Origin of the sequence: Nocardioides sp. LML1-1-1.1 (assembly GCF_040676175.1) — a bacterium.
Taxonomy (GTDB): Bacteria; Actinomycetota; Actinomycetes; order Propionibacteriales; family Nocardioidaceae; genus Nocardioides.
Window position 1 is genome coordinate 1 of record NZ_JBEGHK010000004.1, and the last position, 55,331, is coordinate 55,331.

The following is a 55,331-nucleotide window of genomic DNA, read 5'->3' on the forward strand; positions in this document are numbered from 1 at the left end:
AGAAGCCGCCCGCCGAGCAGCCTTGCCCGACTGGCTCCACTTCTACAATCACCACCGAGCCCACTCCGCGATCGGAGGCCGGCCACCGATCACCCGGATGACCAACCTCCCCGGACATCACACCTAGGCCGCCCGGGAGGCCGGTCGCGTCGCCGCGCGCGGGCCGATCACCGCGCGGTAGTGCTCCAGCAGCTGCTCGTTGATCGCGAACCAGGAGCGCTCCTGCACCGCCCGCAGCGCGGTCGTGCCCATCGTCGCGCGCAGGGCGGCGTCCGAGGCGAGCCGGTCGACGGCGGCGGCGAGCTCGCGGCCGTCGCCGGCCCGGTAGAGCAGCCCGGTCGCACCGTGCGCGACCACGTCGATCGGGCCGCCGGCCGCCGGCGCGACCACCGGCACCGAGGAGGCGAGCGCCTCCTGGGCCGACTGGCAGAAGGTCTCGTAGCGCCCGGTGTGCACGAACAGGTCGAGCGAGGCGTAGGCCCGGCTCAGGTCGTCGCCGTGCAGCAGGCCCAGGAACGTCGCCCGGTCGCCCAGCAGGCTGCGCAGGCGCGGCTCGTCGGGGCCACCACCGACCAGCACCAGCGCGTAGCGCGGGTCGTCGGCGAGGTGCGTCAGCAGGTCGAGCTCCTTCTCGGCGGCCAGCCGGCCGACGTACCCGACCAGGAGGCGGCCGTCCGGCGCGATCCGCCGGCGCAGCTCCTCGTCGCGGTGCCGCGGGTGGAAGGCGACCAGGTCGACGCCGCGACCCCAGCGGTAGACCTCCGGGACGCCGAGCTCGCGCAGCTGCTCGATGCTCGCGGTCGACGGCGCGAGGGTGCGGTCGACGTGGTGGTGGATGCGGCGGGTCAGCCCGGCCATCGCGCGGGCGCCGCCCGGCACGTCGTAGCGCTCGGCGAAGCCGACCAGGTCGGTCTGGTAGATCGCGACGGTCGGGATGCCGAGCTCCTCGGCGGCACGCGAGGCCTGGTAGCCCAGGGTCGCGGGCGAGGCGATGTGCACCACGTCCGGGCGGTACTGGCTCATCACCGCACGCAGCCGGCGCCGCGTCTCCAGGCCCAGGCGGAAGTCGGGGTAGAACGGCAGGTTCGCACCCCGGGCCCGCTGCACCCGGAAGCCGGCGTAGCTCTCCGGGCCGGTCGGCGCGACCAGCTGGGCGTGGTGGCCCTCGGCCTGGAGGTGCTCCAGCACGCGGCGCACCGAGTTGGTGACGCCGTTGATCTGCGGGAGGAACGACTCGGCCACGACGAGGACCCGGAGCTTGGTCATGGCGCTGACGCTAGGGACCGCGCCGCAACACTTCGTCACACGACCGGGAGTGTCCGGCGACCGCCACGTGAACGGCTGGGGTACGACGAATCCGGACGTGACCTGTTTCATAGAAGGCTCGTTGCTCCCGCGTGGAGATCTCTCGCCGTGACCTGATCCGCAACGCCATCGCCGCCGGGGGCCTCGCGGCCGCGGCCACCGCCCTGCCGGGGGTGCTGCGCTCCTCGAGCGCCAGCGCCGCCCCGGGCAACACCCTCCAGCAGACCTACACCGTCGGTACGCCGGGCGCGGGCGGCTACCGCCCCGTCATCGCCGTCGCCGGTGAGGCGCACAGCGTGCGCTCCGGCCTCGGCGTCGCCGCCGCCCCGGGCCGCGCGCGCCAGGGGCTGCTCGCCTTCGTGCAGCTCAGCGACGTGCACATCGTCGACGCCCAGTCGCCGCTGCGCCTGGAGTGGACCGACCGGCTCGACGACCCCAGCCCGCTGCCCGCGACGGGACTGTTCTCCTCGTCGTACCGGCCCGGGGAGATGCTGACCGGACAGGTCGCGGACTCGATGGTGCGCGCCATCAACCAGATCGCCACCGGGCCGGTCACCGGCAAGCCGCTCGCGCTGGCGATCCAGACCGGCGACAACTCCGACAACTCCCAGCTCAACGAGGTCCGCTGGAACATCGGGATCCTCAACGGCGGGACCGTCCGGGTCGACTCCGGCAACCTGAACAAGTGGGAGGGCGTGGCCGACAGCACGGTCGCGACCTACGACGCGGCGTACTGGCACCCGCACGGCAACCCCGCCGGCAAGCCGGTCGACCGCCCGCGCGCAGAGTACGGCTTCCCCGTCGTACCGGGGTTGCTGGACGCGGCCCGCCGCCCGTTCACCGCCGAGGGCCTGGACATCCCGTGGTACTCCGTCTTCGGCAACCACGACGGCCTCGTCCAGGGCAACTTCCCCACCAGCACGCTGCAGCTCAACCTGCTCGCGCTCGGTGCCCTGAAGATCATCTCGCCGCCGCTCGGGCTCAACCCTGGGCAGCTCTTCGACGACCTGATGAGCGACCCCGGCGCGCTGCTCACCAACCTGCTCGGCGGTGCGCTCAACACCGTCGTGCGCGCCGTGCAGCCCGACCTCAACCGCCGACTGCTCACCCGCAAGCAGGTCGTCGAGCAGCACTTCACGATGGGCGGCGCGCCCTTCGGGCACGGCTTCACCGACACCAACCGGCAGAAGGGGACGGCGTACTACTCCTTCGACAAGGGCGACTTCCGCTTCGTCGTGATGGACACCGTCAACCCCAACGGCTACGCCGACGGCTCGCTCGACAAGACCCAGTTCGCCTGGCTGACCGCGCTCCTCGACGCCTCCGGCGACAAGATCGTGATGGTCTTCAGCCACCACACCTCCGACACGATGGGCAACCCGCTCGTCGTCACCGGCGGCAACCTGGAGCCGCGGGTCACCGGCGGCGCCGTCCTCGACGCGCTGCTCGCCCGGCCGAACGTGGTCGCCTGGATCAACGGCCACACCCACCGCAACAAGATCACCCCGCGGCCGCGGCCCAGCGGCGGCGGCCTGTGGGAGATCACCACGGCCTCCCACATCGACTGGCCGCAGCAGGCGCGGATCATCGAGGTCGCCGACAACGGCGACGGCACGCTGTCGATCTTCACCACGATGGTCGACCACTCCGGCCCCGCCTCCGCGGGTGCCGGCACCGCCAACGCCCAACAGCTCGCCGGCCTCGCCCGCGAGCTGTCCGCCAACGACTGGCACGCCCACCTCGACGGCTCCGGCGCGCCCGAGGACCGCAACGTGGAGCTGCTCGTCGACCACCCGCTCAGCTGAGGTCGACCAACCAGGACCGCTCCTGCCCGTGGCCGGTGAACCCGGCGCGGCGCAGGATCGGCCCCGAGGTCTCCACCCGTCCCTTCACGATCGCCAGGTCCGCGCCGCGGCCGGCCGCATACGCCAGGCGCGCCGCGAGCACCGCCCGGTAGATCCCGCGCCCTCGTGCTGACGGGTGCACCACCCCGCCCCACAGCCGGGCGTCCGGGCCGGCCATGGTGAGCCCGCCGCTGCCGAGGGGCCGGTCACCGTCGTACGCGACGACAGCGCCGCCTCCCCCGCTGCGCACCTTCGCGACCTCGCCCGGGTGGGCCGCCTCCAGCTCGCTCCGCTCGGTGGGGCTGGCCCCGAAGACCTCGGCGCTGAGGCCGACCGCGTCGACGAACACCTCCAGGTCGTCGCTCCACCGCAGCGTGGTCGCCGGGAGGTCGCCGAGGTCCGGCGGCCCGTCCAGCCCCAGCGCCAGCACGTCGACCGTCTCGTCCAGGCGCCCACCGCGCGCCCGCAACGCCGGCTCCACGTCGTCCGGCGCCCCGAGCCGCACCCAGCACGCGAGCTCGGTCAGCCGCGTGGGGCCGAGGACCGCCAGGTCGCGCGCGTGCGCCAGCACCTCCGGCAGCACCTCGGCGGCCGGGCGCTGCGGGTGGAAGCGGACCAGCTGCAACGGCCGCTCCGTCCAGTCGGGGTAGCGGACGAGGAGGTACTCCTCGGTCTCCACCCGGGGCGCGTGCGGGGGCAGGAAGGCCCAGGCGGCGCTGGCGGTGTGGACGCGCTCGCGGGTGGGCTGCATGGGCCCAGCCAAGCACGAGAACGTGTCGGACCCTCGTCGTCGCCCGGTCGTGGGCGCCGGGCCTGGTCAGCACGACTCCCGGAACCGACAGAGATCGGCGAGACGGCTCGGCTCACTCCGCGGCGGCGAGCTGCCCGCAGGCGGCGTCGATCTCGCTCCCCCGCGTGTCCCGCATCGTCGTCGCGATCCCCTTCGCCTCCAGACGACGGACGAACTCGTCCATGTCCTCCTCGCGCGAGCGAGTGAACTGCGAGCCTGGGACCTCGTTGAGCGGGATCGGGTTGATGTGGACCCACCCGGTGCCGCGGCCGTCCGCGGAGAGCACGTCGGCGAGCAGGTCCGCGCGCCAGCCCTGGTCGTTGATGTCGCGCATCAGGGCGTACTCGATGGACACCCGTCGCCCGGTCTTCGCGAAGTACTCGTAGGCCGCGTCCACGGTCTCGGCCACGGAGAACCGGGTGTTGATCGGCACCAGGTCGTTGCGCAGCTCGTCGTCGGGGGCGTGCAGGGACAGCGCCAGGGTCACCGGGACGCCCTCGTCGGCGAGCTGCTTGATCCGCGGCACCAGCCCGACGGTGGAGACCGTCACGTGGCGGGCGGACAGGCCCAGCCCGGAGGGAGCCGGGTCGGTGAGGCGTCGTACGGCGGCGACGGTGGCCTTGTAGTTGGCGAGCGGCTCGCCCATCCCCATGAACACCACGTTGGAGAGCCGGCCGGGGCCTCCTGCGACGTCGCCGCTGGCCATCGCGCGGGCACCGACGACGACCTGGTGCACGATCTCGGCGGTCGACATGTTGCGCTGCAGGCCGCCCTGGCCGGTGGCGCAGAACGGGCAGGCCATGCCGCAGCCGGCCTGGCTGGAGATGCAGATGGTCGCGCGGTCCTTGTAGCGCATCAGCACCGACTCGACGAGCGAGCCGTCGAAGAGCTTCCACAGGGTCTTGACCGTCTTGCCCTGGTCGGCGCTCTGCTGCCGGATCGGGTCCATCAGGTCGGGCAGGAGCGCGGCGACCAGCTCGTCGCGCTGGGCGGCGGGCAGGTCGGTCATCTCGGCGGGGTCGTGGACCAGCCGGCCGAAGTAGTGGGTCGAGAGCTGCTTGGCGCGGAATCCCGGCAGGCCCATCTCGACGAGCAGGTCCTTGCGCTCCGCGTCGGTCAGGTCCGCCAGGTGGCGGGGAGGCTTCTTGCGCCCCCGCGGCTCCGCGAGGACGAGAGGCAGGCTGCGCGGCTCGGACATCCCTCCGATTGTCCCACCTCGCCGGGCGGGACGCCCAAACGCTGGCTCAGGCGTTCTTCTCCAGCAGGAACCACAGCACCGCCGCGGCGACCCCGCCGACCACGAGGATGGTGCCGAGCATCCCGATCAGCATGTACTTCGCGAAACGGCGGGTGTGGTGCGGCACCAGCATCCCGATCGGTACGACGAGCAGCAGCAGCACGAACGGGAACAGCTCCTCGGCGCGGTCGGTGCCGAGCAGCCCCTTGAGGATCGCGCCGTAGAGCCCGGGCACCACGATGATCGACGCCATGCCGGTGAAGAACCCGGCGAGCGGGAAGAAGACCGGGTGGTCGCGGTGGAACCAGTCGGGCCGGCGCGACCGCTCGGGCGCGTCCACCGTCTCGTCCGCGTGCGCGCGGCCCTCGATTGGCTCACTCATGTCCGGGCGATCGTAGCCGGAGCGGCCCCAGCGCGTCGTACTGGCAGCCGACCGCGCCGACCTGTGACACTCGGTCGGTGACCGACCAGCACCCCTCGTTGACCTACAGCAGCTATCTCGCCCTCGACGACGTCCTCGCCGCGCAGCACCCCCGCTCCGACGAGCACGACGAGCTCCTCTTCATCGTGATCCACCAGGTCTACGAGCTGTGGTTCAAGCAGATGCTGCACGAGCTGGGCGGCCTGCAGGACCGCCTGGAGGCCGGCGACACGCCCCGCGCGCTGCACACCCTGGGCCGGGTGCTGGCGATCTTGAAGGTCGCGGTCGCCCAGGTCGACGTGCTGGAGACGATGACCCCGCGCCAGTTCTCCACCTTCCGCGACCGCCTCGACGCCTCCAGCGGCTTCCAGTCCGAGCAGTTCCGCGAGCTGGAGGCGACCCTGGGCCGCCGCGACCGCCGCGTCTTCGAGCACTACCCCGCCGGCTCGGCCGGCCGTGAGCGGATCGCCGCCGCGATGAGCCGCCCGTCGGTCTTCGACTCCTTCCTGCGCTACCTCGGCACGCAGGGGTACGACGCCCCGCCCGCCGCGCTCGACCGCGACCTGACCACCCCGTGGCAGGCCTCGGCGGAGGTCCAGGCCCTGCTGCTCCGCGCGTACGCCGACGACGGCGGTGCCGCGCAGGTCGCCGAGCGCCTGGTCGACCTCGACGAGGGCCTGCAGGAGTGGCGGTACCGCCACGTGAAGATGGTCGAGCGCACCATCGGCGCGAAGATGGGCACCGGCGGCTCCTCCGGCGCGACGTACCTGTGGAGCACCGTCACCCACCAGCTCTTCCCCGACCTGTGGGCCATCCGGAGCGAGATGTGAGCCTGGCCGACCACTACTCCCGGTTCCGCGTCTCCGAGCGGCTGCTGCTGACGGGCCAGTCGCACCAGGCCTGGCCGGACGTGGCGCGCGAGGGCGTCCTGGAGGCCTACGACGACGCCGCGCTCGCGCTCGGGCGCAAGTGGGAGCGCGCGGAGTCCCGCGCCGAGCGGCTGCGGGAGGGCGTCCGGGCGCTGCTCGGCGCCCCGGGCGCCGAGGTGACCCTCGGCGGGAGCGCCCACGAGCTGCTCGTGCGCTTCCTGTCGGCGCTCCCCCTGCGCACGCGGCCCCGGCTAGTCACCACCGACGGGGAGTTCGACTCCGCCCGGCGCCAGCTCGACCGGCTCGCCGAGGCCGGGGTCGAGGTGGTGCGCGTGCCCGCCGAGCCGGTGGCGACGCTGGCCGAGCGGGTCGCGGACGCCGTCGACGGCCGGACCGCGGGTGTCGTGGTGTCGACGGTGCTCTACGAGACCGCACAGGTCGTGCCGCACCTGGCGGCGCTCGCCGCGGTGTGTGCCCGGACCGGCGCCGAGCTGCTGCTCGACGCCTACCACCAGCTCGGGGTCGTCCCCTTCGCGCCGGACGGGCTGGAGGAGGCGTGGGTGGTGAGCGGCGGCTACAAGTACCTCCAGCTCGGCGAGGGCAACTGCTTCCTGCGCATCCCGCCGCACGCCGCCGGCCTGGAGCCGGTGGTCACCGGCTGGTGGGCCCACGACGGCGACCGGTTCGCCGGGTCGACGTACGACCCGACCAGCCACTACCGCGCGGCCAAGGTGCTCGACTTCTTCGCCGAGCAGGGGCTCGCTCCCCCGGCGCTGCGGGAGATCTCGCTGCACCAGCGCGGGCTGCTGGCCCGCGCGTTCGACGCCCTCGACCTGCCGCCGGAGGTGGTGACCCGCGACCGGGAGACCCCGGCCGAGGGCTTCGGCGGCTTCCTGGCGCTGCGTACGCCGCACGGGCCGGCCCTGCGCGACGCGCTCGCGCGCCGGGGCGTCGCCGTGGACACCCGCGGCACCCACCTGCGGCTCGGGCCCGCGCCGTACCTCAGCGACGAGCAGCTCGTCACCGCGATGGGCGCCCTAGAAGACGCCGTAGTGGAGCAGCAGCCAGATCGGGGCGATCGTCGCCAGCAGTGAGTCGAGCCGGTCCATCAGGCCGCCGTGGCCCGGGATCACCTGGCTCATGTCCTTGATGCCCAGGTCGCGCTTGATCACCGACTCGCACAGGTCGCCCAGGGTCGCCATGACGACCGCGATCAGGCCCAGCGCGACCCCGATCCACCAGTCGCCGTCGAGCAGCCAGACCACCAGCGCGACACCCGCGCCGACCGTGGCGATCGCGGAGCCGGCGAAGCCCTCCCAGGACTTCTTCGGCGAGATGACCGGGGCCATCGGGTGCTTGCCGAACAGCACGCCCGCGATGTAGCCGCCGATGTCGGAGGCGATCGTCACCAGGATGAAGGTGAGGATGCCCTGGACGCCCTTGTCGTCGAGGCCGCCGCCGTCGCGGCCGCCCTCGGCGAGCATGAGCGCCACGAACGAGCCCAGGAAGGGCACGTAGACGAGCGCGAACACCGAGGCGGTGGCGTTCTTGACGTAGCCGTCCACGCCACGGCGCAGCAGCCAGAGCATGATCACCAGCGCGCTCACCGCGGTCGCGGTGACCAGGGCCGCGGAGCCGTAGAGGTAGGCGACCACCACCATCACCACGCCACCGACCATGAGCGGCTGCTCGGGCAGGTCGATGTCCTTGGCGGCCAGGCCCTTGCGCAGCTCCCAGACGGCCACCACCACGGCGATCGCGACGATCACCATGAAGGCGGGCTTCCAGAACAGCAGGGAGGCGGCGATCGCGCTCAGGAGCACGACCGCCGAGGCGACCGCGGCCTTGAGGTCACGGCCGGCTCGGCCGTGGTCCTTCTTCGGGGCAGCGTCGGGCGTCGTCGACATGCGGGGTTGCGGGAGCTGTCGAGGATCAGACCTCGAGCAGCTCGGCCTCCTTGCTCTTCAGCAGCTCGTCGATGGCGTCGGTGTGCTTCTTGGTGAGGCCGTCGAGCTTCTTCTCCGCGCCGGTGACGTCGTCCTTGCCGACCTCGCCGTCCTTCTCGAGCTTCTCCAGGCCCTGCTTGGACTTCTGGCGGACCTGGCGCACGGCGACCTTGCCGCCCTCGGCCTTCTCCTTGGCGAGCTTGATGAACTCCTTGCGGCGCTCCTCGGTCAGCTCGGGGAAGACGCAGCGCAGCACCTGGCCGTCGTCGGAGGGGTTGATGCCGAGGTCGGAGTCGCGGATGGCCTTCTCGATGTTGGCCTTGGCGCCGGCGTCGAAGGGCGAGACCAGGATGACCCGCGGCTCGGGCGCGCTGAACGACGCGAGCTGCTGGATCGGGGTCTGCGAGCCGTAGTAGTCGACGAGGATCTTGCTGAACATGCTCGGGTGCGCACGGCCGGCGCGGATCGCCGCGAACTCCTCACGGGTCGCGTCGACCGACTTGCCCATCTTCTGGTCGGCCTCGTTGAGGATGTCGTTGATCACGGGATCTCCTTCTGCCTGGTCACACTGTTGGTCGAGGTCACGCTGCTGGTCGAGCCGGTCGAGACCTCAGCCTGCGCTGACCCGCGTGCCGATCTTCTCACCCTGCACCACGCGGAGGATGTTGCCCTCCGGCTCCATGCCGAACACGATCATCGGCAGCTTGTTCTCCCCGCACAGGGCGAAGGCGGTCTGGTCCATGATCCGCAGACCACGGCCGATCGCCTCGTCGTAGGTCAGCTCGTCGTACTTGGTCGCCGTCGGGTCGACCTTCGGGTCGGCGCTGTAGACGCCGTCGACGCCGCTCTTGGCGACCAGCACGACGTCGCACCGGCTCTCCAGCGCGCGCTGCACGGCGACGGTGTCGGTGGAGAAGTAGGGCATGCCCATGCCGGCGCCGAAGATCACGACCCGGCCCTTCTCCATGTGGCGGATGGCGCGGCGCGGGATGTAGGGCTCGGCGACCTGGCCCATCGTGATGGCGGTCTGCACGCGCGTCTCGACGCCCTGCTTCTCCAGGAAGTCCTGGAGGGCCAGGCAGTTCATGACGATGCCGAGCATGCCCATGTAGTCGGCGCGCACGCGGTCCATGCCGCGCTGCTGCAGCTCGGCGCCGCGGAAGAAGTTGCCGCCGCCGGTCACGACCGCGATCTGGACGCCCGCGTCGACGACCTCCTTGACCTCCCGGGCGATCGCCTGGACCACGTCCGGGTCCACGCCGACCTTGCCGCCGCCGAACACCTCTCCGGAGAGCTTGAGGAGGACTCGCTTGTAACCGGGCACCTGGGTCCTTCCCATCGTGGTTGAGAGCGCTCCCGAGGCTATCAGTGACCCTCAGTGACCTTCCGCCTCGGCGCGGGCGATGATCGCGTCGTACCACCGCACGTAACGCTGCCAGGACGGGCCACGGTCGGCGTCGATCGCCATCGCGAGCTCGTCGCGGGGCAGCGAGTCGGAGCCGAAGTTGTCGCTGCCGGTCACCACCCGGCGGTGTCGTACGCCGTCGGGCCCGGTCCAGGCGAGCAGGCTCAGCTTGCTGTGGACGTCGTTGCCGTTGGCGAACTTCGCGCCGTGCACCTCCACGCCGGCCGCGCGCAGGGTGGCCACGATGTCCTTGCCGATGTGCAGCGAGATGACCTGGACCCGTGCTCCGGCGCGGGCCTTGGCGGCCACGATCCGGGCGAGGTTGCGGCCGCGGTCGCCGTGCCAGGCGTACATCGCGAAGCGCAGCACCGCCCCGCGTCCCGGCAGCTCGTCGATGAGTGCCGCGACCGGGTCGCTCGCCTCGTCCCAGCCGGGGAAGAACCAGGCCCGGTCGGTGCCGAGCCGTGGCGCGAAGCCCCGTCCCCGGCGCTCGAGCTCACCCGTCTGCTCCCGGAAGTCGCGGTCGAAGGCGCGCCAGACGTCGGTGCGGTCCACGAAGACCCACATGTCGCTGTACTGCTGGGTCGAGTAGTAGGACAGGTTGGCCGAGCCCGTCATCACCACGTGGCGAGCGTCCCCCGTCCTGGTGAAGGTCCAGGTCTTCTGGTGCACCTTGCCGTCGCCGCCGACCCGGACGCCGCGCCGGGAGCCCTTCGACAAGAAGAGGAAGGAGCTCTTGCTCCGGTCGGTGCCGAGCTCCTTCCTCAGCCGCGCCACGACCCGGAAGTCCTTCGAGGCCTGGTGGTTGGCGATGACCTGGACATCGACCCCGCGCCGGTGGGCGTCCACGAGCGCGTCGCCGACCGGGTGCAGCGACAGGGAGCGGGTCACGATCCGGATCCGCTCCCCCTCCGGGGTGTGCGCGACCAGCTCCAGCAGCCGCGCGACGACCGGGTGCTCGGCCGCCTGGGTCTCCGGGTCGGCGACCGGGGTGCCGAGCACGGCGCCCGGGACCACCCGGTACGCGCCGCGATCCTGCTGGTCGCGCCGCGGGTCGCCCCGGTCGGGCTCCGAGCCCGCGACCGAGCAGCCCGCGAGGAGGAGCAGCGCGAGGAGCAGGGCCGGGAGACGTCGTACGGGTCGCTCAGGTGCGCCGCTGCACGCGCCGGCGGTAGTCACCGCTGTTGTCCCCGTCGATGTCGGAGTCCCTCGTCCGGTCGATCCGCCCCACCTGCTGCTCGCCGCCCTGCACCGGCTGGGCGTCGATGATCGTGTCGCGCTCGTACTGGTGCGACTTGTCGGTGTTGCGGTAGTAGCGGTAGAACGCCCAGTACGTCGCCGCTCCGCCCGCCGGACCCGCCGCCAGCAGCCACAGCGGGCCGCTGTCGTCGGAGGCCTGGGCCACCAGCGCGGTGATCAGCTCGATGCTCATGCCGTCGCCACCAGGATCGCGCCGGCCGCGCCCTCGAGCACGGTGCCGACCGTGAGCGCGGCGAGGATCAGCTTCGGCTGGGAGACCGGGATGCTGCCCATCGTCTCGCCGGTGCGGGCGTTGACGGCGATGTAGTGCAGCAGGCCGTTGCTCTCCTGGCGGTAGGAGTAGAGCCAGACCGGCAGGTACATCGAGATCCAACGGGATCCGCCCACGTCGACCTTCTCCTGCTCCCAGCGCACGCCCCGGTCGAACCGGCCCAGCGAGCCGTGCACCTGGGAGCGGCCGATCGAGAGCAGCTGGTCCTCCAGGACCGGCCCGAGACCGGTCACGTTGAGGTCGCGCTTCTCACTGGTGAACCCCACGAGATAGCTGGCGTTCCACTTCACGGCGTTCTTCGTGTCGAACGGCAGGATCGTGTTGACGATGTTGTTGGTGTTGCCCTCGCTGAAGTCCGCGCGCTGCGCCGAGCCCTCCATGGTGAGGTCGTCGACGGTGAACGCGACCTTGCGGGAGACCTGGTAGACGTCGGCGGCGTAGTAGGTGACGTTGTTGTCGCCCTGCTTCTCCGTCCAGCGCCGGGTCTCCACCTCGCCCTCGCCCCAGTACTCCGACTCCGCGCGGGCGTCGACGACCAGGTAGGGCAGGTAGACGCCGAGCACGTTCTCGGGGACGAACTCCTTCTTGAAGCGCTTGTGCGCGAACAGCCGCCGCTTGGAGGCGAACTCGCGGATCTTCTCGACCGCCTCGTCCTTGGTCAGCCGGAACGGCAGCACGGCGTCCGGTACGGCGCCGTTGGGGATCTGCTGGTTGACGTTGAGCGTGTGCCGGCACCAGTGGCAGCGCGCGTTGAGCTGGTGGGCGGTGTCGACCACGACCTCCGCGCCGCACGCCTCGCACTTGAAGGTGACCATCTGCGAGGCGTCGGCCGCGATGTCCTCCGCGCCGCTGGCGATCACCGTGCCCTGGAGCTCGTCGATGCCCTCGCCGAGGCCGAACTCCTCCTCGACCCGCGCCTCCTGCCACTCGTTGCGGCAGAAGAGGCACACCAGCATGCCGGTCGAGCCGCGCAGGCGGACGTCGGTCGAGCCGCACTTCGGGCAGCGGTTCAGGCCGTCCTTGAGCGACTCGTTGACCGTCTCGATGCTCGGCCCCGCCTCGGGCTCGGCCTTGGCCGCGGCCAGCTCCTCCTCCAGCGACAGTGGTGGGCCGTCGAAGGTGGGCTGCTGCGGTTGCTGCGCGCCGTCGCCCGGGGGCGGCGGGGGCGGCGGCGGAGGGGGCTCCACGGGCTCCTGCGCCATGTCAGAGACCGAGCGCCTTCGCCTTTGCCGCGTCGTAGTCGGCCTGCGTGATGAGTCCGGCGTCGAGCATCTCCTTGGCGCGCTTGAGCACCGCCATCGGGTCCTCCGCGGCGCCCTCCGCCGCGGGCGCGGCGGGTGCGGCCGGGGCCGCGGGCGCCGCCGGGGCGGGTGCGGCGGGCGGCGGGGTGACCGGCTGCTGCAGGCCGCCGACGCCCATCCCGCCGGTCGCCATGCCCATGCCGATCAGGCCACCCGGGCCGGCGTTCTCACCGGCCGCCTCGATGCCGGCGGCCACCGAGGCCTGCAGGTTCGAGTTGCCGCGCGAGCCGGACAGGGCGTCGGCACGCTGGACGTTCTTGAGCAGCTCGCGGGTGTTGGCGTCGTACTCGATGGAGATGATCGCGGTCTTGACGATCTCCAGGCCGCGGTCGGTCTTCCACTGGTAGTTCTGCTCCACCGCCGCGGACAGCGACTGCGCGAAGCCGATCGAGTCCTGCTGCAGCTTGGTGATCCGGTTGCCCTTGGCGGGGTCGTTGGTGTACATCGAGAACGCCGGCGCCAGCGAGCCGACGACCTCGTTGAACAGCTGCTCGCCGGCCGGGTTGTCGATGTCGGTGAAGTCGAACTGCGCGCGGCCGGTGATGACCTCGGCGGGCACGAAGTTGCGGATGAAGGTCAGCGGGTCGGTGATCTTCAGGGTGTAGGTGCCGCGGGTGATCGCTCCGACCTGGGTGTTGAGGAAGGCGTCGTCCCAGTAGATCTCCGACTGCGTGCCGAACTTGTTGTTGGGCAGCTCCTTGAGGGTCACGAAGACCGCCGTCTGCTGCGTCGAGGGGCGCCCGCCGAACTTGAAGCGCTCCCAGCTCTGCTTGATGACCGAGTCGACCAGGCCGCCGCCGGAGAAGACCGACTGCGAGGCCGGCTCGTCGGAGTTCCAGATGTAGGCGCCCGGCTCGGCGGCGAAGCCGGTGAAGGCGCCGTCCTCGAGCAGGACCAGGCCGTAGCCCTCGGGCACGACGATCTTCGAGCCGTTGGTGATGACGCCCTCGGAGCCCTTGGTGTTGCTGCCGCGGCCGGCGTTCTGGCCCTTGGCGACCGCCGGGAAGACGGCGACCGTGGAGGTGATGCCGTCCGGCACGCCGTAGAAGTCGAGCCACTGGTCACCGAGGGTGCCGCCGATCGCGCCGATCGCAGCCTGGATGAGTCCCACCGAACGATCTCCTTCACCTGGGGGCGCGCCCACGGGTGCGGGTGCGCGTGACCGACTTCTCTCCGAGGGCCGGGCGTCGCAAACCTACACCGGGCATCCGCTCCCTGACCGGCGAAGAAACAGGTCTTGGAAAACGCCGACGGCCGGCCCGAGTCTCCTCGGACCGGCCGTCGTACGGCGGGTGGGCGTCAGGCGCCGACCTCGAAGCGGGCGAACCGCTTCACCGTGGTGCCGGCGGCGTCGAGGACGGCCTTGACCGTCTTCTTGCTCTCCGACACCGACTCCTGCTCCAGCAGGACGATCTCGCGGAAGAAGCCGCCCAGGCGACCCTCGACGATCTTCTCGACGGCAGCCTCCGGCTTGCCCTCCTCGAGCGTCTTCTTGGTCAGGACGTCCTTCTCCGCGGCGACGATGTCCGCGGGGACCTCGTCACGGGTCAGGTACTGCGCCTTGAGGGCCGCCACCTGCATGGCGGCACCGCGGGCGGCAGCCTCGTCGCCGTCGTACTCGACGAGGACGCCGACGGCCGGCGGCAGGTCGGCCGCACGCTTGTGCAGGTAGACCGCCGTGGTGCCGTCGAAGTACGCGACGTTGCCGAGCTCGATCTTCTCGCCGATGGTGATGGCGAGCTGCTCGACGACCTGGCCGACGGTGCTGTCGCCCAGCGGCAGCGCCTTGGCGGCCTCGACGTCGTTGGCCTTGCCCTCGTTGATCGCCTCGGCGATCTGCTGGGCGGCCTTGATGAACTCCTCGTTCTTCGCGACGAAGTCGGTCTCCGACTTCAGCTCGACGAGCGCGCCACCCGCGTTGGCCACCAGGCCGGCGGAGGTCTCCCGCTCGGCGCCGCGGGCGGCCGCCTTGGCGGCACCCTTGACGCGGAGCAGCTCGACGGCCTTGTCGAAGTCGCCGTCGGTCTCGTCGAGCGCCTTCTTGCAGTCCATCATCCCGGCGCTGGTCAGCTCACGGAGCTTCTTGACGTCAGCAGCAGTGAATGCCATGAATCCTCAATCGCTTTCTGGATCGGGTGGGGGTGTCGCTCAGGCCTCGGCCGGGGCGTCGGCGGGGGTCTCCTCGGCGGCGGGCGCCTCGGCGACCTCGGCCTCGGCGGAGGGCGCCTCGGCGGCCTCGCTGGACGCGCCGGTCGCCTCGGAGGCCGGGGTCTCCTCGGTGGCGGCGTCGCCACCGGTGGCCTCCACGGCGGCCTTCTCGGCGTCACCCTCGAGCAGCTCGCGCTCCCACTCGGCCAGGGGCTCCTGGGCGGTGGTGCTCGAGGCGCCCGCACCGGAGCGAGCCATCAGGCCCTCGGCGGCGGCGTCGGCGATGACCCGGGTCAGCAGGCCGACCGCGCGGATCGCGTCGTCGTTGCCCGGGATCGGGAAGTCGACGTCGTCGGGGTCGCAGTTGGAGTCCAGGATCGCGATGATCGGGATGCGCAGCTTGCGCGCCTCCTCCACCGCCAGGTGCTCCTTGTTGGTGTCGACGATCCACACCGCGGAGGGGGTGCGGGTCATCTCGCGGATGCCGCCGAGCGACTTGTTGAGCTTGTCGCGCTCGCGGCGCATCTGCAGCAGCTCCTTCTTGGTGCGGCTGCTGCCCGCGACGTCGTCGAAGTCGATCTCGTCGAGCTCCTTGAGGCGGTTGATCCGCTGGTGCACGGTCTGGAAGTTGGTGAGCATGCCGCCCAGCCAGCGCTGGTTGACGTAGGGCATGCCGACGCGGGTCGCCTGCTCGGCGATCGCCTCCTGGGCCTGCTTCTTGGTGCCGACGAACATGATCGTCCCGCCCTTGGCCACGGTCTCCTTGACGAAGGCGTAGCTGCGGTCGATGTAGGCCAGCGACTGCTGCAGGTCGATGATGTAGATGCCGTTGCGGTCGGTGAGGATGAACCGCTTCATCTTCGGGTTCCAGCGACGGGTCTGGTGTCCGAAGTGGACGCCGCTCTCGAGGAGCTGGCGCATGGTCACGACAGCCATGATGATTTTCTCCTGTGTGGTTTTCAGTTGGTCCTGTCGCCTGCGCGCCGTCCCACCACCTGAGCCTTGCGGCTCGGGTGGACCGAGGATCGACGCCCACGGGCGGTGCGGGCCCGGAGGGACCCGCTCGTGGTCTGCGGACGAGCGAATTCCGGTCCAGGGCGGACCGGTGCTGCTCAGCCTACGGCGTTGCGCACCTCCCGGCCCAATTCAGGCCAGGAGCTGTCCACAGCCCCGCCCTCCCCGCCCCGTTCTCCACACCCCGTCCCCCACGGCCACAGGTTCGTCGTCGCCGCCTCGCACCATCGCCCCATGCGCTCCCTCCTCGCCCTGATGACGTTCCTGCTCCTCGCGATCGCGGCTCCTGCTGCCGCTGCTGGTCCGGGTGCTGCCGGGCGTGACGACCCGGTCGGCACCTGGCCGCTGACGCCGCGCCCCGAGGTGCTGGCCCGGTTCGACCCGCCGGACGTGGTGTGGGGCGCCGGGCACCGCGGCGCCGACCTCGGCGGCCGCCCCGGGCAGCCGGTCCGCACCGCGCTCCCCGGGCAGGTCACCTTCACCGGTCGGATCGCGGGGCGCGGGGTCGTCGTGGTCGGGCACGGGGACACCCGGACGACCTACGAGCCGGTCACGGCGGTGGTCCACGTCGGCGACGTGCTCGCCGGAGGAGAGGTGCTCGGGACGCTGGAGCTCGTCGGCTCGCACTGCTTCCCGCGCGCCTGCCTGCACTGGGGGTGGCTCCGCGGCACGACGTACCTCGACCCGCTGCTGCTCGTCGGTGGCGGCCCGGTCCGGCTGCTGCCGCTGTGGCGCGACCGGCCGGGACCGGGTCAGCCACGGCAGGGTCGACAGGTGCCGGGTGGGCCGGCGCTCACGCCCGCGGGTGTGCTTGCTGGTACGCGCGCCGCAGTCGGTCGGTGGTGACATGGGTGTAGCGCTGCGTGGTCGCCAGCGAGGCGTGCCCGAGCAGCTCCTGGACCGAGCGCAGGTCCGCGCCGCCCTCCAGCAGGTGGGTCGCCGCGGTGTGCCGCAGGCCGTGCGGGCCGAGGTCCGGCGCGCCCGGTACGTCGGCCAGCCGGCGGTGCACCAGCGTCCGGACCGCGCGCTGGTCGATCCGCCCACCCCGGGCGCCGAGGAACAGCGCGGGGCCGGAGCCCGGCCGGACCAGCTGCGGGCGCCCGCCGACGCTCCACCGGTCCAGCGCCGCCGCCGCCGGGTGCCCGAACGGGACGGTCCGCTCCTTGCGCCCCTTGCCGAAGACCCGCACCACGTTGCGGTCGCGGTCGAGGTCGTCGACGTCGAGGCCGCACAGCTCCCCCACGCGCATGCCGGTGGCGTAGAGCAGCTCCAGCATCGCCACGTCCCGCAGACCCGTCGGGCTGCCGTCGTCGGCGAGCGCCGTCGCCGCCGCGATCAGCTCCCGGGCCTCGTCGACGCGGAGCACGTCGGGCAGGGTCCGGTGCGGCTTCGGCGAGCCCAGCGCGGAGCCGACGTCGGCGGGCGCCTGCCCGGTGCGCGCGAGCCACCCGGTGAAGACCCGGGCCGCGGTCGCCCGGCGAGCCAGCGTGGTGCGCGAGAGGCCCGAGGTCTGCTGGCGGGCCAGCCAGCTGCGCAGCGTGCGCAGGTCCAGCTCGTCCGGGCCGCCGAGCCCCAGCCGCGCGGCGTGGTCGAGCAGCCCGCTGATGTCGCCGAGGTAGGCGGTGACCGTGTGCGGGGCGAGGTCGCGCTCGGAGACGAGGTGCCGCTCGTAGCGGGCCAGCACGCCGACCGCCCACTCGGGGAGCACCTCGGGGAGCACCTCGGGCAGCGCCGCGCCCGGCTCCGGAGCCTCCGCGACGTCACCCACCCGGTCATCGTAGGTCGGCGGGCTCCGCTCACCCCCGGCCTCGCGCGGTGAGTCGCCAGCCGGTCGGCGCCCGATCGACGAGGCCGTCCTCGGCGAGCGCGAGCAGCAGGCGTCGTACGTCGGCCGGGGCGAGCCCGGCGACCCGGGCGATCGACTCGGTGGGCGCCGGCGCGGCGACCGGCACCGCGTCGAGGACCTGCCGGGCGCGCACCGACAGCCCGTCCCGGGGCTGCTCGGGAGCCCGCAGCTCCGGAGCGAGGTCGCTGCCGGCGGCGCCGACCAGCTCGAGGACCTCCTCCGTCGAGGTGACCAGCGTGGCGCTCCCCCGACGGATCAGCTGGTGCACGCCCTGCGAGACCGGGCTGGTGAGCGGCCCCGGCACGCCCATCACCACCCGGTTGAGCCGGTCGGCCCAGCTGCCGGTGTTGAGCGCGCCGCTGCGCAGCGCCGCCTCGACCAGGAGGGTGCCGCGGCCCAGCGCCGCGATCAGCCGGTTGCGGGCCAGGAACCGGATCCGGAAGGGCGAGGCCCCCGGTGGCGCCTCGGACACCACGGCGTGCGCCTCGCCCAGGTGGCGCAGCAGGTCGCGGTTGCGCGCGGGGTAGACCCGGTCGACCCCGCAGGCGAGGACGGCGACGGTCGGCGCCCCGGCGCTCAGCGCGCCGCGGTGGGCGGCGTAGTCGATCCCCTCCGCCGCCCCGCTCACCACCGGCCGCCCGCGCGCACCGACACCGGCCGCGAGCTCGGCCGCCACCTGGTCGCCGTACGACGTCGACGAGCGCGAGCCCACGACCGACACCGCCTCGCCGAGCCGGTCCAGCCGCAGCGGTCCGCGCACCCACAGCCCGACCGGCACGCCGCCGCGGTCGTGCAGCACCCCGGCGCGGTCGAGGTCGGCGAGCTGGGCCGGCCACTCCTCGTCCCCCGGTACGACGAACCGGATCCCCCGGCGTGCCGCGCTCTCCAGCACCCGCTCGGTCTCCACCCCGGCCAGCCGTGCAGAGGCAGCGGCGAGCTGGTCACGCAGCTCGGGGTGCTCGCGCAGCAGCTCCAGGAAGCGCGCCGCACCGAGCTCCCGGGTGAGCCCGAGGGCGCGGGCGTCACCCGGCTCGGCGACCAGGCTGATCGTGGCCCGCGCGAGACGGTCGTCGTCGGGGCTCATGCGACACCCTGACCGTCGCGGTGCGGGGGCGCGGCTGCGTGCGGGGCATCGGCAGCGGACTGCGGGCGGGCACCGAGGTCGGGGCGCGCGGCGAGGTCGGCACCGGACCCGGCGGCAGCCCTCCGCTCACCACCGCGGGTCCCGCGGAGCACCGCCAGGTCGAGCGGCAGCCCGGCCCGCAGCCGCAGCGCGGTCTCCGCGTCGGCGAGGCCGGGCTCGTGGTCGCGGCCGTCGCGGACCGAGCGGAGGTCGGCCACCGTCCAGGCGAGCCGCTGCACCCGGACCACGCCGCGGGCCGAGAGCCGGCCGCGGCGGGCCTCGTCGGCGATCAGCCGCTGGGCGGAGCGGGTGAGCGGCCAGGTGTCCTCGAGGCGGGGGCCGGGGACGTGGGCGTTGAGCCGCCAGGGGCGGTCGGCGTAGCGGCGGGCCTGGCGGTCGCGGACCGCGGCGACCCGGTCCCGCACGACGGCCGAGGGCTCGGGTGGGCGGAACGGGTCGTGGCTGGCGAGCGAGGCGGGCTGGACGTTGCGGAGGATGTCGATCCGGTCGGCCACGGGTCCGGTGAGACGACCTTGGTAGGCCCGGCGGACCCGCTCGGCGCAGCCGCAGCGGTTGGTGCCGGCGAAGGCGGTCCACGCGCCGCAGGGGCAGGGGTTGCTGGCGAGGACGAGCATGCCGCCGGCGGGCAGGGTGACCAGCTCGTCGCGGCGCGCGATGGTGATGTCGCGACTCTCCAGCGGTTGGCGCAGCGCCTCGATCACGTCGGCGCGGAAGAGCGGGAACTCGTCGAGGAAGAGCACCCCGCAGTGGGCCCGGCTCAGCGCACCGGGCTGGACGCGCCCGGTGCCGCCGCCGACGACGCTCGCCTTGCTGGCGTCGTGGTGCGGCGCCACGAAGGGCGGACGCAGGACCATCCCGGCACCGGGGTCGAGGACCCCGGCCAGCGAGTGGAGCGCGGTGAGCTCCAGGGACTCCTCCCGGGTGAGGTCGGGGAGCAGGGTCGGCATCCGCTCGGCGAGGCTGGTCTTGCCGCACCCCTTGGCGCCGGAGAGCAGCAGGGCATGGCCTCCGGCGGCGGCGACCTCGGCGGCGTACTTCTCGTCCTCCATGCCGCGCAGGTCGGCGAGGTCGAGGTCGTCGCGCCGCTCGTCCCCGCGCCAGGAGAGCAGGTGGGCACCGGAGGTCTCCGCGACCGGCGGCGCCTCGGGCGGAGGCTCGCCGAGCAGGCTGGCGACCACCTGGGACAGCGAGCGGATCCCGATGACGTCGAGGTCGCTGACCATGGCCGCCTCGTCGGCCTGGGGCTCGGGGACGAAGACCCGGCGGACGCCGCGCTCCTGGGCGGCCAGGCTCATCGGGAGCACGCCGACCGCGGGACGCAGGCCGCCGGCGAGGGTGAGCTCGCCGATGAAGGCGGTGCGGTCGAGCTCGCGCTCCTCGACCTGGCCGTCGGCGGCGAGCACGCTGACGGCCATGGCGAGGTCGAACTGGGTGCCCGTCTTCTGCAGGTCGGCGGGCGAGAGCAGGATCGTGGTGCGCTTGGTGGCCGGCCAGCGCAGGCCGCTGTTGACGATCGCCATCCGCACCCGGTCGACGCCCTCGCGGAGCGCGACGTCGGCCCGCCCGACCACGGTCACCGTGGCCTGGCCGGGCGAGACGTCGGCCTGGACGTCGATGAGGTGCCCGCGGGCGCCGTCGAGCGCGACGCAGTGCGTGGTCGCGACCGGCATCAGCACAGCCCCGGGACGTGCTCGATGACCGGCGCGCCGCGGCGTGGCCGCTGCACCGCGACCAGGTCGACCCGGATGCCGCCGGGCCGGAGCCCGCGGGTCGCGGCCCACAGCTCCCCCAGGCGCCGCAGCCGGTCGAGCTTGGCCGGGGTCACCGCCTCGTGCGGGGTGCCCGCGGCCGCACTGGTGCGGGTCTTCACCTCGCACACGACCAGGGTCGCGCCGTCACGGAGCACGATGTCGATCTCGCCGCTCGGGCACCGCCAGTTGCGCTCCAGGACCACCATGCCGAGGTCGGTGAGGTGGCGCGCGGCGCGCTCCTCGCCGTAGGCACCGATCGCCTGCCGGGCCTGTGCTGTCGTCGTCATGGCCAGGAGCCTGCCGGGCCCCGCCCCGATCGGGCCGGGACGAGGGGGCGCGGCTGTGGACGGAGCGGCTCCTCCCCAGGCTCGGCCGCGTCAGGTGGACGCCTCGGTGACCGCTGGGACAGGTGGGGTCAGCCGACGAGCCGGACGCCCTGGCAGGTCGGGGTCGGGATCGCGAAGACGTCCGCGCCCCCGACCTGGAGACCGAGCATCTTCGACAACGGGGTGATGATCGCGCTCTGCAGCGCGGTGAGTAGTGGGTTCAGCGAGGCGGCGACGCCCGACAGGATCGGGTTGAGCACCGTGCTGTAGAGCGGGTCCGCGTTCAGCACGAGCTTCGTCTGGTTGCCCAGCAGGCCGTAGTTGATCGACATCTTCGTGGTGCCCGTGGTCTGGGCGGTGGCCGGGCCGAGGATCACGCCGCTGCCGCTTCCGGCCGGGACGGTGTACGCGCCCGGGATGGGGAGGGTGACCTCCTTGGAGTACGACCCGGTCGGCGGTGCGTTCACGTTCACCGCCAGCCCGGTGTCGAGCTGGATCTCCGGTGGGTTCAGCAGGCTGCCCAGGCCGAGCAGGCTGAGGATCTGGCCGAGCAGGCCACCGCTGCCGAGCAGGGGCACGCTCACCTTGACGTGCGCCCCGAGCGAGGCGTTGACGTTGATGTTGCCGACGACCGACGAGGAGAGCGCGACCTTGACGAAGTCCGGGCCCGCGGCGTTGCAGTGGACCGAGGCGAGGGTGGCGATCGCCCGGCCGACGTCGAGGTCGAGGCTCACCTTGGTCTCGTCGAGGCTCACCCCGACGCTCGCGAGGCCCAGGATCGACACGTTGAGGGACCGGGCCGGGATGGTGGCGGTGACCCGCAGCCGGACCTGGGCGGTCTCGGCCGGCTTGTTCTTGCAGCCCTGTCGCGGGGCCTCGATGACGGTCAGCGAGGTGGTCGTGCTGACCACGCCGGGCAGGCTGATGCCCAGGCTCGGCACGTTGACGGCGTGCCCCTCGTTGGCGACCAGCGCGGCGGCGGTCACCAGGTCCAGCACGTTGATCGTGGAGTCCAGCGCGGCGGAGTCGGACGGCGCGGCGTTGATGAGCGAGCCGATGGCGAGGGTCGGGGTGGCGGCGGCGATGTTGATCGCCCGGAGGATGTTCGCCTGGGCCAGCTTGCCCTGGGAGTCGAGCACCTTGGCGGCCGCGACGAAGAGCTTGCCCACGCTGACGTTGTCGAGCTGCAGCAGCTCGTCGACGGTCCCGACGCCGAGGCCCCCGACCTGGACCAGCGAGAGCAGCGAGATGTTGCTGGTCGCCAGGCCCTGGTAGCTGACCAGGTTGAGGTTCAGGCTGCTGCCGAGCAGGGCGTTGAGCAACGGGTTGAGCAAGGTGCCCTGGCTGCTGTCGAGCGAGGCGATGAAGGACCCCACCCGGAAGCAGGCCGACTCCTCCGACTGCGCGACCGCGTCGCGGCTGGCGGCACCGGTCGCGACACCGGTGAAGCTGCGGAAGGCGAAGTTGACGTTCGTGTCGGCGCGCACCCGCACCGCCGACGGTACGTCGGCCGCGGCGAGCTCCACGAACGAGCCGTTGCGCAGCTCGCCCAGGTCCCAGTCCAGGTCCGGCGCGGAGCCGAGGGTGTCGCCGTTGCGCGCCAGGCTCTTGGCCATCTGGGCGTCCATCGTGCTGGCGAGCTGCGCGGACGTGCGCCCGTCGAGGTTGCGCGCGAGGTCGAGGGCGACCACGTCGGCGAGCGCCTGCATGTCGCGCCGCGCGGTGCGCTGCATGCCGAGGTCGACGGCGAAGGCCGCGATGATCAGCAGCACCAGGGTCAGCGCCACACCGACGATGACGGCGGCGGCGCCGCGCTCGTCCCGACGGCCCGGGGCGGGCCGGCGGAGCATCAGCTCACCCTCGCGACCGCGGAGTAGCGGAGGCGGTCGGGCAGGACGAGACCGACGCCCGGAACGGGCAGGAGCGGGTGGTCGTCGTAGGCGTAGTCGATGGTGACGGTCACGCACCTGACCGAGGCGGCCTCGCCGGCGCAGGTCGCGACCGAGACGTTGCAGGTGCCGACGTTGTCGCCGTCGCGGGTGAGCGTGCCGTTGTTGCCGCAGGAGACGCCGTAGGTGCCGAGGGCGTCGTTCATCGCCCGGGTGGCGTCGGAGACCTGGTTCGAGCTCACCTGCGAGACCGCCGCGGCCCGGGCCCCCTCCGCGGCCGCCTGGCTGATCGCCTGGCGGAAGCTGAGCATGTAGCCGTAGCTGATGATGCCGAACACCAGGAGCAGCAGGATCGGCATGATGAGGGCGAATTCGACCGCCGCCGCACCGCGCTGCGTGCGCCACCTTCTCAGCACTCGTCGCCCCATCGGCTCGGCCTCCCCGCCCTTGCTCCCCTGACGCGCCTCCCGAGCGGCGATCTCCGCAGGATAGTGGCGCGCGTCACCACGGGGGAACGAATCCCTGGTGTTTCTGCCCGTCCGAGGGGGGCGGCCTAGTCCGTTGGGACTAGCCGGTGCGCCGGCGCTCATCCGACGAGCCGCGGGTGCGCGCAGGTCACGCCGACGCCGTAGACGTCGGCACCGGCCAGGCGCAGCCCGACCATCCGTGCGACGGGTCCGATGAAGTCGTTGTTGATGTTCGCCACGAGCGGCGTCAGGGTCTTCTCCAAGAAGCCCTTGCCGCTGGTGACCAGCACGTTGACGATCGGGTTGGTGATCGCGGTGACGGCGGACAGCGTGGCGCTCTTGGCGTTGAGCTTGACCGAGCTGACCGTCGGCACGACGGAGGCGGTGTCGAGGTAGATCGAGGAGCCCGTCGAGATCGGCGTCTTGTCGTTCGGCGGGATCTTCAGGTCGGCCCGGGAGGTGCCGCCGCTGTTGGTGGTGCCGATGGTCAGCCGCACCTCGACCTCCAGCGAGATCTTGCTGCCGAGGGTGAGGATGTTGCCCAGCAGATTGGTGAGCACCGAGGTGAGCCCCAAACCGATCAGGTCGCTGAGCTTCACGTCGGCGGCGATGCTCACGTCCGCGTACAGCTGGTACGTCGCCAGGCTGGTCCCGACCGAGACGCTCATCGTCGACGGGTCGTTCGCCGTCCCGTTGCCGCAGTGCACGGCCGGCGGCGCGACCAGCCGCCCGGTGCCGCCGCCCGCGGTGATCTGCAGCAGACCACTGCCCTTGGGGGTCTGCAGGGTGCCGAGGCCCGGGACGCTGAGGCTGGGCATGTTGGTGAAGAGCACGCCGACCGAGCCGTTGAGCTGGGAGGTGTCGGCGACGGCCTGGCTGGTGTTGGGGGCGCCGCAGGCGAGCTCGGCGGCGGAGACGAGGTTGATGCCGCCGGTGTACTGGTAGCCGACGCCGGGGACCTGGCCCTGGATGTTGGGCACCCCCAGGAAGTGCTTGCCGTCGGCCAGCCGTGCGGAGGCGACGAGGTCGAGCACGTCGAGGTCGATCTTCATCGCCGCGGTGTCGCTCGGCGCCACGTGCAGCACGTCGGCGAGCCTGATCGTCCCCACGCTCGCGGTGACGGTGGTGCTCAGGAGCTGGTTGAGCGCCTGGATGGCGACCGTGTTGTCGGTGGACTCACGGCCGAGCGCGTCGATCATCGCCCGGATCAGGGTGGCGTAGCTGATCGGGCTGCTCAGCAGCGCCTCCGGCGTGCCGACGTACGGCGAGGCGACGAGCTGGTCCAGGCGCAGGTCGGCCACGGCGAGCCCCTGGTAGCTGAGCAGGCCGAGCTTGACGCCGAGCAGGTCGCCGAGCGGCGCCAGCACGGTGCTGTCGCCGGAGCGGATGGCCGCGACGAAGGAGCCGAGCCGGAAGCAGGCGGTCCCGGAGCTCTCGGCGGCGGCCGAGCGCAGGGCGGTGCCGGAGTCGCGCCCGGTCACGCCGGCGAAGCCGAAGGCGACCTCGGTGCTGGCGGAGACCCGGACCGCGGTCGGCACCCCCGAGGACATCTCCAGGAACTGCCCGTTGCGCATCTGGCCGACCCGGTAGGTCAGCTGCGGGGCGCCGGTGCCGACCGCGTCGGCGTTCCGGGCGGTGCTCGCCCGCAGCTCGGCGTCCAGCGCCGGGCGCACCTCGGCGACCGTACGGCCGTCGAGCTCGCGGGCGAGGTCGAGCGCGACGAGGTCGGCGATCGCCTGCATGTCGGAGCGAGCGACGCGCTGCACCCCGAGGTCGACGACGAACGCCGAGCCGGCCATGAGCACGGCCAGCACGACCACCATCACCAGGGTGACGGCGCCCCGCTCGTGCCGTGCCTTCCGACGCCGGAGCAACATGGCGCCCTCCCCGCTGCCTGTCGCACGCGGACAGCCCTGCTTGCTGCCCTCCGGTTCCTGGTCGGCAGCACGGGCCACGGCGCGAGCGCCGGAGCGGGATTCGGGACGAAGTCCCGCAGGTTCAGGACTTCGGGAGCTCCAGGTCCGAGGTGGCGAGCTCCTCGACGTTGACGTCCTTGAAGGTGAGCACCTTGACGTTCTTCGCGAAGCGGGCCGGGCGGTACATGTCCCACACCCACGCGTCGGTGATGGTCACCTCGAAGAAGACGTCGGTGCCCTCGGAGCGCGCCTTCACGTCGACCGAGTTGCACAGGTAGAACCGGCGGTCGGTCTCGACGACGTACTTGAAGATCCCGGCGACGTCGCGGTACTCCCGGTAGAGGTTCAGCTCCTGCTCGGTCTCGTACTTCTCGAGGTCCTCGGCGCTCACGGGGGCGACTCTAGCCCTCTCCCCCAGGCAGCGGCTCCAGACCGGCCGCGCGTCGTACGTTGACGAAGCGCATCCGGTGCACCGGCGAGGGACCGTGCACCTCCAGCGCCGCGCTGTGGGTCGCGGTGATGTAGCCCTTGTGGGTCCGGAAGTCGTACGCCGGCCACTCGCCGTCGAGCTCGACCATGATCCGGTCCCGGGTGACCTTGGCCAGCACCGACGCCGCCGCGACGCAGGCCGCGACCCGGTCGCCCTTCCACATCGCGACCCCGGGCACGCCGAGCCCGTCGACGGGGAACCCGTCGGTGAGCACGTACGACGGCGCGACGTCCAGCTTCGCGACCGCCCGGCGCAGCGCCTCCACGTTGGCGACGTGCATGCCCAGCCGGTCGCACTCGTCGTGCGGCAGGACCACCACCGACCAGGCCAGGGCGCGCTTGACGACCTGCTCGTAGCAACGCTCGCGTGCGGCGGCGGTCAGCAGCTTGGAGTCCGCCAGGCCCGGGACGATCCCGGCCTTGCCCGGCGGCAGGATCGCGGCGCCCGCGACCAGCGGGCCCGCGCAGGCCCCGCGGCCGGCCTCGTCGACACCCGCGATCGGCTCCAGGCCGTGGCGACGCAGCGCCCGCTCGTAGCCGTAGATGCCGGCGTCGCGTCGTACCGTCGCGCCCTTGGGCAGGATGGACATGGCCCGGCTAGCTCCCCGGGAGCGCGTCGAGCTTCTTCGCCTTCTCCAGGAGGTCGGCCGGCGGCGAGTCGGGGACCTTATCGAAGACCTCAGGGCGGCTGATCCAGCGCCAACGGTCGCGCGGCCAGATCAGCGTGAAGACCTTGCCGACGACCAGGTCGGTGTCGACCCACGGGCTCTGCGTGCACGGGTCGTCGTCGGGGTTGCACAGGTGGGCGCGCGAGTCGGCGGAGTGCCCGCGGTTGTCGCCGAGCACCAGCAGCTTGCCGGCCGGGACCGGGCCGATCGTCCAGCTGCACCGGCCGCCGAACGCCGAGCCCTTGCGCACCGGCCAGTCGTCGAGCAGCTCGGCGTTGCAGGCGCCGGGGTCGGGGCCGAGGTAGGACTTCTCGTCGATCGCGACGCCGTTGACCTCGATCCGGCCCTTCGCGTCGCAGCAGACCACGACGTCGCCCGCGGTGGCGATGACCCGCTTCACGAGGTGCCCGCCCGTCGGGTAGAGCCCGACCTTCGAGAGCAGGTTGGCGACGCCGGTGGGGCCCTGGTCGTCGGTCTCGCTGAGCCAGTTGCCCGGGTCCTCGAAGACGATGACGTCGCCGCGCTGCGGCGAGCCGCCGAACCAGTACGACACCTTCTGCACCAGGATCCGGTCGTTCTTGACCAGGCCCGGCTCCATCGACTCCGACGGGATGTAGAACGCCTGCACGAACACGGCCTTGATGACCACCGCGAGACCCAGCGCCACGGCGAGCAGCAGGATGCTCTCCTGCCAGACCGGCAGGTGCTTGCGGGCGGGCTTGTCGGAGTCCCGGGGGCCGCGCGGGCCCTCGTCCTCCACCGCGGCGTGGTCGGGGCCCTCGGCTGCCGCGTCGCCTGCCGTCTCGTCGGTCGTCACGATGCCTGAGTCTAGGCACGTGCCCCTGGAGAAAAGCACGAAGGCCCGACCGTTGCGGTCGGGCCTTCGTCAAGCGGCGGGGCTCACGCCTCGCGACGCTCCTTGATCTTGGCCTTCTTGCCGGTGAGGTTGCGCAGGTAGTAGAGCTTGGCGCGACGCACGTCACCGCGGGTGACGACCTCGATCTGCTCGAAGATCGGCGAGTGGAGCGGGAAGGTCCGCTCGACACCGACGCCGAAGGAGACCTTGCGGACCGTGAAGGTGCGGCCGACGCCGGAGCCGTGCACGCGGATCACGACGCCCTGGAAGACCTGGACGCGGGAGCGGTTGCCCTCGACGACCTTGACGTGGACCTTGACGGTGTCACCGGCGCGGAAGTCGGGGACGTCGTCACGCTTGACGGCGTTGCCGATCTCGGTCACGACGGCGGGGCTGGGGTTGCTCATGATTCTCCTCGCGAGTGCCACAGGTCAGCCGCGGAACTAGGTGTTGGATCGTGGTGGTGCGCGGTCGACGATTCCCCTGTGGCAGAAGCGTCCGCGACACCGACGAAGAATCTTCCCACAGCGGCCGACGCCACCGGTAATCCGCGGCTGCGACAATACGAGCCATGCAGCGCGACTGGGAGCCGCACCGCGCGGAGGTCCGGCCCTGGCGGCAGCGCACCCCGCGCGGCCCGCGCGCGGACCGGCTGCTGCACGAGGTCACCGTCAGCCTGCCGCCGTACGTCGCCGAGCGGGAGCTGCCGATGGACCGGCAGCTGAGCGCGATGACCGCCGCGTGCGCTGGTGACCTGAGCCACCTCGACCTGGTGCACGGGCGCACGCTCAGCGCGCTCAACCACCTGCTGCTGCGCACCGAGGCGGTGGACTCCTCGAAGATCGAGAACGTGGACGCCAGCCTCGCCGACTACGGGCGGGCGCTGCTCGGGGTGGGCGCCAACGCCTCCGCCGTCTCGATGGCGTCCGCGACGGCGGCGTTGACCCGGATGATCGCCGACGCCGACCGCACCCGCGCGATCCGCCGTGAGGCGATCCTGCGGGCGCACCACGACCTGTTCCGCCGCACGCCCTCGGAGGCGCACCGCGCCGGCACCCTGCGCACCACGCAGAACTGGGTGGGCGGCAGCGACTGGTCGCCGCTCGGGGCGCTGCACGTGCCTCCCCCGCCGGAGACCGTCTCGGCGTACCTCGACGACCTGCTCGCCTTCGCCGACCGCGACGACCTGCCTCCGGTGGCCCAGGCCGCGATCGTGCACGCCCAGTTCGAGTCGATCCACCCGTTCATCGACGGCAACGGCCGGATCGGGCGCACCCTGATCCATGCCGTGCTGCGCCGCCGGCGCGCCACGCGCCACCTCACCGTGCCGATCGCCTCGGCGCTGGTCGCGCACCGGGAGCGCTACTTCGCCGCGCTCGGCGACTACCGCGCCGGTCAGGCCGCGACGATCGTCGCGATGCTCGCCTCGGCTGTGCGGATCGCCACCGCGGAGTCCTGGGTGACCGCCACCCGGCTGCGCGAGGTGCGGACGGGCTGGGGCGAGGCGGTCGGGGGCTCCCGGCCGGGCACCGCCCCGCACCGCACCCTCGACCTGCTCGTCGAGGAGCCGATCGTCAACCCGGCCCTGGTGGCCGGGCGGATCGGGGTGGCCGAGGACGAGGCCGCCGCGGTGCTCGACGCGCTGACCCGCGCCGGTGTGCTGCGCCGGGCGCCCCGCTCCCGCCGGGCCCCGGTCTGGCTCGCCGGTGCGGTGCTCGACGAGGTGGCCGGCCTCAGCGACCGGATCCAGGCGTCCAGCCGCCGGATGCGCAGCGCCTGAGCACGCTTGTAACTACGTGTCCAGGCCTCTACCAGGGTGGTAGACCACCCGGGTAGAGGCCACAACGCCCGGGTAGATGTCTCGGCGGCCCGCCCCCACGACAGGCCGCCGAGGCACGACAGGCCCGCCCCGGCGTACGGGACGGGCCTGTCGGGTCGGTGGGATCAGTCGATGGCGTAGCCGCCGCCGTGCAGGGCGAGGTCGATGCCCGCGACCTCGTCCTCCTCCTTGGCGCGGAAACCGATCGTCTTCTCGATGACCGTGCCGATCACCCAGGCCATCACGAAGGAGTACGCCGCGACGCCGAGCGAGGTCACCACCTGGGTGCCCAGCTGGTTGAGGTTGCCGCCACCGGTGAACAGGCCGGTGTCGGTGGCGAAGAAGCCGAGGAACCAGCAGCCGATGAAGCCGCCGACCATGTGGATGCCGACCACGTCGAGCGTGTCGTCGAAGCCGAGCTTGAACTTCAGGTCGATGGCGAAGGCGCAGACCGCGCCGGCGATGAGGCCGAGCAGCAGCGACCAGATGGGCGAGAGGAAGGCACAGGCCGGGGTGATGGCGACCAGGCCGGCGACCGCACCCGAGGCGGCGCCGACCGCGGTGGCCTTGCCCTCCTTGAACTGCTCGACGAGCATCCAGCCGATCATCGCCGCCGCCGGGGCACCGATCGTGTTGAGGAAGATCAGGCCCGCGCCGGCCTCACCGGTGTTGAGGCCGGTGTTGAAGCCGAACCAGCCGAACCACAGGATCGCCGCGCCGATGAGCACCAGCGGCACGTTGTGCGGCTGCGCCTCCTCCTTGGAGAAGCCCACCTTGCGCTTGCCGAGCACCAGGGCGAGCGCGAGCGCCGCGGCGCCGGCGTTGATGTGGACCGCCGTACCACCGGCCCAGTCCATGGTCGCGGTGTCGCCGAAGCCGAACTTGCCGACCCAGCCGGTCATGCCGTCGTCGTCGAACGCCCAGACCCATCCCTGGACGAGGAAGTACACCGTGGTGGCCCACACGCCGGCGAAGAGCATCCAGGGCCAGAAGCGCGCACGGTCGGCGATGGCTCCCGAGATGAGCGCGACCGTGATGATGGCGAAGCTGGCACCGAACGCGACGCCGGCGAGCGGCGAGCCGTCGGTCACCTTCGAGAGGTCCTCGAGGGCGAAGTCGGAGAACGGGTTGGCCACGAAGCTGCCGAGGCCGTCCCCGTCGAGCAGGCCCATGTTGAACCCGTAGAGGATCCAGAGCACGCTGACGAGGCCCATCGAGCCGAAGCTCAGCATCATCATGGAGACGACGCTCTTGGACTTCACCAAGCCGCCGTAGAAGAACGCGACGCCGGGCGTCATGAAGATGACCAGTGCGGTGCTGAGCAGCAGCCATGCGGTCGAGTCGGTCATTGGTACCTCTCGGGTGTCTCGGGAACCGTCGGACCCGACTCTCGACCCGTGCGGTTTCAACCGGAGGAGACCGTCGTTTCGCCGGTGTTACAGGTTCCGCGAGCGTGTGACGCGCCCGTGAACGCTCAGCGCCGCTTGGTGAGGGTGACCGTGTGCGGCGGTCCCGGCAGGTCCGGGCGCAGCCGGAAGCCGGCCTTCTTGTAGAGCCGCTGGTTGCGGGCGCTGGCCGCCCCCGTGAAGAGCTGGTACGACGTGACCTGCTCCGGTGCGACCGCCTGGATGTGCTCCAGGAGCACCCGCCCCAGGCCGCTGCCCTGGAGGTCGGGGGCGACCATCACCCGGCCGATGTCCCAGGTCGTGGCGTCCTCGAGCTTGCCCCGGGCGGCAGCGACCAGCCGCCCGGCCCGGCGCACCACCCAGGTGTCCCACTCGGCCAGCCCGGCGCGCACGTCGTCGAGCGACTCCTGCAGCGCCGGGATGTCGAGGGTGTCGTTGGCGAGGGCCTCCTGCAGCCAGCAGGCGCGCTGGAGGGTGAGGATCTCCCCCGCGTCGGCCGGCACCGCACGGACGATCGGGCTGCCGTCGTCTAGGACGGAGGGGTGCAGCAGGTCCGGCCTGCGCAGCGCCGTACGACGGCGCGCCTCCTCCGCCCGCCAGGCCGCGACCCGCCCGTGGTCGCCACTGAGCAGCACCTCGGGCACCTCGCGGCCCTGCCAGGTGCGGGGCTTGGTGTAGACGGGGTACTCCAGCAGGCCGCCCTCGGCGTGCGACTCCTCCACGAGCGAGTCGGCGTTGCCCATGAAGCCGGGCAGCAGCCGGACCACGGCCTCGGTGACGGCGAGCGCCGCGACCTCGCCCCCGTTGAGGACGTAGTCGCCGAGGCTGATCTCGCGCACCTCCGCGATCTCGCGGGCGTGGTCGATCACGCGCTGGTCGATGCCCTCGTAGCGCCCGCACGCGAAGACCAGCCGCTCGCGCCCGGACAGCTCCGCGGCGAGGCGCTGGTCGAAGGGCTCGCCGGACGGCGTCGTGAACACGACGGTGGTGCCGGCCCCGACCCCCAGCGCGCCGAACGCCTCGCCCCACGGCTCGGGTTTCATCACCATGCCGGCGCCGCCGCCGTAGGGCGTGTCGTCGACGGTGTGGTGCCGGTCGGTGGCCCACTGGCGCAGGTCGTGGACCCGCACGTCGAGCAGCCCGCTCGCCGCGGCCTTGCCGGGCAGCGAGAGCTCCAGCGGGGCGAAGAAGTCGGGGAAGATGGTGAGGTAGTCGAGCCTCACTGCTCGGCCTCGTCGTCGGGGAAGGGCGTCACCAGGCCCGGCCGGTCGGCGATCACGACCCGGCCGCCCGCGAGGTCGACCTCGGGCACCAGCGCGCTGACGAAGGGCACCAGCGCCTCGCGCCGGTCGGGGGTCTTGATCCGCAGCAGGTCCTGGGCACCGTGGACCAGGCCGACGACCTCGCCGAGCGCGGTGCCCTCGGTGTCGTACGCCGCGAGGCCGACCAGCTGGTGGTCGTAGAACTCCTCCGGGTCGGCCGGCGTCTCGTCAGCGGGTACGACGGCCCGCAGCACCACCCCGCGCGCGGCCTCGGCCGCGGTGCGGTCCGCCAGCTCGGCGAAGGTGGCGAGCAGGACACCCTGGTGCCAGCGGGTCCGCGCGACGGTCAGCGTCCTGGCGGCGAACGCCGAGCCGCGGGGCGCCTCGGCCTGGAGGACGGCGCCGTCGACGTAGCGTCGCTCGGGCTCGTCGGTGCGCACGTCCACGGTGACCTCGCCGCGGATTCCGTGCGGCTTGCCGATCCGGCCGACGACGACCTCGAGCGATTCCATGGGCTCATTGTCCCGGAATTGCGAGCAGCCCCGCACATCGGTGCGGGGCTGCTCGGTGCAGCGGTCAGCGGCGGTCGGTGTCGACGAAGTCGATCCGGGTGCTGCTGTTGCCGGCGATCGCGGAGACGACCGTGCGGAACGCGGTCGCCGTGCGGCCGCCGCGGCCGATCACCTTGCCGAGGTCGTCGGGGTGCACCCGGACCTCGAGGATCGAGCCGCGTCGCAGCTGCTTGTCGCGCACGACCACGTCGTCGGGGTGGTCGACCACGCCGCGGACGAGGTGCTCCAGCGCGTCGGCGAGCATCGGCTCAGGCCTCCGCGGCGGGAGCCTCGGCCTCGGCGGCCGGCTCCTCGGCGGGGGTCTCGGCAGCAGCCTCGGCGGGCTTCTCCTCGACCTTCTCGGCCTTCTCCTTCTTCTCGGCCTTCTTGGTCACCGCCGCGCCCTTGGGCTCGTTGGCGGCCTCCTTGAGGGCCTCGTTGAAGATCTCCAGCTTGTCGCGCTTGGCGTCCTTGACCTTCAGGGTGCCCTCGGCGCCCTCGATGCCCTTGAACTTCTGCCAGTCGCCGGTGACCTTGAGGATCGCCTCGACGGCCTCGGACGGCTGCGCGCCGACGCCGAGCCAGTACTGGGCCCGCTCGGAGACGACGTCGATGTACGACGGGTCCTCCTTGGGGTGGTACTTGCCGATCTCCTCGATCACGGCGCCGTCACGCTTCTTGCGCGAGTCGACGATCACGATGCGGTACTGCGGGACCCGGACCTTGCCCAGGCGCTTCAGACGGATCTTGACGGCCACGTTTGTGGTGTCTCCTTGAGAATTGGTGTGGGTGGAGGCGGGACCACCAGGTGGGGAACACCGGGGCCCGGTCTCGATGGGCGCCGTGACCACCGGTTGAGAGGGACCGGAGGACACAGAACTCAGCCAGCAAGTCTGCCAGATGTGTCGAGCCCTGCCGAATCGGGCACGATCGGCGCCATGAGCCAGCCCGTCGCCCCTCGTCCGGTCGGTCGCTCAGGCATCTGGATCGGGGTCGCCCTCATGGTCGCCGCCGTCCTCGTCCTGGTCGCCGCCGGGGTCATCTTCTGGCGCTCGCTGAGCGGGGACGCCTCCGTGGTGGACGCCGACGGCCGGCCGCACCAGGTCACCGTGCCCGCCGACGAGACCTACGGCGTCTTCCTCACCGGCTCCCGCCCCGCGACGTGCACGATCCTCGACGGCGGGGACGAGGCCGACCTCGGCCCGGTGTCGGGCTCCTACGAGGTCAACCAGTGGACCGCCGACCGCGAGTTCGAGACCGGCAGCGGCGACCTCACCGTCACCTGCACCGCCACGACCCCGGAAGCCGAGGTGCGGCTCGGCCCGCTGCCGAGCATCGGCGGCGTGGTCGGCGCGATCTTCGGCGGCCTGTGCCTGGCCGGGCTGCTCGGCGTCGGCGGCCTGGCCCTGCTCGTGGTGACGGTCGTCCGCCGGAGCCGGGCCGTCCGCTGAGTCAGGCGTAGACCCGCCCGCGCAGCACCACGGCCGAGGGCTCCTGCAGCACCGAGAGGTCCTCGACCGGGCTGCGCGGGTAGACCACGAAGTCGGCGGGGTCACCCTCGTCGAGGCCGGGGTTCCAGCCCAGCCAGGCCCGGGCCCGCCAGGAGGCGGCACCCAGGACGTACTCGTTCGACAGGCCCATCTCCGCCATCGCCCGGATCTCCTCGTGCAGCACGCCGTGGCGCGCCGAGCCGCCGCCGTCGCTGCCGACGTAGAGCGCGACACCGGCCTCCTGGGCCTGCATGAGCACCTCGCGGCGGCGGGCGTGGAGCCGCTCCATCGTGTCGGCGTACGCCGGGAACTTGTCGCGACCTGCGGAGGCGAAGCCCGGGAACTTCGAGGTCTGCAGCACCGTCGGCACCAGCGCGACCCCGCAGGCGACCATCCGCTCGATGTGCGCCTCGGTGAGCCCGGTGCCGTGCTCGATGCAGTCGATCCCCGCGTCCAGCAGCGGGCCCAGGGAGTCCTCGCCGAAGCAGTGCGCGGTGACCTTCGCCCCCAGGGAGTGGGCGACCCCGATCGCCGCGGCGACCGCGTCGGCGGGGAAGGACGGCGCCAGGTCGCCCTCCTCGCGGGAGATCCAGTCGCCCACCAGCTTGACCCAGCCGTCGCCCGCACGGGCCTGCTCGGCGACGGTGTCGGCGAGCGCGTCGGGCTCGACCTCGGCGCCGTACCCCTTGAGGTAGCGGCGGGTGCGCGCCACGTGCCGCCCGCACCGGATCAGCCGCGGCAGGTCGTCGCGCTCCTGCACCCAGCGGGTGTCGGCGGGCGAGCCGCAGTCGCGGGTGAGCAGCACGCCGTTGGCGCGGTCGAGGAGCGCGGTCCGCTCGATCTCCTCGTCCGAGACCGCTCCCCCGTCCTCGAGGCCGAGGTGGTTGTGGGCGTCGACCAGGCCGGGCACGATCCAGCCCTCGGCCGCGGTCTCCGCGCCCGCGGGCCGCTCGTAGGTGACCCGGCCGTCGAGGACGAACACCTCCCGCGTCTCGCCGTCGGGCAGGACCGGACCGGAGAACCGCAGTGCACTCACCCGGCCGACGCTACCGAACCGCCCGGACGCCCGCCCGGAAGGCCGGACCGGGCCTGTCCAGCCGGGCGCGACGGGTGCATGCTGACCCCGAGCAGGCGCCACTCGGGGCGCCCGCCCCAGAGAACGGACCTCCGATGCGCCCTCGTCTCCTCGCCCTCGCCGCCGCGTCGCTCGCGGCGATCGCCGCCACGAGCACCGTCCCGGCCACCGCCGACGACAGCTCCCCGGACCCGCTGCAGTACGCCGCGCTGGGCGACAGCTACAGCGCCGCCTCCGCGGTCCTCCCGCTCGACACCTCGAACCTGCTGTGCGCCCGCTCCCTGCGCAACTACGGGCACCTGATCGCCGACGAGCTGGACGCCGAGCTCACCGACGTCACCTGCGGCGGCGCGCTGTCGCGCGACATCACGAATCGCGACATCCGGTTCAACCCGCCGCAGCTCGACGCGGTCACCGCCGACACCGACCTGGTCACCTTGACCGTCGGCGGCAACGACAACCTGACCTTCGCCGCGGCCATCGCCGCGTGCGGCTCCGCCGGCATCGCCAGCCTCGGCATCGGCAAGCCCTGCACGACCCTCTACGGCGACCTCTTCGTGAGCTCGATCCGCACCAGCGTCTACCCCCAGATCCGCACCGCGCTGGCCGCCATCCGGGCCAAGGCGCCCGGCGCGACGGTCGCCGTGCTCGGCTACCCGACGATCCTGCCGCCCACCAAGGGCTGCTACACCAAGCTGCCGGTCGCGCCCGGGGACGTGCCGTACGTCAACCAGATCCAGGCGACGGTCAACGAGGTCGTCGCGAGGGCCGCGGCCGACACCGGTGCCACGTTCGTCGACTTCGCCCAGCTCTCGAAGGGCCACGACGCCTGCCAGCCGGCCGGGGTGCGCTGGATCGACCCGCTGTTCCCGACCACCTCGCCGATCCACCCGAACGCGCTGGGGCAGCAGGAGATGGCCCGGCACACGCTCGAGGTGCTCGGCCTCGGCTGAGCCCGGCACTCAGAGGTACGACAGCAGCCAGGTCGGCGACAGGGTCGTCGCCCCGACCCCGTGCACGCGGGCGTCCAGGGCACGGTCGGCGGTGACCACCACGACCCGGTGACCCCGCTCGGCGGCCTGCTGCGCCTGCGTCACGATCGTCGCGTCACCGTCCTTGGCGGCGTGCACGGTGGTGACGTGGGCGTCCTTGCCGGGACGGACGCCGCCCTTGGCCTGGCCCTCGAGGACGAGCACCACGGCGTCGTACGGGACGTCGGCGACGAGGAGCTGCTCGTGCAGCCGCCGCGCGGCACCGGCGCGGTCCTTCCACCAGCCGTCGGGGCGGGCCCCGACGACGTTGGCGCCGTCGACGACGAGGACCGACCTCACGACGGGCTCACTTGAGGAACTTCGAGAAGTCCTTCGGGAGCTGCAGGTTCTCGGCCGCCGCCTCGTAGTCGACGTCCTGGCCGATGCCGAACGGGTTCGGCTTGGCCTCGGCGGCCTTCGCCTTCGCCGCCGCGGCCTCCTGGGCGGCCTTGGCCGGGTTGCCCGACTTGCGGGCACCCTTGCCCTTGGTCTGCTTGGCCTTCTGCTTGGCGCTGACCCGCTTGCCGCCGCCGGGACCGCCCATGCCGGGCATGCCCGGCATGCCGGGCATGCCGCCGCCCTTGGCCATCTGCATCATCATCTTGCGCGCCTCGAAGAAGCGGTCGACGAGGCCGTTGACGTCGGAGACGCTGCGCCCGGAGCCCTTGGCGATGCGGGCCCGGCGCGAGCCGTCGATGATCTTCGGGTTCGCCCGCTCGGCGGGCGTCATCGAGCGGATCAACGCCTCGACCCGGTCGATCTCGCGCTCGTCGAAGTTCTCGATCTGGTCGCGGATCTGGCCCATGCCCGGCAGCATCTTCAAGATGCTGGTCATCGAGCCCAGCTTCTTCAGCTGCTGCATCTGCGACAGGAAGTCGTCGAGGGTGAAGTCGCCGCCGGTGAGCTTCTCCGCGGCGCGCATCGCCTCCTCCTGGTCGAAGGCCTTCTCGGCCTGCTCGATCAGGGTGAGGATGTCGCCCATGTCCAGGATGCGCGAGGCCATCCGGTCGGGGTGGAAGACGTCGAAGTCGGTCATCTTCTCGCCGGTGGAGGCGAACATGACGGGCTTGCCGGTCACCTGGCGGATCGACAGCGCGGCGCCACCGCGGGCGTCGCCGTCGAGCTTGGTCAGCACCACGCCGTCGTAGCCGACACCGTCGAGGAAGGCCTGCGCGGTGGTGAGCGCGTCCTGGCCGATCATCGCGTCGACGACGAAGAGGACCTCGTCGGGCTGGACGGCGTCGCGGATCCCGGCGGCCTGGGCCATCATCTCGGAGTCGACGCCGAGGCGGCCGGCCGTGTCGACGATGACCACGTCGTGCAGCTTGCGCTTGGCCTCCTCGATCGAGGCCTTCGCGACGGAGACCGGGTCGCCGGTGCCGTTGCCGGGCTCGGGCGCGAAGACCGGCACGCCGACCTTCTCGCCGTTGACCTGCAGCTGCTGGACGGCGTTGGGGCGCTGGAGGTCGCAGGCGACCAGCAGCGGGGACTTGCCCTGCTCCTTGAGCCAGCGGGCCAGCTTCGCCGCGAGCGTGGTCTTGCCGGCGCCCTGGAGGCCGGCGAGCATGATCACGGTCGGACCGGACTTGGCGTACCGCAGCCGGCGGGTCTCGCCGCCGAGGATCTGCACGAGCTCGTCGTTGACGATCTTGACGACCTGCTGGGCGGGGTTCAGCGCGCCGCTGACCTCCTCGCCGCGGGCCCGCTCCTTGACGGCGGCGACGAAGTCCTTGACCACGGGCAGGGCGACGTCCGCCTCGAGCAGCGCGATCCGGATCTCGCGGGCGGTCGCGTCGATGTCGGCCTCGGAGAGCCGCCCCTTGCCGCGCAGGTTCTTGAAGGTCGCGGAGAGCCGGTCGGAAAGTGTGGCGAACAAGAGCGTTGCGTCCTCGTGGGATTCGTCGGTAGAAAGTGGTCCTCGAACACCGATCGTAACCGGCGCAGGCCCAGGCCTCCGCGTCCGCGGTGGGCGTCCGAGCGTACTGCGCCGGTGCCCGGCACCCGCGCGGTGGTCGGGAGTGCCATCGGGGGCACCCCGCCAGGGTCAAGGAGGATCCGGATGGCGACCGCAACACCCGTACGACGACCGGGCGGCCCGCGCCGCCGTCCCACTCCCGCCGCGATCGCGATCTGGGGCGGCATCGCCGTCGTCGGGGCGGTCTGCTGGACGGTGCTCGCCCTCTCCCGTGGCGAGGAGGTCTCGGCGCTGTGGATCCTGTTCGCGGCGCTGGCGTCGTACGCCATCGCCTACCGGTTCTACGCCCGCTTCATCGCCGACAAGGTGCTCGAGGTCGACGACACCCGGGCGACCCCGGCGGAGCGGCTGGAGAACGGGCAGGACTTCGACGTCACCGACCGGCGGGTCCTCTTCGGGCACCACTTCGCCGCGATCGCCGGCGCCGGACCGCTGGTCGGCCCGGTGCTCGCCGCGCAGATGGGCTACCTGCCCGGCACCATCTGGATCATCGTCGGCGTGATCCTGGCCGGCTGCGTCCAGGACATGATGGTCCTCTTCTTCTCGATGCGCCGCGACGGCAAGAGCCTGGGCCAGATGGTGCGCGACGAGATCGGCGTCATCGGCGGCACCGCCGCGCTGGTCGCGGTCTTCGCGATCATGATCATCCTGCTCGCGGTGCTCGCGCTGGTCGTGGTCAACGCGCTCGCCGAGTCGCCCTGGGGCGTCTTCTCGATCGGGCTCACCATCCCGATCGCGCTCTTCATGGGCGTCTACCTGCGCTACCTCCGTCCGGGCCGGGTCAGCGAGGCCACCGCGATCGGGGTCGCGCTGCTGCTGCTCGCGATCATCGTCGGCGGCTGGATCGACGACACCGGCCTCGGCGACGCGCTCACGCTGTCGCACGAGACGTTGACGATCTGCCTCATCGTCTACGGCTTCGTCGCCTCGGTGCTGCCGGTGTGGATGCTGCTCACGCCGCGCGACTACCTCTCGACGTTCATGAAGGTCGGCGTCATCCTGCTCCTCGCCGTCGGCCTGGTGCTGGCCCACCCGGTGCTCAGCGCCGACGCGGTGACGTCCTTCGCGAAGCACGGCGACGGCCCGGTCTTCGCCGGCAACCTCTTCCCGTTCGTCTTCATCACCATCGCCTGCGGCGCGCTCTCCGGCTTCCACGCCCTCATCGCCTCGGGCACGACCCCGAAGATGATCGCCAAGGAGAGCCAGGTCCGGATGATCGGCTACGGCGGCATGCTGATGGAGTCCTTCGTCGCCATCAGTGCCCTCATCGCCGCCTGCGTGATCGACCAGGGCCTCTACTTCGCGATGAACAGCCCCGCCGGTGCGACCGGCGGCACCGCCGCGAGCGCCGCCGAGTTCGTCGGCACGCTGGGCTTCACGCTCTCCCCCGACACGCTCACGTCCGCGGCCGCGGCCGTGCAGGAGCCGACCCTGATCTCGCGCACGGGCGGCGCACCCACGCTCGCGGTCGGCATCTCGCAGATCTTCACCGACGCCTTCGGCGGCGGCCTCGCGGCGTTCTGGTACCACTTCGCGATCATGTTCGAGGCCCTCTTCATCCTCACCGCGGTCGATGCCGGCACCCGGGTGGGCCGGTTCATGCTGCAGGACACGATCGGCAACTTCTGGCCGCGCTTCGGGGACACCTCGTGGAAGCCCGCCGCGTGGGGCGCCAGCGCGGTCGTCGTGGCCGCCTGGGGCTACATGCTGTACGTCGGCGTGACCGACCCCCTCGGTGGGATCAACCAGCTCTTCCCGCTGTTCGGCATCAGCAACCAGCTGCTCGCCGCCATCGCGCTGGTCCTGTGCGTCACGCTGATGCTCAAGCACGGCAAGGCGAGGTGGGTCTGGGTCCCGCTCGTCCCGTTGGTGTGGGACCTGGTCGTCACGATGACCGCGTCCTGGCAGAAGGTCTTCTCCGACGACCCGGCGATCGGCTACTTCGCGCAGGCCGACCGCTACCGCGACGCCCGGGACGCCGGCGAGCTGCTCGCGCCCGCGAAGGACGCCGGCCAGATGGACCAGGTGATCACCAACTCCACCACCAACGGCATCCTGCAGCTCGCCTTCGCCGTGCTGGTGCTGGTGGTCGTGGCGAACGCCGCGGTGGTGTGGGTGCGCGCACTGCGGGCCGGCGGGCTGCCCACCACGGAGGTGCCGCCGACGCCCTCGCGGATCGTGGCCCCGGCGGACTTCTTCGCCACGGCGGAGGAGAAGGCCGCCGTACGCGAGTGGGAGGAGGCGCGGACATGAGCGTCCTGGTCCGGGCCTGGCGCGGCCTGCGCTGGTACGTCCGTGAGTCGACCGGCGAGGCCCGCTGGGACGCCTACGTCGACCGGTGCGCCGCGTCCGGCGAGGAGCCGATGACGCGGCGCGCCTGGGAGCGGCACCGCGCCGAGCACGAGGAGCGCAACGCGCCGACGCGCTGCTGCTGAGGTGGGCTGACCTACGCTGGGCGGGTGACGACGGTGCTGGTCCTGGTGGGCGCGGGGCTGCTGCTCCTCGTCCTCGTCGTGGTCGCCGGCCACCGCATCCTGCGCACGGGCGGCCCTTCCTCCAGCGGGATGGCCGACGGGCTGGGCAGCTTCATCGACGTCTTCGACCCGGCCCGGGCGCGTGCCGACCAGGACCTGAAGTCGCACCAGAACCAGGGCACGGTGATCCCGAACCCCGAGGACGACGACCCGCCGGTGGTCGTGGACCTCGTCAAGAAGGTCGCGCGGATCAGGCTCCGGTGATGGCCGCGCGGACCGCGTGCGCGGCCTCGGCGGCGCGGGTCTCCGACAGCGCGCCGGCGGCCTCCTCCTGGACGTAGAACACGTCCACCGCCTGGGGGCCCAGCGTGGAGACGTGGGCCGAGCGCACCGTCATCTGGAGCCGCGCGAGCGCGGCGCTGACCTGGTAGACGACGCCGAGCCGGTCGGCCGCACGCACCTCGATGACCGTGGCGTGGTCGCTCGCCTCCGGCCGTACGACGACCGTCGGGTCCAGCTCGCCCTCGGGCACCGGGCGCGGCGCGAGCCGGGTGGCCGGGTCGACCCGGCGGGCGGTGATCCCGTCGAGCTGGTCGCGCAGGGCGCCCGGGTCGAGGTGCTCGTCGGCGACGTCCCAGGCCGAGACGGCGACCTCCTCCTGCGACCAGACCCGGGCCGCGCGCACGGGGACCCGGCGCAGCGCGAACATCGCCGCGACGTCGGCCAGCAGGCCGACCCGGTCCGGCGCCACGATCGTGACCCGGGCGCCGTCGACGACGGGCTCGACGGTGATCGCGGTGTCCCCGCGCAGGGCGAGCTCGGGGACCTCGATCTCCTCGACGGGGAAGGCCGGGGGCACGCTTCCCTGCTGCAGCGCGGCGCGGGCCCGCCGGGACAGGTCGAGGATGAGTCCGGCCCGCCAGGAGGACCACGCCTTGGCGGAGGCGGCCTTCGCGTCGGCCTCGCTGAGCGCGGTCAGCAGGGCCAGCGCCTCGGGCGTGCGGATGTGCTCGGTGAGCGCGTCGATGGTGGCGGGGTCGTCGGGATCGCGGGTGGTGGCGAGGTCGGCGAGGAGCAGGTGCCAGCGGACCAGCTGGCCGATCAGGTCGACCTCCTCGGCACCGAAGCCCATCCGCTCGGCGATCTCGCGGGCGATCGGCGCGCCGGCGACGCTGTGCTCGGTCAGCCCTCCCTTGCCGATGTCGTGCAGCAGCGCGGCCACCACGAGCACGTCGGGCCGCGACACCTCGCGGATCAGCGCCGAGGCCTCGACGCAGGTCTCCACGACGTGCCGGTCGACGGTGAAGCGGTGGATGGCCGAGGCGTGCGGCAGCAGCCGGATCCGCTCCCACTCGGGAAGGATCCGGCTGAGCGCGCCGGTCTCCTCCAGCGTCTCCCACACGCCGAGCAGCCCGCGCCCGGCCGCGAGCAGGCGGACGACCTGCTGGCGCGCCTCGTCGGGCCACGGGTCCGGCAGCGGGGGGCACTCGCGCACCAGCCGGGCCGCGGTGGGCGGCGCGAGCACCACGTCACGGGTCGCGGCCTCCGCGGCCGCACGCAGCAGCAGCACCGGGTCCTCGCTCGGGCGGGCGCCCTTGTCGAGGACCACCTCGCCCTGGGCGAGCGCCACACCGGGGGCGATGCGGTCGAGGGCGGGGCGTCGCGGCCTCGCGGCCGGCGTACGACGCAGGGCGTCGTCGGTGCGCCGCCACGCCAGCCGCGACAGGTGGGTCACCCGGCGGCCGAGCTCGCGCACGTAGCGCTGGGCCGCGCGCTCGTCGGGCAGGTCGAGGCCCTCGGCCAGCGGCTCCCAGTGCTCCGGCGCGATCCGGTCGGTCGCCCGGCCCGCCGTCTCGTGCAGCACGTCGCGGACGTCGAGCAGCTGCATGCGGCAGCGCTCCAGGTCGGCGGCCGGCACGTCGACCAGCCAGGTCGCGGTGAGGCTCTTGAGCACCGTCGCGTCCCGCAGCCCGCCCTCGGACTCCTTGAGGTCGGGCATCGACAGGTGCGCGAGCTCACCGAGCAGGCGGTGCCGGCTGCGGACGATCTCGTGCAGCTCGGGCAGGCGCTGGCGCGCCTGGCGCCGCCACTGCGCCAGGATCGTGGTCCGCAGCCGGATGGTGAGGTTGTAGTCGCCCGCGACGTGGCGCACGTCCAGCAGCCCGGAGGCGACCCGGACATCCGCCTCGGCCGCGGTGAGCATCTCCGAGAGCGAGCGCACGGAGTGGTCGAGCTTGGCGCCGGTGTCCCACAGCGGGTACCAGACCTGGCCGGCCATCTCCGCCCACCGCTCACCCAGCTCCTCGGCCACGCCCTCGTCGGAGACGAGAACCAGGTCGAGGTCGGAGAACGGCGCCATGTCGCCGCGACCGTAGCCACCGACCGCCACCAGCGCGGCGCCGGTGTCGAGACCGCCCGCGTCGTCGTAGGCCTTGGCGCACAGGGCGTCCGCGGACTCCGTGCGGGCGGTCCGGTCGGCAGCGGTCACGCGTGGCTCAGACGGCCGCGGGGCCGGTGTCGCCGGTGCGCACCCGCACGACCGACTCGACCGGGGTCACCCAGATCTTGCCGTCGCCGACCTTGCCGGTCTGGGCGGCCTTGGTGATGGTCTCGACGATCTGCTCCACGTCGTGGTCGTCGGCGACGATCTCGATGCGCACCTTCGGCACCATCGCGATGTCGTACTCCGCGCCGCGGTAGACCTCGGTGTGGCCCTTCTGCCGGCCGTAGCCGCTGACCTCGCTGACGGTCATCCCGTTGACGCCGACGGCCTCGAGCGCCTGCCGCACGTCTTCCCACTTGTGCGGCTTCACGACCGCGCTGATCAGCTTCATGGGTGCATGCTTCCAGTACCGGGGCCGAAATGGGGGCGAGCACCGCCGGTGACGTGCAGGTCGTACGCCGTCTCCGCGTGGATCACCAGGTCCACGCCGGCCACCTCGTGCTCCGGGTCGACGCGGAACCCGATCGTCTTCTCCAGCACCCAGACCAGGATCGCGGTGGCGGTGAAGGAGTAGAGCAGGGTCGCGCCGGCGGCCACGAGCTGCTTGCCGAGCTGGTCCGCGCCGCCGCCGTAGAGCAGGCCGTCGACGCTGGTCACGTCGGACGACGCCAGCAGGCCGATGATGATCGTGCCGACCAGGCCGCCGACGAGGTGGACGCCGACGACGTCGAGCGAGTCGTCGTACTTGAAGGTGTACTTCAGGCCGACCGCCAGCGCGCAGATCGCGCCCGCCGCGATGCCGACCACCATGGCGCCGATCGGCGTCACCGAGCCGCAGGACGGGGTGATCGCGACCAGGCCGGCGACCACGCCCGAGGCCGCGCCGAAGGACGTCGCGTGCCCGTCGCGGAAGCGCTCGACCGCGAGCCAGGCGAGCAGGCCCGTGCAGCCGGCGAGCAGCGTGTTCACGAACACGATCGCCGCGGTGTTGTTGGCCGCGAGCGCGGAGCCCGCGTTGAACCCGAACCAGCCGAACCACAGCAGGCCCGCCCCGACCATGACCAGGGTCAGGTTGTGCGGCTTCATCGGGTCGCGGCCGAAGCCGACCCGCCTGCCGAGCACCAGCGCCGCGGCGAGACCCGCGGCGCCGGAGTTGATCTCGACCGCCGTACCGCCGGCGAAGTCGAGGGCGCCCAGCTTGTTGGCCATCCACCCGCCGACGTGGTCGCCCGCGGAGAAGTCGAAGATCCAGTGCGCGACCGGCGCGTAGACGAGCACCGTCCACAGCCCCGCGAACACCAGCCAGGTCCCGAACCGGGTGCGGTCGGCGATCGCGCCCGCGATCAGGCCCACGGTGATCACCGCGAACAGGCCCTGGAAGGCGGCGAAGATGGTGATCGGGTACGCCGCGTCCGGGTCCGCCTCGAGCATGCCCTTGAAGCCGGCGTACTGCGTCGGGTCGCCGAGCAGCCCGCCGCCGAGGTCGTCGCCGAACGCGATCGAGTAGCCGACGAGGACCCACACGACCATGACCACGGCGAGCGCGCCGAAGACCATCATCATCATGTTGAGGACGCTCTTCGAGCGGACCATGCCGCCGTAGAAGAACGCCAGGCCGGGGGCCATCAGCAGGACGAGAGCGGCCGCGGCGAGCAACCAGGCGGTGTCACCTGAGGCCGTGGACGCAGCGGCGGAGGCCAGGAGCGGTTGAGGCATCCCGTCACTCTGCGGGCGCATTGTTACCGCCGTGTAACGCGTCTCCCAGTACGCGTTACACGGCGGTGAATGCCTCTGCTCGGGCTGTCGGCGCTCAGAGGGCGGCGGTGTCCTTGTCGCCGGTGCGGACCCGGACCACGGTGTCGACCGGGCTCACCCAGACCTTGCCGTCGCCGATCCGGCCGGTGTGCGCCGTCTTGGTGACGATGCCGACGACGTCCTCGGTGTCGGCGTCGTCGACGACGATCTCGATCCGGATCTTGGGCACCAGCGCGATGTCGTACTCCGCGCCCCGGTAGACCTCCGTGTGCCCCTTCTGGCGGCCGTAGCCGCTGACCTCGCTCACCGTCATCCCGGTGACGCCGAAGGTCTCGAGGGCCTCGCGGACGTCCTCCCACTTGTGCGGCTTGATGACCGCCGTGACCAGCTTCATGCGCGCTACCTCTCGCTTCAGGGGGTGAGGATCGAGGTACGACGGGCGCCGCCGCCGGTACCGAGATCGTAGGCGGACTCGCCGTGCTCGACGAAGTCGATGCCCTCGACCTCGTCGTCGGGGTCGAGCCGCAGCCCGATCGTGTACTTGATGCCCAGGCCGACCACGAGCGTGGCGATGCCCGACCAGACCATGGCGAACACCGCGACCGCGAGCTGGACCACGAGCTGCTTCGCGCCGCCGCCGGTCAGCAGGCCGCCGCCGTTGGAGGCCAGGAAGCCGACGCCGATGGTGCCGACCAGGCCGCCGACGAGGTGGACGCCGACGACGTCCAGCGAGTCGTCGTACCCGAAGCGGTACTTCAGGCCGACAGCCAGGGCGCAGACGCCACCGGCGACGAGGCCGAGCACGATCGAGCTCCAGGGCACCAGGTTGCCGCAGGCCGGGGTGATCGCGACCAGCCCGGCCACGACGCCGGAGGCGGCACCGAGCGAGGTCGCGTGGCCGTCGCGCAGCTTCTCCACGGCCAGCCACCCGAGCATCGCCGCACAGGTGGCGAGCGTGGTGTTCAGCCAGACCAGGCCGGTCTCGGTGGTGTAGGCGTCGATGTTGACGATCGAGCCCACGTTGAAGCCGAACCAGCCGAACCAGAGCAGGCCCGCGCCGATCATCGTCAGGGTCAGGTTGTGCGGCTTGAAGGGCTCCTTGCCGAAGCCGATCCGCTTGCCGAGCAGCAGCACCAGCACCAGGCCCGCGACACCGGCGTTGATGTGGACGACCGTGCCGCCGGCGTAGTCGATCGGCGCGACCTCGGCGCCGTCCGGGCCGGAGAACAGCAGGTCGGCCAGGCCGCCCTGGACGCCGCTGAGGAAGCCGCCGCCCCACACCATGTGCGCGAGCGGGAAGTAGGACAGGGTCACCCAGATCGGCAGGAACACCAGCCAGGCCGAGAACTTCAGCCGGTCCGCCACCGCGCCGCTGATCAGCGCCGCGGTGATCACCGCGAAGGTCAGCTGGAAGGCCACGAACACGTAGTTCGCCGGGTCGGTCTGCTCCAGCCCGAACTCGTGGAAGGGATTGGCGAAGAGCTTCGCGAACTCCTTGCCCGTGTGGCCGTCGACATCCGCGAAGGTCGCGCTGTACGACATCGACCAGCCCCACAGGGCGTAGACGATGCCGACCACGCCCAGGGCGCTGAACGACATCATCAGCATGTTGAGGACCGACTTGGTCCGGCTCATGCCGCCGTAGAAGAGCGCCAGGCCAGGGGCGGTCATCATCAGGACGAGCGAGGCCGACACCAGCATCCAGGTGTAGTAGCCGTTTTCCATGCCCCGAAGGCTCGTCGGCGTTGATTTCCGCCGGAGCGGGCGCGTGTTTCGGGGGTGTAACGAGTTCCGGAAGTGCGTTACGGGGTCATGTCGGCCACCGGGCGAGGTGACCCGATCAGCTGAGCAGCGCGTCCACGAACGCCGCCGGGTCGAACGGCGCCAGGTCGTCCGGACCCTCGCCGAGCCCGACCAGCTTGACCGGTACGCCGAGCTGGCGCTGCACCGCGACCACGATCCCGCCCTTGGCGGACCCGTCGAGCTTGGTCAGCACGATGCCGGTGACGTCGACGACCTCGGAGAAGACCTTGGCCTGGATCAGGCCGTTCTGGCCGGTGGTGGCGTCGAGGACGAGGAGGACCTCGGTGACCGGCGCCTGCTTCTCCAGGACCCGCTTGACCTTGCCGAGCTCGTCCATCAGACCGGCCTTGTTCTGCAAGCGGCCGGCGGTGTCGACGACGACGGTGTCGACGCCGCGGTCCATGCCCTCCTTGACGGCGTCGAAGGCGACGCTCGCGGGGTCGCCGGCCTCGGGGCCGCGGATCACCTCGACGCCGACGCGCTCGCCCCAGGTGGAGAGCTGGTCGGCGGCAGCGGCGCGGAAGGTGTCGGCGGCGGCGAGCAGGGCGGTGCGCTCGTCGGCGACCAGGATCCGGGCGAGCTTGCCGACGGTGGTGGTCTTGCCGGTGCCGTTGACCCCGACGACCAGGACGACGCCCGGGGCGCCCTCGCCGCTGACGTGCAGCGCGCGGTCCATGGTCGGGTCGACCAGGTTGATCAGCTCCTCACGGAGCACGGTGCGCGCGTCGGCGACCTGGCCGCCCTCGACCCGGAGCCGGGTGCGCAGCCGCTCCACGAGCTCCTGGGTGGGCTGCACGCCGATGTCGGCGCCGATGAGGAGGTCCTCGATGGCCTCCCAGGTGTCCTCGTCGAGCTGGTCGCGGCTGAGCAGGCTGAGCAGGCCGCGGCCCAGGGCGTTGGAGCCGGCGAGGCGCTGGCGCAGCCGGACCAGGCGGGAGGCGGGCTTCTCCGGCGCCTCGACCGTGGGCGCGGGAGGAGCGACCGGCTCCTCGACCGCGGGCTCCTCGACCGGGACCTCGACGGTCGGCGGCGCGGGGGTGATGACGTCGGTGGGCGCCTGCTCGGGCAGGCGTCCGGGGCGTCGTACCCGGGTGGTGACGAAGCCGGCGACGGCGAGCACGCCGACGACGGCGATCCCGATGATCAGGTAGAGCCACTCCATGGGCCCTATCCCACCACGCGAGGGCTACTGCAGGCGCAGGAGGTCGCGCTCCTCGTCCTCGATCACCGGGGCGGCGTCGGCGGCCTTGGCCATCGCGTCACCGATCCACGGGACACCCGGGACGCGCTCCCCACGGTGCGGGAAGGCGACGTAGAGCGCGACGGCGCCCGAGACCACGAGGCTGAGCAGGATGGCCAGCGCGACGAACAGCACTTCGACTCCTCCGAGTAGGGATCGGCCTTCGACTCCCATCCTGCCTCGCCGGGCCAACGAATCCGGCACCGGCGGCACCGGAACCGGTCACGACGAGGCCGAGGTCACACCACCAGCGGGGCGAGGACCGCGCGGATCGTGTCCGGGACCGGTGTGGTGGGGCGCGCGGGGTCGGTGTTGTCGACGTAGACGTGCACGAACCGGCCCTCCGCGCACGCCTCCTCGCCGTCGCCCTGGAAGAGCCCGACCCGGTAGACGACCGAGGAGGTGCCGAGCCGCTCGACGGCCAGCCCCATCTCGATCGGGCGCGGGTAGCCCATCTCGGCGAAGTAGCGGCAGGTGACCTCCGCGACGACGCCGATGGCCGGCAGCTCGCGGATGTCGCTGCCGGTCGCGTCGTGCAGGTGGGCGTTGACGGCGGTGTCGATCAGGTCGAAGTAGCGCGCGTTGTTGAGGTGGCCGTAGACGTCGTCGTCGGACCAGCGCGTGGTCGCCTCCCGCCAGACCCGGTACGACGAGCGCGTGGGCCGGCTCCGGTCGGGCTCGCTCACGCGGACTCCTGCCGCAGCCGCTGGCTGATCACGGCCGAGACGCCGTCACCACGCATGGTGACGCCGTAGAGCGCGTCGCCGACCTCCATCGTCCGCTTCTGGTGGGTGATCACGAGCAGCTGGGAGTTCTCCCGCAGCTCCTCGTAGATCTCCAGCAGCCGGCCGAGGTTGGTGTCGTCGAGCGCGGCCTCGACCTCGTCGAGGATGTAGAAGGGCGAGGGGCGGGCCTTGAAGAGCGCGACCAGGAAGGCGACCGCGACCAGTGAGCGCTCGCCGCCGGAGAGCAGCGAGAGCCGCTTGACCTTCTTGCCCGGCGGGCGGGCCTCGACCTCGATGCCGGTGGTGAGCATGTCGTTCGGGTCGGTCAGCACCAGGCGGCCCTCACCGCCGGGGAACAGCCGGGCGAAGGTCTGGTCGAAGGCCTTGGTCACGTCGGCGTACGCCTCGGTGAAGACCTGCTCCACGCGGGCGTCGACGTCCTTGACGATGTCGAGCAGGTCCTTGCGGGTCTGGCGCAGGTCCTCCAGCTGCTCGGAGAGGAACTGGTGGCGCTCCTCCATCGCGGAGAACTCCTCCAGCGCCAGCGGGTTGACCCGGCCCAGCATGTTGAGCGCCTTCTCGGCGCTGCGCAGGCGCTTGACCTGCTCCTCGCGGACGTAGGGCACGGTGCGCGGCTCGACCGGCTCGGCTTCCTCGGCTCCCTCGCCCTCCGCGGGCGGCTCCAGCACGGGCACCGGCTGGTCGGGGCCGTAGTCGGCGACCAGCCCGTCCGGCTCCATGCCGAGCTCCTCGAGCGCCTTGGTCTCGATCTGCTCGATCCGCATCCGCTGCTGGGCGCGCGCCATCTCGTCGCGGTGCACCGAGCTGACCAGCTCCTCCAGCTCGCGGCCGAGCTCGCGCAGGGACTGGCGCACGCTCGTCAGCTCCTGCTCGCGGCCTCGGCGGGAGTCCTCGACGCCCTGCCGCCGCTCGGCCGCCTGGGCGACGGAGACCTCCAGCCGGGCCAGGACGTACGACGCCGCGGTCGCGACCGCCTGGCCGGCCCGGCCCTCGGCGATCAGTCGCGCCCGGCGCTCCGCGGCCCGGGCCCGGGCGACCCGCTCGGCCTCGGCGGCCTTGCGCATCGCCTCGACCCGGCCGTGCAGGGCGCGGGCACGCTCCTCGGAGGTGCGCAGCGCCAGTCGCGCCTCCATCTCGCTCTGCCGGGCCGCGCGGGTGGCCTCGACGAGGCGCTCCTGCTCGGTGGTGTCCGGCTCCTCCTCGCCGCCGTCCTCCTCGGCCGCGGCGAGCCGCTGCTCCAGCTCGGCGAGGCCGACGAGGGCCTGCTCGCGGGAGCTCTCGGCCTGGGCGATGGCGTCGGTGAGCCGGTCGGCCTCGGCCCGGGCGGCGCGGGCGAGCGAGCCGTGCTGGCCCAGCTCCTCGGCCACCGCGGCCAGCGTCGCGTCGGACTCGTGCAGCTTGGCGAGCGCGACGTCGGCGCGCTGCTGGGCCTCGGCCCGTTCGCTCTCCAACCGGGCCAGGTCGAAGCCGAGCCGCTCGGAGGCGGCGACGGCCTCGGCCAGTGCCTCGGTGGCCTCGTCGACGGCCGCCTGGATCTCGATCAGGCTCTGGGTGGCGTGCGAGCCCCCCGAGGCGAAGTGGGCGCCGAACAGGTCGCCGTCGCGGGTCACGGCGACCACGTCGGGCAGGTCGGCGACCAGCGCCCGGGCGGCGGGCAGGTCGTCGACGACCGCGACCTTGCGCAGCAGGCGGTTGAGCGCGGGGCGGACCTGGGCGGGGCACTCGACCACCCCGGCGGCGTACGACGTCCCGGCGGGGAGCGCGGGCCAGGCGTCGACGGCCTCGGCCGCTCCCCCGCCGAGCAGCAGCCCGGCACGACCCAGGTCGTCGGTCTTGAGGTGGTCGATCGCGGCGAGCGCGGAGTCGGCGTCGGTGACCGCGACCGCGTCGGCGGCGGCACCGAGGGCGGCGGCGACCGCGCCCTCGTAGCCGGAGCGGACGGTGACGAGGGCGGCCACGGAGCCGAGCAGGCCGGAGACGGTGTCGGTGGCCGCGAGCAGCGCGCCGGCACCGTCCTTGCGCGACAGGCCGAGCTCCAGGGCCTCCTTGCGGGCGCTCAGGCCCGCCTTGTCGCGGTCGGCCTGCTGGGCCTCCTCGCGGACCTTGGCGAGGCGCTCCTCGAGGTCGTCGAGCGCGGAGACCGCGCCCTCGTGCTCGGCGTCGAGGCCCTCCTCGCCGGCGTCGAGGCCCGCCACCCGGGTCTCCAGGGCGGTGAAGTCGCGCTGTGCCTTGTCGGCGCGCGCGACGGCGTCGGTGCGGGCGGCCTCCAGGCGGCCGATCTCCTCCTCGGAGGAGGTCGCGCGCGAGCGCAGCGTGTTGACCTGGCCGTGCAGCCGGGCCAGGCCCTCGCGACGGTCGGCGGCGGCACGGAGCAGACCGGCGACCCGGCGCTCCTCGGCGGCGGCCGCCTCCTCGGCCGCGCGGCGGGCGCCGACCGCGCTCTCCAGGGCGGTCTGCTGCTCGGCGACCTGGGCGGTGATCTCCGCCTCCTGGGCGGCGAGCCGGCCGGCCTCCGCCTCGAGCTCGTCGGGGTCACGCCCCTGCTCGACCTCGTCCTCGGTGACCCCCGCGGCGTTGCGGACCCGCTCGGCGGCCAGGCTCTGCGTGCCGCGGAAGCGCTCGCGCAGCGCGTTGAGGGAGGACAGCGTCTCCTGCGCGGCCGAGAGCGCGGGCAGGTCCTCGCGCAGCGCGGCCTCCAGCCGGCCCTCCTGCTCGCGCGCCTGCGCGATGGCGGTCTCGACCTCCTGGCGCCGGGCCAGCAGCACGCTCTCGTCGGCGAGCTCCTGCTCCAGCGAGGTCCGGGCGGTGACGAGGTCGTCGGCGAGCAGCCGCGCCCGGGCGTCGCGTACGTCGGCCTGGACCGTCGCCGCGCGCCGGGCCACCTCGGCCTGGCGGCCCAGCGGCTTGAGCTGGCGGCGGATCTCGCTCAGCAGGTCGTTGAGCCGGTTGAGGTTGCCCTCGGTGGAGTCCAGCTTCCGCAGCGCCTTCTCCTTGCGCTTGCGGTGCTTGAGGACGCCGGCGGCCTCCTCGATGAACCCACGGCGGTCCTCCGGCGTCGCGTGCAGGATCTGGTCGAGCTGGCCCTGGCCGACGATGACGTGCATCTCGCGGCCGATGCCGGAGTCGCTGAGCAGCTCCTGCACGTCGAGCAGCCGGCAGGTGGTGCCGTTGATGGCGTACTCCGAGCCGCCGGTGCGGAACATGGTCCGGCTGATCGTGACCTCGGAGTAGTCGATCGGCAGCGCGCCGTCGGAGTTGTCGATGGTCAGCACGACCTCGGCGCGGCCCAGGGGCGGGCGGCCGGACGTGCCGGCGAAGATGACGTCGTCCATCTTGCCGCCGCGCAGGCTCTTGGCGCTGGCCTCGCCCATCACCCAGGCGAGCGCGTCGACGACGTTGGACTTGCCGGAGCCGTTGGGGCCCACGATGCAGGTGATGCCGGGCTCGAGCTGGAGCGTGGTCGCGGAGGCGAAGGACTTGAACCCCTTGAGGGTCAGGCTCTTCAGGTACACGCAGGCTCCCTTCGGGGATCGTCAGGTCGGTCCGACGCGGGGGAAGCTCGGCGGTGCCCAGGCTACCCCGCGTGCGGCTCCGGCGCCTGCACCCGTGTGTCGTCGTCCGCGTGCGCGATGTGGCCGAGCTGGCGCCACACCAGGAGCAGGGTGAGGCCCGAGCCGGCGAAGGCGAACCAGAACGGCGCGGTGATGCCGCCGTGCTCGGCGATCACCCCGCCGAGCGCGCTGCCGACCACGATGCCGCCGTAGATCGCGACGCTGTAGACCGAGCCCACCCGGCCCTGGAACTCCAGTGGCACCGCCCGCTGCCGGATCGCCTGCGAGAGCGTGCCCCACACGAAGGCGTAGAGCCCGAAGCCGAACATGATGAGCACCGCGATCCACGCCGTGGTGGTGACCGCGAAGCCGAGGTGCATGACCACCTCCAGCCCCAGGCAGGTGCGCATCAGGGTGGCGAGCGGGACCTGGCGCTCCAGGCGTCCGTACAGGAACGTCGCGACCAGTCCGCCGGCCGCCGAGGCGGTGGTGAGCAGGCCGTAGCCGACCGGTCCCATGTGCAGCACGTCGAGCGACCAGAGCACCAGGATCGACCAGGACGCCGCCCAGGTGACGTTGAAGGTGACGATGACCAGTGCGAGCGTGCGCACCGGCGGGTGGCCCATCAGCCAGCGCACCCCGTCGGCGATGTCGCGCAGCACGTGGGTGTCCACCTCGCCGCGCACCGGGCCGGGCGGCAGCGCCATCCGCGACACCAGGACCACGGCGAGCAGCCCGCACCCGACCTGGACGCCGAAGGGCACGGCCATCCCGACCGCGAACAGCCCGGCGCCGATCGGCGCCCCGGCGAACTGGTTGAGCGTGATGAACCCGGCCTGGAGGCGGGCGTTGGCGATGCCGAGGTCGCGCTTCTCGACGAGCATGGGCAAGAAGGTGCGGTAGGCCGTGTCGGCGAACACCTCCGCCGTACCGAGCAGGAACATGGCGCCCAGCACCACCGCGATGCTCACCACGCCGGTCACGATGGTGGTGACCAGGACGAGCAGGACGACGATCCGCAGGGAGTTGGCGACCAGCACCATCCGCTGCCGGTCCACCCGGTCCGCGACCGCGCCCGCGAACAGGCCGAACAGCAGCCAGGGCAGCCCCACGAGCAGCAGCGCCATCGACACCAGCGCCGGAGAGCGGGTCTGCGAGGCGACGAGCAGCGGGCCGGCGGCGAGGGCGATCCCGTCGCCGAGGTTGCTCACCCAGGTCGACGCCATGAGCACCCGGAAGTCCCGGCCGAGGCGGGCCGGAGCGACTGCTTCGACGACCCGGCTCACAAGGACAGGACGCTATGCGGCCGAGCGGTCCTCCGGCAAACGGATTTGCGGTGTCGGTCGCCGAGATCGAGGTGGTCCTCCGCGGTGGGTGGGACGGGCCGCTCCCGGCACAGGCGGGACGTCAGCCTCGTGGAGAACGGGACGGACCACCGTCGCCGCAACGGCGAGGTGGTCCGTAGGTCACACCTGAGGAGTCTGCTGACCCGGGTGACTCAGGCGGGCTGCATCTCCGCAGCGTCGCCGGTCAGGATCTCGGCCGCACGCGCCGACATCAGCTTGTCGTTCTCCTCCGAGAGACGGAGGACGAGGGACTCCAGCTCGGCGACCCGGTTGCGCAGACGAGCGTTGTCGACGGCGAGACGGGGGTCGCGGAGGTCGCTGTTCAGGTGACCGATCAGCGCCTTGGCCATGAAGTTGAGCCTTCCGGTTCGTGAGGTCGTGGCCCCGGCAGGGGCCGTCTCCAAGAGTCCCACCTCGGGGGCGCCTGGTCAAACGCGCGCGGACCGCCGTCGGGGCACCGGCTGGCAGCGCGGGCAGAAGTACGACGAGCGGTTCATGAACGCCACCCGGCGGATCGGCGTGCCGCACCGGTCGCAGGGCTCGTTCTCGCGCCCGTAGGCGTGCAGCGAGCGGTCGAAGTAGCCGGACTCGCCGTTGACGTTGACGTACAGCGCGTCGAAGGACGTGCCGCCCTGGGCGAGCGCCTCCCCCATCACCGTGCGGGCGTTGCCGAGCAGCGCGACGGCCTGCGCGCGGGTCAGCCGGTCACCGGGCCGCTCGCCGTGCAGGCCGGTGCGCCACAGCGCCTCGTCGGCGTAGATGTTGCCGACGCCGGAGACCAGCGTCTGGTCGAGCAGCAGCCGCTTCACCCCGGAGGTCCGCTTGCGCAGCCGGGCGACGAAGGCGTCGTCGTCGAACTCGGGGTCGAGCGGGTCGCGGGCGATGTGGACGATCTCCGGCGGCAGCTCGGCGCCGCCCTCGGACACCGAGAGCCCGCCGAACATCCGCTGGTCCACGAAGCGCAGGTCGCGGCGGCCGGGCTCGGTGCCGGCCAGCGCGAAGCGGACCCGCAGGTGCCGCTCGGCGGGTGTGTCGACGGGCTGGACGAGCAGCTGGCCGCTCATCCCGAGGTGGCCCAGGATCGCGTCGCCGTTGTCGAGCGGGAGCCAGAGGTACTTGCCGCGGCGACGGGCGCCCTCGATCCGGCGACCGGTCAGGGCGGCGGCGAAGCCGGAGGCGCCACCGGGGTGGCGTCGTACGGGACGGTCGTGGAGGACCTCGACCAGGGCGATCGTGGAGCCGGTGACGTGGCGCTCGAGGCCGGCGCGGACGACCTCGACCTCGGGGAGCTCGGGCACCCCGGGGTCAGCTGCCCGCGAGCGGGCGGCCGTGGTGGTCGAGGCCGAGGGCGCCGGCGATCTCGCCGTACGCCGTCTCGGCGGCGCCCTGCTCGGCCTCCTTCTTGGAGCGGCCGTGGCCGTTGCCGTAGAGCTTGTCGCCGACCCGCACCTGCGCGGTGAAGGTCTTCATGTGGTCCGGGCCGTCGTCCTCGATGACGTACTCCGGCACGCCCAGGGACTGGTCGGCCGCGAGCTCCTGCAGCGAGGTCTTCCAGTCCAGGCCCGCGCCCATCGCGGAGGCGGCCTCGATGAGCGGGTCGAAGAGCAGGTGGACGACCTGCGCGGAGACCTCGATGCCGCCGCTGAGGTGGACCGCCCCGATCACGGCTTCGACCGTGTCGGAGAGGATCGAGGCCTTCTCCCGGCCGCCGGTGGCCTCCTCGCCGCGCCCCAGCTTGATGTGGGTGCCGAGGCCGATCTCGCGGGCCACGACCGCGAGCGCACGGGCGTTGACGACGGCGGCGCGCAGCTTGGCGAGCCGGCCCTCGGAGAGGTCGGGGTGCTTCAGGTAGAGCGTCTCGGTGACGACGACGCCGAGGACCGAGTCACCCAGGAACTCCAGCCGTTCGTTGGTCGGAAGACCACCGTTCTCGTAGGCGTAGGAGCGGTGCGTCAGGGCGCGGTCGAGCAGCTCGGGGTCCAGCGTGGGATCCCCGAGCGCTCGCCGCAGCTCGTCGTAGACGGTGATGCCAGCGCCCTGTCAGCCGGGGTGGGTCCGGGTCAGAGGACCTGGCGGCGCTCGGCGCGCGCGCCGTACTGGCCGCAGGTGCCGCAGGCGCGGTGCGGGAGGTGCTTGGCGCCGCAGGCCGGGTTGGCGCAGGTCACCAGCGACGGGGCGACAGCCTTCCACTGCGAGCGACG

The 55,331-nt window shown here is 72.5% G+C and carries 56 protein-coding genes and 1 pseudogene (1 of these 57 running past the window's edge); 11 read left to right on the top strand and 46 right to left on the bottom strand.

Annotation, left to right across the window (positions count from 1 at the left end; genetic code table 11):
• Positions 1-127 (top strand): annotated as a pseudogene (locus MRBLML1_RS15080) (integrase core domain-containing protein); the annotation flags it as partial.
• Here the strand turns inward: MRBLML1_RS15080 and MRBLML1_RS15085 are convergent.
• Positions 124-1,266 (bottom strand): glycosyltransferase family 4 protein, encoded by a 1,143-nt coding sequence (locus MRBLML1_RS15085; protein ID WP_364517336.1) that lies wholly within the window; start codon positions 1,264-1,266, stop codon positions 124-126. The pseudogene MRBLML1_RS15080 and the gene MRBLML1_RS15085 sit on opposite strands and share 4 nt — an antisense overlap.
• 131 nt (positions 1,267-1,397) lie before the next feature.
• Here MRBLML1_RS15085 and MRBLML1_RS15090 point away from each other — a divergent pair, with 131 nt between their 5' ends.
• Positions 1,398-3,110, top strand: a complete 1,713-nt coding sequence (locus MRBLML1_RS15090) for a TIGR03767 family metallophosphoesterase (protein WP_364517338.1) — start codon at positions 1,398-1,400, stop codon at positions 3,108-3,110.
• On the opposite strand, the gene MRBLML1_RS15095 is transcribed toward MRBLML1_RS15090, so the two are convergent.
• From MRBLML1_RS15095 to MRBLML1_RS15105, 3 genes are all read right to left on the bottom strand, one after another.
• Complete coding sequence (locus tag MRBLML1_RS15095; protein WP_364517340.1) at positions 3,103-3,900, bottom strand: GNAT family N-acetyltransferase; 798 nt, start codon at positions 3,898-3,900, stop codon at positions 3,103-3,105. The genes MRBLML1_RS15090 and MRBLML1_RS15095 overlap by 8 nt on opposite strands.
• Positions 3,901-4,012: 112 nt before the next feature.
• The gene (gene rlmN / locus MRBLML1_RS15100) at positions 4,013-5,137 is read right to left on the bottom strand and encodes a 23S rRNA (adenine(2503)-C(2))-methyltransferase RlmN (protein ID WP_364517342.1); all 1,125 of its coding nucleotides are present in this window, start codon (positions 5,135-5,137) and stop codon (positions 4,013-4,015) included.
• 46 nt (positions 5,138-5,183) lie between these two features.
• Positions 5,184-5,558 (bottom strand): hypothetical protein, encoded by a 375-nt coding sequence (locus MRBLML1_RS15105; RefSeq protein ID WP_364517344.1) that lies wholly within the window; start codon positions 5,556-5,558, stop codon positions 5,184-5,186.
• 77 nt (positions 5,559-5,635) lie between these two features.
• Here MRBLML1_RS15105 and MRBLML1_RS15110 point away from each other — a divergent pair, with 77 nt between their 5' ends.
• The gene (locus MRBLML1_RS15110; protein WP_364517346.1) at positions 5,636-6,427 is read left to right on the top strand and encodes a tryptophan 2,3-dioxygenase; all 792 of its coding nucleotides are present in this window, start codon (positions 5,636-5,638) and stop codon (positions 6,425-6,427) included.
• On the top strand, positions 6,424-7,560 hold the full coding sequence (locus MRBLML1_RS15115; protein WP_364517348.1) for a hypothetical protein: 1,137 nt from the start codon (positions 6,424-6,426) through the stop codon (positions 7,558-7,560). The genes MRBLML1_RS15110 and MRBLML1_RS15115 overlap by 4 nt, the downstream gene beginning before the upstream one ends.
• Here MRBLML1_RS15115 and MRBLML1_RS15120 read toward each other — a convergent pair.
• The 9 genes from MRBLML1_RS15120 to rpsB all read right to left on the bottom strand — a co-directional run bounded on the left by MRBLML1_RS15120 (position 7,504) and on the right by rpsB (position 15,733).
• Complete coding sequence (locus MRBLML1_RS15120) at positions 7,504-8,373, bottom strand: phosphatidate cytidylyltransferase (protein ID WP_364517350.1); 870 nt, start codon at positions 8,371-8,373, stop codon at positions 7,504-7,506. The two genes, MRBLML1_RS15115 and MRBLML1_RS15120, sit on opposite strands and share 57 nt — an antisense overlap.
• A gap of 25 nt (positions 8,374-8,398) precedes the next feature.
• On the bottom strand, positions 8,399-8,953 hold the full coding sequence (gene frr / locus MRBLML1_RS15125; protein ID WP_364518168.1) for a ribosome recycling factor: 555 nt from the start codon (positions 8,951-8,953) through the stop codon (positions 8,399-8,401).
• A 69-nt stretch (positions 8,954-9,022) separates the two neighbouring features.
• On the bottom strand, positions 9,023-9,751 hold the full coding sequence (gene pyrH / locus MRBLML1_RS15130; RefSeq protein ID WP_414691255.1) for a UMP kinase: 729 nt from the start codon (positions 9,749-9,751) through the stop codon (positions 9,023-9,025).
• Between the two features lie 36 nt (positions 9,752-9,787).
• On the bottom strand, positions 9,788-10,996 hold the full coding sequence (locus MRBLML1_RS15135) for a phospholipase D-like domain-containing protein (protein WP_364517354.1): 1,209 nt from the start codon (positions 10,994-10,996) through the stop codon (positions 9,788-9,790).
• Positions 10,962-11,249, bottom strand: a complete 288-nt coding sequence (locus MRBLML1_RS15140; protein ID WP_364517356.1) for a hypothetical protein — start codon at positions 11,247-11,249, stop codon at positions 10,962-10,964. Before MRBLML1_RS15140 ends, MRBLML1_RS15135 begins: the two co-directional genes overlap by 35 nt.
• Positions 11,246-12,550, bottom strand: coding sequence for a TFIIB-type zinc ribbon-containing protein (locus MRBLML1_RS15145; protein ID WP_364517358.1), 1,305 nt, complete (start codon positions 12,548-12,550; stop codon positions 11,246-11,248). Before MRBLML1_RS15145 ends, MRBLML1_RS15140 begins: the two co-directional genes overlap by 4 nt.
• A gap of 1 nt (position 12,551) precedes the next feature.
• Positions 12,552-13,760 carry an SPFH domain-containing protein gene (locus tag MRBLML1_RS15150; RefSeq protein ID WP_364517360.1) on the bottom strand — a complete coding sequence of 403 codons (1,209 nt, stop codon included), beginning with the start codon at positions 13,758-13,760 and terminating at the stop codon, positions 12,552-12,554.
• Positions 13,761-13,948: 188 nt separating this feature from the next.
• Positions 13,949-14,758, bottom strand: a complete 810-nt coding sequence (tsf, locus tag MRBLML1_RS15155; protein WP_364517362.1) for a translation elongation factor Ts — start codon at positions 14,756-14,758, stop codon at positions 13,949-13,951.
• Between the two features lie 39 nt (positions 14,759-14,797).
• Positions 14,798-15,733, bottom strand: a complete 936-nt coding sequence (gene rpsB, locus MRBLML1_RS15160; protein ID WP_364517364.1) for a 30S ribosomal protein S2 — start codon at positions 15,731-15,733, stop codon at positions 14,798-14,800.
• A 312-nt stretch (positions 15,734-16,045) separates the two neighbouring features.
• Here rpsB and MRBLML1_RS15165 point away from each other — a divergent pair, with 312 nt between their 5' ends.
• On the top strand, positions 16,046-16,657 hold the full coding sequence (locus tag MRBLML1_RS15165) for a peptidoglycan DD-metalloendopeptidase family protein (protein ID WP_364517366.1): 612 nt from the start codon (positions 16,046-16,048) through the stop codon (positions 16,655-16,657).
• Here MRBLML1_RS15165 and MRBLML1_RS15170 read toward each other — a convergent pair.
• The 11 genes from MRBLML1_RS15170 to rplS all read right to left on the bottom strand — a co-directional run bounded on the left by MRBLML1_RS15170 (position 16,605) and on the right by rplS (position 27,570).
• On the bottom strand, positions 16,605-17,540 hold the full coding sequence (locus MRBLML1_RS15170) for a tyrosine recombinase XerC (RefSeq protein WP_414691265.1): 936 nt from the start codon (positions 17,538-17,540) through the stop codon (positions 16,605-16,607). The two genes, MRBLML1_RS15165 and MRBLML1_RS15170, sit on opposite strands and share 53 nt — an antisense overlap.
• Positions 17,541-17,607: 67 nt before the next feature.
• Positions 17,608-18,741, bottom strand: coding sequence for a DNA-processing protein DprA (gene dprA, locus MRBLML1_RS15175; RefSeq protein WP_364517368.1), 1,134 nt, complete (start codon positions 18,739-18,741; stop codon positions 17,608-17,610).
• The gene (locus tag MRBLML1_RS15180; protein WP_364517370.1) at positions 18,738-20,471 is read right to left on the bottom strand and encodes a YifB family Mg chelatase-like AAA ATPase; all 1,734 of its coding nucleotides are present in this window, start codon (positions 20,469-20,471) and stop codon (positions 18,738-18,740) included. The genes dprA and MRBLML1_RS15180 overlap by 4 nt, the downstream gene beginning before the upstream one ends.
• On the bottom strand, positions 20,471-20,839 hold the full coding sequence (locus MRBLML1_RS15185) for a YraN family protein (RefSeq protein WP_364517372.1): 369 nt from the start codon (positions 20,837-20,839) through the stop codon (positions 20,471-20,473). The genes MRBLML1_RS15180 and MRBLML1_RS15185 overlap by 1 nt, the downstream gene beginning before the upstream one ends.
• Positions 20,840-20,967: 128 nt before the next feature.
• Positions 20,968-22,728, bottom strand: coding sequence for a pilus assembly protein TadG-related protein (locus tag MRBLML1_RS15190; RefSeq protein ID WP_364517374.1), 1,761 nt, complete (start codon positions 22,726-22,728; stop codon positions 20,968-20,970).
• Positions 22,728-23,357, bottom strand: a complete 630-nt coding sequence (locus MRBLML1_RS15195) for a TadE/TadG family type IV pilus assembly protein (RefSeq protein ID WP_364517376.1) — start codon at positions 23,355-23,357, stop codon at positions 22,728-22,730. The genes MRBLML1_RS15190 and MRBLML1_RS15195 overlap by 1 nt, the downstream gene beginning before the upstream one ends.
• The gene (locus tag MRBLML1_RS15200) at positions 23,354-25,111 is read right to left on the bottom strand and encodes a hypothetical protein (protein WP_364517378.1); all 1,758 of its coding nucleotides are present in this window, start codon (positions 25,109-25,111) and stop codon (positions 23,354-23,356) included. Before MRBLML1_RS15200 ends, MRBLML1_RS15195 begins: the two co-directional genes overlap by 4 nt.
• A 121-nt stretch (positions 25,112-25,232) precedes the next feature.
• Positions 25,233-25,541: a DUF2469 domain-containing protein gene (locus MRBLML1_RS15205; protein WP_364517380.1), complete on the bottom strand. Its 309-nt coding sequence runs from the start codon at positions 25,539-25,541 to the stop codon at positions 25,233-25,235.
• Between the two features lie 10 nt (positions 25,542-25,551).
• Positions 25,552-26,229 carry a ribonuclease HII gene (locus MRBLML1_RS15210; RefSeq protein WP_364517382.1) on the bottom strand — a complete coding sequence of 226 codons (678 nt, stop codon included), beginning with the start codon at positions 26,227-26,229 and terminating at the stop codon, positions 25,552-25,554.
• A gap of 7 nt (positions 26,230-26,236) precedes the next feature.
• Positions 26,237-27,124 carry a signal peptidase I gene (lepB, locus tag MRBLML1_RS15215; RefSeq protein WP_364517384.1) on the bottom strand — a complete coding sequence of 296 codons (888 nt, stop codon included), beginning with the start codon at positions 27,122-27,124 and terminating at the stop codon, positions 26,237-26,239.
• Between the two features lie 83 nt (positions 27,125-27,207).
• The gene (gene rplS, locus MRBLML1_RS15220) at positions 27,208-27,570 is read right to left on the bottom strand and encodes a 50S ribosomal protein L19 (protein WP_364517386.1); all 363 of its coding nucleotides are present in this window, start codon (positions 27,568-27,570) and stop codon (positions 27,208-27,210) included.
• 164 nt (positions 27,571-27,734) lie between these two features.
• Between rplS and MRBLML1_RS15225 the strand changes: the two genes are divergently transcribed.
• Positions 27,735-28,943 carry a Fic family protein gene (locus tag MRBLML1_RS15225; protein WP_364517388.1) on the top strand — a complete coding sequence of 403 codons (1,209 nt, stop codon included), beginning with the start codon at positions 27,735-27,737 and terminating at the stop codon, positions 28,941-28,943.
• A gap of 164 nt (positions 28,944-29,107) precedes the next feature.
• Here the strand turns inward: MRBLML1_RS15225 and MRBLML1_RS15230 are convergent, their stop codons facing one another.
• The 5 genes from MRBLML1_RS15230 to rpsP form a co-directional block, all read right to left on the bottom strand.
• A complete protein-coding gene (locus tag MRBLML1_RS15230; RefSeq protein ID WP_364517390.1) occupies positions 29,108-30,331 on the bottom strand; it encodes an ammonium transporter in 1,224 nt (407 codons plus the stop codon).
• 125 nt (positions 30,332-30,456) lie between these two features.
• Entirely contained in the window at positions 30,457-31,611 is a 1,155-nt protein-coding gene (gene trmD / locus MRBLML1_RS15235) for a tRNA (guanosine(37)-N1)-methyltransferase TrmD (RefSeq protein WP_364517392.1), read from the bottom strand.
• Positions 31,608-32,162, bottom strand: a complete 555-nt coding sequence (gene rimM, locus MRBLML1_RS15240; protein WP_364517394.1) for a ribosome maturation factor RimM — start codon at positions 32,160-32,162, stop codon at positions 31,608-31,610. The genes trmD and rimM overlap by 4 nt, the downstream gene beginning before the upstream one ends.
• A 64-nt stretch (positions 32,163-32,226) precedes the next feature.
• Positions 32,227-32,466, bottom strand: coding sequence for an RNA-binding protein (locus MRBLML1_RS15245; RefSeq protein ID WP_364517396.1), 240 nt, complete (start codon positions 32,464-32,466; stop codon positions 32,227-32,229).
• Positions 32,467-32,470: 4 nt separating this feature from the next.
• A complete protein-coding gene (gene rpsP / locus MRBLML1_RS15250) occupies positions 32,471-32,959 on the bottom strand; it encodes a 30S ribosomal protein S16 (RefSeq protein ID WP_364517398.1) in 489 nt (162 codons plus the stop codon).
• Between the two features lie 180 nt (positions 32,960-33,139).
• Here rpsP and MRBLML1_RS15255 point away from each other — a divergent pair, with 180 nt between their 5' ends.
• A complete protein-coding gene (locus MRBLML1_RS15255; RefSeq protein WP_364517400.1) occupies positions 33,140-33,652 on the top strand; it encodes a hypothetical protein in 513 nt (170 codons plus the stop codon).
• Position 33,653: 1 nt separating this feature from the next.
• Here MRBLML1_RS15255 and MRBLML1_RS15260 read toward each other — a convergent pair whose 3' ends face one another.
• Positions 33,654-34,727 (bottom strand): amidohydrolase family protein, encoded by a 1,074-nt coding sequence (locus MRBLML1_RS15260; RefSeq protein ID WP_364517402.1) that lies wholly within the window; start codon positions 34,725-34,727, stop codon positions 33,654-33,656.
• A gap of 134 nt (positions 34,728-34,861) precedes the next feature.
• On the opposite strand from MRBLML1_RS15260, the gene MRBLML1_RS15265 reads away from it, so the two are divergent.
• Positions 34,862-35,719 (top strand): SGNH/GDSL hydrolase family protein, encoded by an 858-nt coding sequence (locus tag MRBLML1_RS15265; protein WP_364517404.1) that lies wholly within the window; start codon positions 34,862-34,864, stop codon positions 35,717-35,719.
• A gap of 9 nt (positions 35,720-35,728) precedes the next feature.
• Here MRBLML1_RS15265 and MRBLML1_RS15270 read toward each other — a convergent pair whose 3' ends face one another.
• Both MRBLML1_RS15270 and ffh read right to left on the bottom strand, forming a co-directional pair.
• Positions 35,729-36,097 (bottom strand): NYN domain-containing protein, encoded by a 369-nt coding sequence (locus tag MRBLML1_RS15270; protein WP_364517406.1) that lies wholly within the window; start codon positions 36,095-36,097, stop codon positions 35,729-35,731.
• Between the two features lie 7 nt (positions 36,098-36,104).
• Positions 36,105-37,673, bottom strand: coding sequence for a signal recognition particle protein (gene ffh, locus MRBLML1_RS15275; RefSeq protein ID WP_364517408.1), 1,569 nt, complete (start codon positions 37,671-37,673; stop codon positions 36,105-36,107).
• Positions 37,674-37,856: 183 nt separating this feature from the next.
• Between ffh and MRBLML1_RS15280 the strand changes: the two genes are divergently transcribed.
• From MRBLML1_RS15280 to MRBLML1_RS15290, 3 genes are read left to right on the top strand one after another with little or no spacing between them, the layout of a single operon-like run.
• Positions 37,857-40,025, top strand: a complete 2,169-nt coding sequence (locus MRBLML1_RS15280; RefSeq protein WP_364517410.1) for a carbon starvation CstA family protein — start codon at positions 37,857-37,859, stop codon at positions 40,023-40,025.
• On the top strand, positions 40,022-40,207 hold the full coding sequence (locus MRBLML1_RS15285; RefSeq protein WP_364517412.1) for a YbdD/YjiX family protein: 186 nt from the start codon (positions 40,022-40,024) through the stop codon (positions 40,205-40,207). Before MRBLML1_RS15280 ends, MRBLML1_RS15285 begins: the two co-directional genes overlap by 4 nt.
• A gap of 24 nt (positions 40,208-40,231) precedes the next feature.
• Positions 40,232-40,510 (top strand): hypothetical protein, encoded by a 279-nt coding sequence (locus tag MRBLML1_RS15290; protein ID WP_364517414.1) that lies wholly within the window; start codon positions 40,232-40,234, stop codon positions 40,508-40,510.
• Here MRBLML1_RS15290 and MRBLML1_RS15295 read toward each other — a convergent pair.
• The 14 genes from MRBLML1_RS15295 to rpmF all read right to left on the bottom strand — a co-directional run.
• Complete coding sequence (locus MRBLML1_RS15295) at positions 40,497-42,734, bottom strand: [protein-PII] uridylyltransferase (protein WP_364517416.1); 2,238 nt, start codon at positions 42,732-42,734, stop codon at positions 40,497-40,499. The genes MRBLML1_RS15290 and MRBLML1_RS15295 overlap by 14 nt on opposite strands.
• A gap of 7 nt (positions 42,735-42,741) precedes the next feature.
• Positions 42,742-43,080 (bottom strand): P-II family nitrogen regulator, encoded by a 339-nt coding sequence (locus MRBLML1_RS15300; protein WP_364517418.1) that lies wholly within the window; start codon positions 43,078-43,080, stop codon positions 42,742-42,744.
• Complete coding sequence (locus MRBLML1_RS15305; protein WP_364517420.1) at positions 43,077-44,405, bottom strand: ammonium transporter; 1,329 nt, start codon at positions 44,403-44,405, stop codon at positions 43,077-43,079. Before MRBLML1_RS15305 ends, MRBLML1_RS15300 begins: the two co-directional genes overlap by 4 nt.
• Positions 44,406-44,499: 94 nt before the next feature.
• Positions 44,500-44,838 (bottom strand): P-II family nitrogen regulator, encoded by a 339-nt coding sequence (locus tag MRBLML1_RS15310; protein ID WP_364517422.1) that lies wholly within the window; start codon positions 44,836-44,838, stop codon positions 44,500-44,502.
• Positions 44,839-44,855: 17 nt separating this feature from the next.
• Positions 44,856-46,169, bottom strand: a complete 1,314-nt coding sequence (locus MRBLML1_RS15315) for an ammonium transporter (protein ID WP_364517424.1) — start codon at positions 46,167-46,169, stop codon at positions 44,856-44,858.
• A 115-nt stretch (positions 46,170-46,284) separates the two neighbouring features.
• Positions 46,285-47,409: a signal recognition particle-docking protein FtsY gene (ftsY, locus tag MRBLML1_RS15320; protein ID WP_364517426.1), complete on the bottom strand. Its 1,125-nt coding sequence runs from the start codon at positions 47,407-47,409 to the stop codon at positions 46,285-46,287.
• A 24-nt stretch (positions 47,410-47,433) separates the two neighbouring features.
• Positions 47,434-47,622: a hypothetical protein gene (locus MRBLML1_RS15325; protein WP_364517428.1), complete on the bottom strand. Its 189-nt coding sequence runs from the start codon at positions 47,620-47,622 to the stop codon at positions 47,434-47,436.
• 104 nt (positions 47,623-47,726) lie between these two features.
• The gene (locus MRBLML1_RS15330; RefSeq protein ID WP_364517430.1) at positions 47,727-48,173 is read right to left on the bottom strand and encodes an acyl-CoA thioesterase; all 447 of its coding nucleotides are present in this window, start codon (positions 48,171-48,173) and stop codon (positions 47,727-47,729) included.
• Entirely contained in the window at positions 48,170-51,745 is a 3,576-nt protein-coding gene (smc, locus tag MRBLML1_RS15335; protein WP_364517432.1) for a chromosome segregation protein SMC, read from the bottom strand. Before smc ends, MRBLML1_RS15330 begins: the two co-directional genes overlap by 4 nt.
• Positions 51,746-51,807: 62 nt before the next feature.
• On the bottom strand, positions 51,808-53,070 hold the full coding sequence (locus MRBLML1_RS15340) for an MFS transporter (protein ID WP_364517435.1): 1,263 nt from the start codon (positions 53,068-53,070) through the stop codon (positions 51,808-51,810).
• Between the two features lie 212 nt (positions 53,071-53,282).
• Entirely contained in the window at positions 53,283-53,480 is a 198-nt protein-coding gene (locus MRBLML1_RS15345; protein ID WP_364517437.1) for a hypothetical protein, read from the bottom strand.
• A 78-nt stretch (positions 53,481-53,558) separates the two neighbouring features.
• Positions 53,559-54,428, bottom strand: a complete 870-nt coding sequence (gene mutM, locus MRBLML1_RS15350; RefSeq protein ID WP_364517439.1) for a bifunctional DNA-formamidopyrimidine glycosylase/DNA-(apurinic or apyrimidinic site) lyase — start codon at positions 54,426-54,428, stop codon at positions 53,559-53,561.
• Positions 54,429-54,435: 7 nt separating this feature from the next.
• Positions 54,436-55,158, bottom strand: a complete 723-nt coding sequence (gene rnc / locus MRBLML1_RS15355) for a ribonuclease III (protein WP_364518172.1) — start codon at positions 55,156-55,158, stop codon at positions 54,436-54,438.
• A 32-nt stretch (positions 55,159-55,190) separates the two neighbouring features.
• Positions 55,191-55,331, bottom strand: partial view of a 50S ribosomal protein L32 gene (gene rpmF / locus MRBLML1_RS15360; RefSeq protein ID WP_038680298.1) — the 3' portion only. It continues 45 nt past the right edge of the window; 141 of the gene's 186 nt are visible here — the last part of the coding sequence; the start codon falls outside the window, past its right edge — the gene reads right to left on this strand; the stop codon is at positions 55,191-55,193.

Excerpts from the sequence above, each read along its gene's own strand:
- MRBLML1_RS15085 (WP_364517336.1), bottom strand. The coding sequence starts at position 1,266 with ATGACCAAGCTCCGGGTCCTCGTCGTGGCCGAGTCGTTCCTCCCGCAG.
- MRBLML1_RS15095 (WP_364517340.1), bottom strand. The coding sequence starts at position 3,900 with ATGCAGCCCACCCGCGAGCGCGTCCACACCGCCAGCGCCGCCTGGGCC.
- rlmN (WP_364517342.1), bottom strand. The coding sequence starts at position 5,137 with ATGTCCGAGCCGCGCAGCCTGCCTCTCGTCCTCGCGGAGCCGCGGGGG.
- MRBLML1_RS15105 (WP_364517344.1), bottom strand. The coding sequence starts at position 5,558 with ATGAGTGAGCCAATCGAGGGCCGCGCGCACGCGGACGAGACGGTGGAC.
- MRBLML1_RS15120 (WP_364517350.1), bottom strand. The coding sequence starts at position 8,373 with ATGTCGACGACGCCCGACGCTGCCCCGAAGAAGGACCACGGCCGAGCC.
- pyrH (WP_414691255.1), bottom strand. The coding sequence starts at position 9,751 with ATGGGAAGGACCCAGGTGCCCGGTTACAAGCGAGTCCTCCTCAAGCTC.
- MRBLML1_RS15140 (WP_364517356.1), bottom strand. The coding sequence starts at position 11,249 with ATGAGCATCGAGCTGATCACCGCGCTGGTGGCCCAGGCCTCCGACGAC.
- MRBLML1_RS15145 (WP_364517358.1), bottom strand. The coding sequence starts at position 12,550 with ATGGCGCAGGAGCCCGTGGAGCCCCCTCCGCCGCCGCCCCCGCCGCCC.
- tsf (WP_364517362.1), bottom strand. The coding sequence starts at position 14,758 with ATGGCATTCACTGCTGCTGACGTCAAGAAGCTCCGTGAGCTGACCAGC.
- rpsB (WP_364517364.1), bottom strand. The coding sequence starts at position 15,733 with ATGGCTGTCGTGACCATGCGCCAGCTCCTCGAGAGCGGCGTCCACTTC.
- MRBLML1_RS15165 (WP_364517366.1), top strand. The coding sequence starts at position 16,046 with ATGCGCTCCCTCCTCGCCCTGATGACGTTCCTGCTCCTCGCGATCGCG.
- dprA (WP_364517368.1), bottom strand. The coding sequence starts at position 18,741 with ATGAGCCCCGACGACGACCGTCTCGCGCGGGCCACGATCAGCCTGGTC.
- MRBLML1_RS15180 (WP_364517370.1), bottom strand. The coding sequence starts at position 20,471 with ATGCCGGTCGCGACCACGCACTGCGTCGCGCTCGACGGCGCCCGCGGG.
- MRBLML1_RS15185 (WP_364517372.1), bottom strand. The coding sequence starts at position 20,839 with ATGACGACGACAGCACAGGCCCGGCAGGCGATCGGTGCCTACGGCGAG.
- MRBLML1_RS15190 (WP_364517374.1), bottom strand. The coding sequence starts at position 22,728 with ATGCTCCGCCGGCCCGCCCCGGGCCGTCGGGACGAGCGCGGCGCCGCC.
- MRBLML1_RS15195 (WP_364517376.1), bottom strand. The coding sequence starts at position 23,357 with ATGAGCGCCGGCGCACCGGCTAGTCCCAACGGACTAGGCCGCCCCCCT.
- MRBLML1_RS15200 (WP_364517378.1), bottom strand. The coding sequence starts at position 25,111 with ATGTTGCTCCGGCGTCGGAAGGCACGGCACGAGCGGGGCGCCGTCACC.
- MRBLML1_RS15210 (WP_364517382.1), bottom strand. The coding sequence starts at position 26,229 with ATGTCCATCCTGCCCAAGGGCGCGACGGTACGACGCGACGCCGGCATC.
- rplS (WP_364517386.1), bottom strand. The coding sequence starts at position 27,570 with ATGAGCAACCCCAGCCCCGCCGTCGTGACCGAGATCGGCAACGCCGTC.
- MRBLML1_RS15225 (WP_364517388.1), top strand. The coding sequence starts at position 27,735 with ATGCAGCGCGACTGGGAGCCGCACCGCGCGGAGGTCCGGCCCTGGCGG.
- MRBLML1_RS15230 (WP_364517390.1), bottom strand. The coding sequence starts at position 30,331 with ATGACCGACTCGACCGCATGGCTGCTGCTCAGCACCGCACTGGTCATC.
- rimM (WP_364517394.1), bottom strand. The coding sequence starts at position 32,162 with ATGGAATCGCTCGAGGTCGTCGTCGGCCGGATCGGCAAGCCGCACGGA.
- MRBLML1_RS15245 (WP_364517396.1), bottom strand. The coding sequence starts at position 32,466 with ATGCTCGCCGACGCGCTGGAGCACCTCGTCCGCGGCGTGGTCGACCAC.
- MRBLML1_RS15255 (WP_364517400.1), top strand. The coding sequence starts at position 33,140 with ATGAGCCAGCCCGTCGCCCCTCGTCCGGTCGGTCGCTCAGGCATCTGG.
- MRBLML1_RS15265 (WP_364517404.1), top strand. The coding sequence starts at position 34,862 with ATGCGCCCTCGTCTCCTCGCCCTCGCCGCCGCGTCGCTCGCGGCGATC.
- MRBLML1_RS15280 (WP_364517410.1), top strand. The coding sequence starts at position 37,857 with ATGGCGACCGCAACACCCGTACGACGACCGGGCGGCCCGCGCCGCCGT.
- MRBLML1_RS15285 (WP_364517412.1), top strand. The coding sequence starts at position 40,022 with ATGAGCGTCCTGGTCCGGGCCTGGCGCGGCCTGCGCTGGTACGTCCGT.
- MRBLML1_RS15300 (WP_364517418.1), bottom strand. The coding sequence starts at position 43,080 with ATGAAGCTGATCAGCGCGGTCGTGAAGCCGCACAAGTGGGAAGACGTG.
- MRBLML1_RS15305 (WP_364517420.1), bottom strand. The coding sequence starts at position 44,405 with ATGCCTCAACCGCTCCTGGCCTCCGCCGCTGCGTCCACGGCCTCAGGT.
- MRBLML1_RS15310 (WP_364517422.1), bottom strand. The coding sequence starts at position 44,838 with ATGAAGCTGGTCACGGCGGTCATCAAGCCGCACAAGTGGGAGGACGTC.
- MRBLML1_RS15315 (WP_364517424.1), bottom strand. The coding sequence starts at position 46,169 with ATGGAAAACGGCTACTACACCTGGATGCTGGTGTCGGCCTCGCTCGTC.
- ftsY (WP_364517426.1), bottom strand. The coding sequence starts at position 47,409 with ATGGAGTGGCTCTACCTGATCATCGGGATCGCCGTCGTCGGCGTGCTC.
- MRBLML1_RS15345 (WP_364517437.1), bottom strand. The coding sequence starts at position 53,480 with ATGGCCAAGGCGCTGATCGGTCACCTGAACAGCGACCTCCGCGACCCC.